39 protein-coding genes (2 of these 39 only partly in view) are annotated in these 57671 nt (G+C 47.8%); 10 read left to right on the forward strand and 29 right to left on the reverse strand.

The features are described from left to right. Window positions 1-125 carry the start of a hypothetical protein gene (locus QL234_RS08260; RefSeq protein ID WP_281557350.1) on the reverse strand. The gene continues 265 nt to the left of window position 1, outside the view, so 125 of the gene's 390 nt are visible here — the first part of the coding sequence; the start codon lies at window positions 123-125; its stop codon lies off the left edge, out of view. A gap of 53 nt (window positions 126-178) precedes the next feature. Then, window positions 179-667: an SRPBCC family protein gene (locus QL234_RS08265; protein ID WP_281557351.1), complete on the reverse strand. Its 489-nt coding sequence runs from the start codon at window positions 665-667 to the stop codon at window positions 179-181. A 609-nt stretch (window positions 668-1276) separates the two neighbouring features. Between QL234_RS08265 and QL234_RS08270 the strand changes: the two genes are divergently transcribed. Then, entirely contained in the window at window positions 1277-3013 is a 1737-nt protein-coding gene (locus tag QL234_RS08270; RefSeq protein ID WP_281557352.1) for a DUF3859 domain-containing protein, read from the forward strand. A gap of 143 nt (window positions 3014-3156) precedes the next feature. Here QL234_RS08270 and QL234_RS08275 read toward each other — a convergent pair whose 3' ends face one another. The 17 genes from QL234_RS08275 to QL234_RS08355 all read right to left on the reverse strand — a co-directional run bounded on the left by QL234_RS08275 (window position 3157) and on the right by QL234_RS08355 (window position 34603). Continuing rightward, window positions 3157-7950 carry a DUF4157 domain-containing protein gene (locus QL234_RS08275; protein ID WP_281557353.1) on the reverse strand — a complete coding sequence of 1598 codons (4794 nt, stop codon included), beginning with the start codon at window positions 7948-7950 and terminating at the stop codon, window positions 3157-3159. 45 nt (window positions 7951-7995) lie between these two features. After that, window positions 7996-9081: a DUF4157 domain-containing protein gene (locus QL234_RS08280; RefSeq protein ID WP_281557354.1), complete on the reverse strand. Its 1086-nt coding sequence runs from the start codon at window positions 9079-9081 to the stop codon at window positions 7996-7998. Window positions 9082-9090: 9 nt separating this feature from the next. After that, entirely contained in the window at window positions 9091-10446 is a 1356-nt protein-coding gene (locus QL234_RS08285) for an ATP-binding protein (RefSeq protein ID WP_281557355.1), read from the reverse strand. A 1-nt stretch (window position 10447) separates the two neighbouring features. Continuing rightward, window positions 10448-12862: a contractile injection system tape measure protein gene (locus tag QL234_RS08290; RefSeq protein WP_281557356.1), complete on the reverse strand. Its 2415-nt coding sequence runs from the start codon at window positions 12860-12862 to the stop codon at window positions 10448-10450. 13 nt (window positions 12863-12875) lie between these two features. Further along, window positions 12876-18986, reverse strand: coding sequence for a PKD domain-containing protein (locus QL234_RS08295; protein WP_281557357.1), 6111 nt, complete (start codon window positions 18984-18986; stop codon window positions 12876-12878). 1 nt (window position 18987) lies between these two features. Further along, a complete protein-coding gene (locus tag QL234_RS08300) occupies window positions 18988-22368 on the reverse strand; it encodes a hypothetical protein (RefSeq protein ID WP_281557358.1) in 3381 nt (1126 codons plus the stop codon). Beyond that, a complete protein-coding gene (locus QL234_RS08305) occupies window positions 22365-26327 on the reverse strand; it encodes a baseplate J/gp47 family protein (RefSeq protein WP_281557359.1) in 3963 nt (1320 codons plus the stop codon). The genes QL234_RS08300 and QL234_RS08305 overlap by 4 nt, the downstream gene beginning before the upstream one ends. A 64-nt stretch (window positions 26328-26391) precedes the next feature. Then, entirely contained in the window at window positions 26392-26802 is a 411-nt protein-coding gene (locus tag QL234_RS08310; RefSeq protein WP_281557360.1) for a GPW/gp25 family protein, read from the reverse strand. A gap of 13 nt (window positions 26803-26815) precedes the next feature. Beyond that, window positions 26816-27091, reverse strand: a complete 276-nt coding sequence (locus QL234_RS08315; RefSeq protein WP_044834909.1) for a PAAR domain-containing protein — start codon at window positions 27089-27091, stop codon at window positions 26816-26818. 126 nt (window positions 27092-27217) lie between these two features. Further along, window positions 27218-28966 carry a type VI secretion system tip protein VgrG gene (gene vgrG, locus QL234_RS08320; RefSeq protein ID WP_281557361.1) on the reverse strand — a complete coding sequence of 583 codons (1749 nt, stop codon included), beginning with the start codon at window positions 28964-28966 and terminating at the stop codon, window positions 27218-27220. Then, window positions 28963-29646 (reverse strand): hypothetical protein, encoded by a 684-nt coding sequence (locus tag QL234_RS08325; RefSeq protein ID WP_281557362.1) that lies wholly within the window; start codon window positions 29644-29646, stop codon window positions 28963-28965. The genes vgrG and QL234_RS08325 overlap by 4 nt, the downstream gene beginning before the upstream one ends. 59 nt (window positions 29647-29705) lie before the next feature. Beyond that, window positions 29706-29861, reverse strand: a complete 156-nt coding sequence (locus QL234_RS08330; RefSeq protein WP_281557363.1) for a DUF5908 family protein — start codon at window positions 29859-29861, stop codon at window positions 29706-29708. A gap of 24 nt (window positions 29862-29885) precedes the next feature. Further along, on the reverse strand, window positions 29886-30356 hold the full coding sequence (locus QL234_RS08335; protein ID WP_281557364.1) for a phage tail protein: 471 nt from the start codon (window positions 30354-30356) through the stop codon (window positions 29886-29888). A 4-nt stretch (window positions 30357-30360) separates the two neighbouring features. Continuing rightward, on the reverse strand, window positions 30361-30795 hold the full coding sequence (locus tag QL234_RS08340) for a phage tail protein (RefSeq protein WP_281557365.1): 435 nt from the start codon (window positions 30793-30795) through the stop codon (window positions 30361-30363). A 93-nt stretch (window positions 30796-30888) separates the two neighbouring features. Beyond that, entirely contained in the window at window positions 30889-32868 is a 1980-nt protein-coding gene (locus QL234_RS08345) for a phage tail sheath C-terminal domain-containing protein (RefSeq protein ID WP_281557366.1), read from the reverse strand. Window positions 32869-32888: 20 nt separating this feature from the next. Next, window positions 32889-34028 (reverse strand): hypothetical protein, encoded by a 1140-nt coding sequence (locus tag QL234_RS08350; protein ID WP_281557367.1) that lies wholly within the window; start codon window positions 34026-34028, stop codon window positions 32889-32891. Beyond that, window positions 34025-34603: a DUF4255 domain-containing protein gene (locus QL234_RS08355; protein WP_281557368.1), complete on the reverse strand. Its 579-nt coding sequence runs from the start codon at window positions 34601-34603 to the stop codon at window positions 34025-34027. The genes QL234_RS08350 and QL234_RS08355 overlap by 4 nt, the downstream gene beginning before the upstream one ends. A gap of 303 nt (window positions 34604-34906) precedes the next feature. Here QL234_RS08355 and QL234_RS08360 point away from each other — a divergent pair, with 303 nt between their 5' ends. Beyond that, on the forward strand, window positions 34907-35380 hold the full coding sequence (locus QL234_RS08360; protein WP_281557369.1) for a FliG C-terminal domain-containing protein: 474 nt from the start codon (window positions 34907-34909) through the stop codon (window positions 35378-35380). Between the two features lie 97 nt (window positions 35381-35477). Here the strand turns inward: QL234_RS08360 and QL234_RS08365 are convergent, their stop codons facing one another. From QL234_RS08365 to QL234_RS08375, 3 genes are all read right to left on the reverse strand, one after another. Further along, window positions 35478-35783, reverse strand: coding sequence for a hypothetical protein (locus QL234_RS08365; protein ID WP_281557370.1), 306 nt, complete (start codon window positions 35781-35783; stop codon window positions 35478-35480). Window positions 35784-36287: 504 nt separating this feature from the next. Next, window positions 36288-37340, reverse strand: coding sequence for an Ig-like domain-containing protein (locus QL234_RS08370; protein ID WP_281557371.1), 1053 nt, complete (start codon window positions 37338-37340; stop codon window positions 36288-36290). 558 nt (window positions 37341-37898) lie between these two features. After that, on the reverse strand, window positions 37899-39152 hold the full coding sequence (locus QL234_RS08375; RefSeq protein WP_281557372.1) for an AAA family ATPase: 1254 nt from the start codon (window positions 39150-39152) through the stop codon (window positions 37899-37901). 812 nt (window positions 39153-39964) lie between these two features. Here QL234_RS08375 and QL234_RS08380 point away from each other — a divergent pair. The 3 genes from QL234_RS08380 (at window position 39965) to QL234_RS08390 (ending at window position 41980) form a co-directional block, all read left to right on the forward strand. After that, window positions 39965-40282: a hypothetical protein gene (locus QL234_RS08380; RefSeq protein ID WP_281557373.1), complete on the forward strand. Its 318-nt coding sequence runs from the start codon at window positions 39965-39967 to the stop codon at window positions 40280-40282. A gap of 342 nt (window positions 40283-40624) precedes the next feature. Further along, complete coding sequence (locus QL234_RS08385; RefSeq protein ID WP_281557374.1) at window positions 40625-40879, forward strand: hypothetical protein; 255 nt, start codon at window positions 40625-40627, stop codon at window positions 40877-40879. A 630-nt stretch (window positions 40880-41509) separates the two neighbouring features. After that, window positions 41510-41980, forward strand: a complete 471-nt coding sequence (locus QL234_RS08390) for a low molecular weight protein-tyrosine-phosphatase (RefSeq protein WP_281557375.1) — start codon at window positions 41510-41512, stop codon at window positions 41978-41980. A 214-nt stretch (window positions 41981-42194) separates the two neighbouring features. Here the strand turns inward: QL234_RS08390 and QL234_RS08395 are convergent, their stop codons facing one another. Both QL234_RS08395 and QL234_RS08400 read right to left on the reverse strand, forming a co-directional pair. Continuing rightward, complete coding sequence (locus tag QL234_RS08395) at window positions 42195-43247, reverse strand: 3-deoxy-7-phosphoheptulonate synthase (RefSeq protein ID WP_281557376.1); 1053 nt, start codon at window positions 43245-43247, stop codon at window positions 42195-42197. Window positions 43248-43437: 190 nt separating this feature from the next. Next, a complete protein-coding gene (locus QL234_RS08400) occupies window positions 43438-44247 on the reverse strand; it encodes a pyruvate, water dikinase regulatory protein (protein ID WP_281557377.1) in 810 nt (269 codons plus the stop codon). Between the two features lie 129 nt (window positions 44248-44376). Here QL234_RS08400 and ppsA point away from each other — a divergent pair, with 129 nt between their 5' ends. From ppsA to QL234_RS08415, 3 genes are all read left to right on the forward strand, one after another. After that, entirely contained in the window at window positions 44377-46752 is a 2376-nt protein-coding gene (gene ppsA, locus QL234_RS08405; protein ID WP_281557378.1) for a phosphoenolpyruvate synthase, read from the forward strand. 210 nt (window positions 46753-46962) lie between these two features. Further along, complete coding sequence (locus QL234_RS08410) at window positions 46963-50037, forward strand: FAD-binding and (Fe-S)-binding domain-containing protein (RefSeq protein WP_281557779.1); 3075 nt, start codon at window positions 46963-46965, stop codon at window positions 50035-50037. A gap of 221 nt (window positions 50038-50258) precedes the next feature. Further along, window positions 50259-50966 (forward strand): transporter substrate-binding domain-containing protein, encoded by a 708-nt coding sequence (locus QL234_RS08415; RefSeq protein ID WP_281557379.1) that lies wholly within the window; start codon window positions 50259-50261, stop codon window positions 50964-50966. A 64-nt stretch (window positions 50967-51030) separates the two neighbouring features. On the opposite strand, the gene QL234_RS08420 is transcribed toward QL234_RS08415, so the two are convergent. Beyond that, window positions 51031-51339, reverse strand: coding sequence for a cytochrome c (locus tag QL234_RS08420; protein ID WP_281557380.1), 309 nt, complete (start codon window positions 51337-51339; stop codon window positions 51031-51033). Window positions 51340-51624: 285 nt separating this feature from the next. Between QL234_RS08420 and QL234_RS08425 the strand changes: the two genes are divergently transcribed. Together QL234_RS08425 and QL234_RS08430 are read left to right on the forward strand one after the other, a co-directional pair. Next, on the forward strand, window positions 51625-52536 hold the full coding sequence (locus QL234_RS08425; protein ID WP_281557381.1) for a hypothetical protein: 912 nt from the start codon (window positions 51625-51627) through the stop codon (window positions 52534-52536). A gap of 537 nt (window positions 52537-53073) precedes the next feature. Beyond that, window positions 53074-54489 (forward strand): endonuclease, encoded by a 1416-nt coding sequence (locus QL234_RS08430; protein WP_281557382.1) that lies wholly within the window; start codon window positions 53074-53076, stop codon window positions 54487-54489. A 196-nt stretch (window positions 54490-54685) separates the two neighbouring features. Here QL234_RS08430 and QL234_RS08435 read toward each other — a convergent pair whose 3' ends face one another. The 4 genes from QL234_RS08435 to QL234_RS08450 all read right to left on the reverse strand — a co-directional run. Further along, window positions 54686-55051, reverse strand: a complete 366-nt coding sequence (locus QL234_RS08435; protein WP_281557383.1) for a hypothetical protein — start codon at window positions 55049-55051, stop codon at window positions 54686-54688. A 485-nt stretch (window positions 55052-55536) separates the two neighbouring features. After that, on the reverse strand, window positions 55537-55761 hold the full coding sequence (locus QL234_RS08440; protein ID WP_281557787.1) for a hypothetical protein: 225 nt from the start codon (window positions 55759-55761) through the stop codon (window positions 55537-55539). A gap of 297 nt (window positions 55762-56058) precedes the next feature. Then, a complete protein-coding gene (locus QL234_RS08445; RefSeq protein ID WP_281557384.1) occupies window positions 56059-56424 on the reverse strand; it encodes a hypothetical protein in 366 nt (121 codons plus the stop codon). 276 nt (window positions 56425-56700) lie between these two features. Then, a protein-coding gene (locus QL234_RS08450) for a hypothetical protein (RefSeq protein ID WP_281557385.1) crosses the window boundary here: on the reverse strand, window positions 56701-57671 show its 3' portion. The gene runs 85 nt beyond the window's last position; the window shows 971 of its 1056 coding nt (coding positions 86-1056); the start codon falls outside the window, past its right edge; the stop codon is at window positions 56701-56703.

Genomic DNA, 57671 nt, shown 5'->3' on the forward strand with positions numbered 1-57671 from the left:
TAATCGGATGTCGGGTTAAATCCGCTTGCTGCTCCTACTGAGCCGGGAAAGAAAATAGCAGCGATAGCTGCGGCACTAAAAACGCCAACGAATAAAATTGAAATCAACTGTGCAATGCGTAACATATCAATAATCCTGTAACTTAATGGTTTTACTGTAATTTAGGTGAACAGGCCAACTAGGCATGTTTCGTTATATCCTTGATTTCCAAATAGCGCTTTAGATCTTCCATAATTCCGGCAAAGCTTTTCGAAAGGCCCCGTTTTAGTAAGGGATAAAAAACATAACCGAAAAGCGATAATTCAATGTGGGAGAGCCAGGTAACTTCACTCTGTGAATTTGAAGTTTTCCTGACCGACATGGTCACAACGTTTCTTTTTACGGGAAATAACTTAGGTGCGTTAACGGGCACAACATCAAAATCAAAATGCATTTGCTCTGCCGAGAAGTTCAATATTTTTTCTTCAGCTTTAAGCCCGTTGGGGTCGTTGGTAAATTCACATACCCGACCGGCCATAGGAGCACCGTCGACAGCAGATTGTCCTTGAACCTTATATGAATTTTCTACTATCCCCATCCATTTATGGGCCTGGTCAAATTGCTCGGCAACGGTTTGCCATACATCCTCTGGATGCCTCTCTATTAGAACTTTCTTCGTTATTTTCATTACTTCACCCCACGTGGTAGAACATAAATGTAGTTGATGTTTGTCAACTTAATTTGAGGGGATGTTATCGATTTTAGTTGATGAATGTCAACCTTTTGTTTTTTGAATGCCTGTAAAATAAATTAATGTATTGAGAGATAAGGTAATAATTATTGCCTTAGGATCTGGCTAGTTTTATCTAAAGGAATATGGCAGCTGGCAATGGCGGTTAAATTTGCTTTTTCAGGGGGTTGTGACATGCCTTCAAGGCTGAGGCTTAATGATCGCAATGCGGCAATTTCGATTTTATCTAATCTGGGGTTAGCGCGGGGTTAAGCAATTCATGGGGGGGAGCAAAATGCCAGTAATCGTAACAAGTCTTCAATAATCAGCTTTTGTTTTAAATCATATAAGTGATTAATTTCATTAAATATTGAACAAAATATCACCATTAGGGAGGGGGATTAAAAAAATGTTAATATAATGTGTTCTTTATCGTTTACTTCAAGGTGAGCTACTGATATCCTTCGCTTTTTTACGAATGCTTTCGTAACTTTCTACCTTTTTCCATCGCATTTTAAATGCAGTTAATTAAAGCAATATGCTTGTTTTTCATATAGAGAAATCGTCATGCCGTATAGAAAAGTAAAATTTGCCCTGGTCACGAGTTTGCTGGCAACAGTGAGTAGTTGTGCCTTGATAGCACCTGAAACCGTGGACGAGTTGGCTTTTAAAGATGCCAATTTTGCCGCTTGTGTTAAAAAAGCCAACCTGAGCAGGTTGGCAGAAATACAGGAGCTTGAATGTGCCAATAAAAGTATTGTTTCGGTTGAAGAAATAAAATACATGCCTGCGCTTGAACAGTTAAATTTGTATAACAATCAGCTTAAGGCGATAGACACCCGAAATAATTCTAAGCTGACCCGTTTAGTGCTGGGAAAAAACAAAATTGCCGCGATTGATCTGAGCCGCAATACCGGCCTGACTATGCTCAATGTCAGTGAAAATCCGCTGGAATCCCTTGATGTCAGTGAAAATAAAGCCTTAGAGCGTTTATATGCCTATAAGATCCCGCTAAGTGAAATTGACGTTACCGGGCTGAAGCAGCTGGAAGATTTAGGCTTAAGCAGGCATAAATTAACGGCGGTGGATTTGTCGCAAAATCCGCATTTGAATATGTTAAACCTCAGTATCGGGACCTTGGCTAAGGTCGATCTTAGTGCCAATCCGGCGCTTACCATGGTTTTCCTTGGAGGGAACCAGCTTGAAGCGATAGATTTTAGCAATAATCCAAAGATCACCCGGTTAAACGTGCGCAATAACCAGTTAACCGAACTGGATGTCAGCGGTTTAACAGAGCTTATGTCATTAAAAGGGGATTATAACCAGCTGAGCACGATTGAGCTGGGTGACAAGCCATCGCTTGAGCGACTTGAGCTGAATAACAACCAGCTGGTGTCGCTTGATCTGACGGATGCGCCTGAGCTGTCTAAGCTTGTTGCCTTTAATAATCCTTTGAACCGGCTGACGTTACCGGAAGATGATAAGATCACTACCTTGTCGGTAGAAGGCACACCTTATGCGCTCTCTGAAGCAGGCAGCACCGCCGAAGATAAGGGCATAGAGCAGCTGCTGGCGCCCAGGGTCAATGTGCTTGAATCCGGACTGATTGTTAAGCAGGGGGGTGGGCAGCAAGTCACCCCCGGCTTGCTGGTGAAGCCAGAACTGGGTCAGTATATCGGTTTTACCTACAGTGTCGATGTGCCCAAGGATGCTGGGCGGTTAAGTAATCAGGTACAGTTTCCCGTCACTATACGTATGACACATCCTGAGCTGACCAACCCTAAAAACAACCATAAATTCTCCGAGTCGAAATGGACAGATACCATGTTTAAGAACAACACCAATTATGCATGGTGGTATTTCGGTGAAGACTATGAACTGGCGGAAGGGCGCTGGAAGCTTGATATTTTATACCGTGACAGTGTGATTGCCAGCAGATCGTATTTGTTGATAGATCCGAATAAATCTGATGAAGAAAGAGATGCGGACGTGCGTCAGGCGCTGCTGATGCATCAGTTGGTACTTAACGGCGAGCAAACCATGTGTGCCGACCCCAAGTTTAGAGGCTGCCTGGATCTTCAGTCCCAACAAGCCTGTGTTGCCGGTTTGACGCCTTATAAAGACAGTTGCCGTAAAAAGTCCTTTTATCATTTGAGAAGTAAGGCCAATCAAGTGCCGTCAGTAGATCAGCTGCGCAGTTATTTCAGTTATTATACCGCCTGTATGTCGAGCAATTATATCAAGCAGCAGCCGGATATTAGTGCCGACCAGGTCACTGACTGCTTAGCTGAAGACGGCGAGTAAATTGCCATAGGTTAACTGCCGGTCATTTGGCAAGTTAATAATATCTTACTTGAAAAAGTGAGTTTGTTTTCCAATAAAAAGCCCGGAGTGTGCTAACCGGGCTTTCTAAATACTGTGAACCGTGTCAAAGCTGTGCTTCTGGTTTATTCCGCAGTCGTTGTTTCAGGTGCAGTTGTGTCTGTTGTCGCCGGGGCTGCAGGAGCAGTCGCAGGTGTCGCTGGAGCCGCAGGTGCCGCTGGAGCCGCAGGCGCTGCCGGGGGCGGTGCTCTACCTGCAACTATGGCAGCAATGGCGGCTTTAATATCATCGGCTTTGCCATTTACCGTGGTTAAGGTTGATTTTTGTCCCGAGGTTAAATCATTGACCAAATCGCCTTTGGCATAATCGCCATAGGCCTTGAGCAGGATCTTAATCGCCTCTGGCCCTATCCCTGAAATATTGATCTTACTGCTTAAATTACTCGACTTTCTTTCGTCGGCAGTTAAGGTGTCCATCGCAGTTTTTATGCCGCCATCAAGCTGGTAGGCGGGTTCGTTGGCACTGGCGGAGGCATCGCCCTTGACATAAATGGAGTCTACGGTGGAGGTGACCGGGTTATGCTCCTGTCCGTCGGTATTGCGGATATAGGCCTTACAGACAAATTTTGAGTTGATGTAGTTATCCGGGTGTTTTTGGGTCGGGTGAACAATGTTTTCACTGATGCCGGCAACATTCACCTGGTAGTAGACCCAGTAACTTTGTTTTTCCACCCAGCCTTTGACGGTTTCCTCGATAGAGGTATTGTGTTTCTTGTTGGCTTCGGCGGTGATCGGGTACATGTTCTGCCCGGTGCCGGGTCCGCCGATGTGGTGGTTGAGTAAATGACCCTTGATATATTTTGACGGATTTTTCTGCTCGGGTGCGGTGATCAGTTTGCCCATCACCACTTTTAATGCGCTGCCAAGCGGTTCGCTGCCTTTGCCTATTTTATCCGGACCGACCGGATCTGCGGTCATGCCGGTGGATACGGTATCGCCTGCCGCGGCGCCGGGTACGTTGACGACATTGCTTTTTAACGAGATGCCGGGGGTTTTGTCTTTTACCGGCAGGTTCACCTGCACATCTTTATTTTTCGATGCCTGTATCCTGACGTTAGTGATCTTGCCTTCGGTGTGGAAACTGACCTTGGTCAGGGCGAACCGGGTTTGAATGGCCTTAAATTGTTTACTCATGGCCAGGGAGTCGGTAGCCGCTTCTGCCGCCAGGGCGACAATTTGCGTGGCGGCATTGACATCTATGGTTTCTTCATCCGGCGTTCTCGGCATTTTCACCGGTTTTTCTTTTAGCGCTTCCAAGGTCAGCGGAGAGGGAATACGTCCGCCGCTGTCTCCTACCATCAGCGGGGTCAGCTGGGGCGGCAGCAGGGCTAGCTGCTCTGTTACCTTGGCTTCTGCGGCAGCGTCTTTGCCGCCTTTTTTCTGGATAATGGCGCGCTGGTCATTGATGATTTTCATGATCGCCAGCGCCTTGGTTTTATGGCCTTGTTTTTCTGCTTTTTTCGGGTCGGTATCGGCAATTACCAGCTTATCGAGGAACTGGTTGACCGGGGTCGGCGTACTGGCTACCGTCAGCTCGCCCTGGGCGCTGGGGTAATACAGGGCGTGTTTTTTGCCTGCGGGGTCGGTGAATTCCTTGCGGGTTTGCCACCAGTTCTTCACCGCGCTGATGGCGCTTTTACCCATTTTTAATAAGGCGCCGCCCGCCGATACCGCTTTATCTACCAGCCAGGTCAGGGCGTCATCCACCTTGCCTTGTACTTTTTTGATCATTTCCCCGATGCGCTTGCCTAAGCCGCCCAGGCCTACCTGGTTGGCAAGGAAGCCTATGGCAATGGGCACGGCTTTGGCGAGTGCCCCTTCGAGGAACTTGGCGGCGCTGAGGATATTGCCCTTGGCAATTTCCGCTACCCCCATGACAAAGGAATTGACGATTTGCAGCATCTGTTTGATGTAGGCGATAAAAGATTGTATTGCCTTATACAGGGCTATGGTGGAGTTGATCACCGCCATAATACCTGTGGGATCGAGCATGCTTAGCAGCTTGGCGGTGACCTTAGTGATAATTTGCACCATGATCCAGTTGCGTATGCTCTCAAGTACCATGTTCCACAAGCCGCTGATTTTTTCTACGACATATTCCCAGATAGCCACCGGACCCCGGGTCATCACGTCTTTGACAAAGGTCCAGATGCCGGTGAGTTTGTCGATCATGCCGCGGATGCGGTTGACTTTTTCCTGGCCGATTTTATCGGCAAGTTTCTTCCAGATTTTTTCTGCGGTAATGCCGAGGATTTCCAGTACAAAACCGAAAATGGACCCCAGGCTGAGGTCTTTCGGTGGCGTGATGCCGGCGTCTTTTACCTGCTGGAATAACCAGCTGGTGACCCCGGCGAACAGGTGCTTGAGGATATTGTCGAAAAACAGCGAGAAGCCTTTTTTGATGGCTTTAAGCAGGTTGAGGATAAAACCTATGGGATCGCGTTTGATATCGGCAAAGGCCTGCATTGCCCGGGTGATGATGTTCATCACCAGATCTGTGGGGAAGCCCATGATCATCAGGATGATTTCGATGATCTTTTTCAGCACTTTGATAATAAAGCTGAACAGGCGTTTAAGCGGGTCGATAAACAGGTTCATGATGCGGCCAAAGGCTTCCAGCGGCGCGGCCAGGTCTGACAGGCTGAAACTGTTCCAGGCCTGCATAAACAAGCCGGTAATATATTTCCAGGTGAAGCCCAGCTCGGCGATAGCGCCTTCTATCCAGCTGGTGGCGCGGTCGATGGCGCCGGACTCTTTCATGGTCTGGAATTTTTCTTCGCCGCCGGGCAGCAGGCTTAAGAAGCCGTGGATGATATTTTCTGCGGTGCGCGGTACCGGATCGCCGGAGAAGGGGTCTTTACCTAAAATCACCGTCAGCAGCGGATAACCGGGAATTTTCCGGGCGAATTTAATTAACCTGGCGATTAAGGCATCTTTGATCAGGCTAAGTATCTTAATGCCGACTTCCACCACAAAGCGGAGAATGCGTCCGGCGGGCTCTAAAAAGATCTGCGCCAGTTGGGTAAAGGCGCCGATGGGATCCATCAGGCTGGAAATACTCACCAGATCCCAGGCTTTGCTGAACATGTTTTTGATGTTTTGCCAGCTGAGATCGAGCCGGGCCACGGCGCCGTCGATCCAGTCGGCGGCTTTTTGCAGCGAGCCGGTTTCTTCCATTTGCCGCAGCTGTTCTTCCCCTGAGGCCGATAACAGCATAAAGCCGCGGATCAGGTTCATGCCATTGCGCTCAACCGCTTCGTCGGTGATCGGGTCTTTGCCGAGGATCACCGTTAATAGCGGATAACCCCGGGTATGGTCTTTAATAAAGCCCACCAAGGAACTCAGCATGTATTTTTTCACTATCTCCAGCAACTTAGCGGCGATACTGGTGGCAAAGGAGATCACACTGGCGATGGGTCGGCGGATAATGTTGGCGGCCTGGTTCAGTACCCCGGAAACATTGGTTAAATCGGATATCGAACGGGAAGACCAAAAGTTACTGATGTCGTTGAGAATAGAGCTCAGGCTGATGTCGAGCTTGGCTATTTTCTGATCCAGCCAGGTGGCGGCTTCTTCCATGGCGCCGGTGGCTTCGAGCTTTTGCTGGAACTTGCTGCCAAAGGGAATGATGTTTAATCCGGCTTCGATAAAGTTTCTGCCGTTGCGGGCCACGGTTTTGCCGGTAACCGGGTCTTGCCCGAGGATGACGGATAATAATTTATAGCCGGGGATCGCCTGGACAAAACCGGCAAATTTTTCCTTGGCCCAGTTAAGCGCGGAATTTAACTGGTCGGCGGCCCAGTTTACCGCGGAGCTGGCGGCGTCGGATATTGCCCCTATGGCGCTGCCTAACCAGCCTCTTTGTACCTTGGCTTGTGAAGAACTTTGCCCGCTGACCCGGCTGATATTGCCGCTATCTGGAGAGGCCTGGGTTTGCGGGGACGCTCCCTGTTGCACCGTATGGGTTAATTCATGGGCCAGCAGGTGTTTGCCCGAGCTTGATTCGGGATTGTATTGCCCCTGATTAAAGTAGATATCGCTGCCGTGGGTAAAAGCTTTGGCGTTGATCTGCTGGTTCATTTGTGCGGCGTTATCATTGGTATGTATTTTTACCGCGCCAAAGTCTGCGCCTATGCCACTTTCCATCTCCGCCCGGGTATTGTCCGGCAGGGGGGAGCCACTGCCTTTGGAGCTTTGTAATGATGATTCAAAAGCCGGACTGGCGGGTGTATCAGAGCTTGATGATGCCTGGCTTGCCTGGATGAGTTTTGTTAATACTTCGCCTTCACCTGCAAAGGAGGCGGCAAATGCGCCCGATTCAGCTTCCTGCTCATTTTCCTGCTCTGGGGAGGCTAAGTCCATAAAGCTTCTTTGAACGCCCGGAGTTGTCTGGCCGCTGCTTTTGCTACTGATGACAGCTGCGTTGTTTGTTTGAGGCTGGGCATGAGTTTGCACACTTGCTTTAGCCTGGTGACCAGAGCCGTTTGTTTCAGCGCCTTTGCTTGCTGAGCCTGTACCCGGAGAAAAGCTGTTAAGAGCGACTACTTTGTCGGCAACGCTGTCGGCTTCTTGTTCATAGCTGGAGTTGGCTGCCCCTATGCTTAATTTAGGCTGAATTGTTTTGGCACGGATAACCTGAGTTAAGGATGAAATTTGTGGTCCCTGGTTATTCGGGGTAACCGCCGAGTTAAGGACTGCCGCACCGCCATTGTCTTTATTGGCATTGCTGATTATGTTGGTAAGGTTGTCGCTACCGTTTTGTGCCTTGGCCTGTAATTGCGAGCGATGAGTATTGGACTTAGACGTCGGGCGACGTGAAGCCTGGGTGGTACTGCACTGTGCAATTGTTTTACTGGCCATGCTGGATCCTTGTTGTTAAATTTTCTTCCCTGAAAAGGGCGGTATTTAGTTGTTTTCTCCTTTGTTGTGATCTGAGTGCCTGGTGGCCGTTGCAGTACGGGGGCTTTTGTTTGCCAGGTTGGCATTTTGCTGAACCACATGTGTGAGTTCATGGGCCAATAAATGCTTGCCGCTTCTTGACTCTGGGTTGTATCTGCCAGCGTTAAAGTAAATATCTTGTTTTAAGGTAAAGGCCTGGGCGTGTAGTTGCTGGCTGAGGTTATTGGCTTCCTGGTCTTTATGAATGCGGACATTGCTGAAATCTTTATGGAAATTTGCTTCCATAAAATGCTTGGTGTTTGCATCCATGGCCTGGCCTGAACCCTGGCGCTCGCTGATGCGTTCGCTCGTGCTGGTATCCAGGGTTGAGTCTGATATTGAGGGCCGGGCAGGGGACCTGGGTTTGCCGTTGTTGGTTTTAGCTTGAACTTCTTCTTCCTCTTCCTTTTCTTCTTCTAATTTGTGCAGGTGCTTTTTCTTCTGCTTTTGTTTTTTCAGCTTAACATCTGCCATTGTTTTGGCCTGGGCTTCTTCCTCTTCTTCCTGTTTTTGCAGTTTAGGCTCGGCTAAGGCTTTGGCCTGGGCTTCTTCCTCTTCTTCTTGTTTTTGTAACTTGGGCTCGGCTAAGGTTTTGGCTTGGGCTTCTTCCTCTTCTTCCTGTTTTTGCAGCTTAGGCTCGGCTAAGGCTTTGGCCTGGGCTTCTTCCTCTTTTTCTTCCTGTTTTTGTAGCTTAGGTACAGCTAAGGCTTTGGTCTGGGCTTCTTCCTCTTTTTCTTCTTGTTTTTGTAGCTGAGGGCGTGCTGTTGAAGCTTGATCTGCTGATACCGGTGAATTCACCACCTGATCGGCAACATGGTCGGCTTCCTGTTCAAAGGCATCATTGGGCTTACCCACGGTTAACTTGTGCTGTATTTGCCGGGATAAGGCCTGTGTGGCGGTATCTTGCGAACTTTGACTGATAATACCGGACAAGAAAGTGCTGCCTTCACTGTTACCTTCACGAACCTCGCCATACTGCATGACTTCACCTTTGCGGGGCTTGCTGCGGTTGACTTTGCGGGTACGTCTTCTGTGCTGTGAAAACGTGGCCATTTTGCCTCCTTAAAAAGTTTTACCTTCTTTATGGAATTCTTTGCGTATACCTTCTTTGATCAGCGAAAAAGGTATGTTCTGTTTTTGCTGTGCCAGGGTCATTAAACAAGCATAGCGCACAACATTGATAATAGATCCGCCGGTCATTTCATAATCATTGGCTAAAGCGTGTAAATCTACTTCATGGTCGAGTTCGAACTTGCTGGCAAAGGCGCTAGACCAGAGTTTCAGCCTTTCTGACTGCTTGGGAATGGGGAAGTGAATTATAGACTGAAAGCGGCGGGTAAAGGCTTCGTCCAGGTTGTTTTTTAAATTCGATGCCAGGATCACCACTCCGGCATAATCCTCTAAGCGTTGCAGCAGGTAGGAGACTTCCTGATTGGCAAACTTGTCGTGGGCGTCGTTGACACTGGTGCGTTTGCCGAACAGGGCATCGGCTTCGTCGAAAAATAAAATCCAGTCTTTGTGCTCCGCCTGTTTAAAGACTTTTTCCAGGTTCTTTTCTGTTTCCCCTATGTACTTGCTGATCACCAGCGTCAGGTCGATGCGGTAAACATCGCGGCCGGTGACTTTGCCCAAAAGGGAAGCCGTCAGGGTTTTGCCGGTACCGGACGGGCCAAAGAACAGGCTGCGGTAACCGGGCTTTATTTTCTTGCCGAGATCATATTCACTGAGCAGCTGATTGCCGTAATCTATCCAGGTTTTAATTTCATAGACCTGGTCCTGGGTGTAGGGGTCGAGTACCAGATCCTGCCAGTCCAGCTGGGTTTCAATCAGTTTGGCAGGAAATTCGGCGCTAAAGGCGGGTTTACGGATGTGCCCGCGGGTGATGAGATCGAGTACTTCCCGCGACAGGGTTAATACCCCGGATAAATAGGACTCTTGCCTGTTGGTATGGTTCAGGGTGATAAAGTCATGTTTATTAAAGAAATGATCAGCATCGAACAGGTAGGAATATAAAAAACGCTTTTCGAGATCTGTGCCTGCCAATAAAAACAAGGCGGTTTCCGCTGTGGGTAAAAAGACTTTGCCCTGGCCGTTGGTGGCGCCGCCAAATTCGGTGAACTCTTTATCCAAGCTGGCGTTGCGGGTAAAAAATACGTCCAGCATTTGCGGGCGGATTTGGCTGACCAGTGCCAGTATCAGCACCACGCGCTCTTCAAAGTTGATATTGTAATGTTGGATAAAACCGTTGTAGTGCAGTTGTGAATCGCTGGCCAGCTTCGGCGGGCTTATTTCAAAAATATCCTGATAGTCGCAATCGTGGCCAAAATGTAATTTTATCCGGGTATCGAGGATCTGATAAAACCAGCTCAGCTCGCTGTTCAATACCTCGGCGGTTTCTGCGATAAAGGGATTGCTCATATTACCATTCCACCTGTAATAGTTCTTCGACCCAAGAGAGTTTGATCATCGACAAGCCCCAGGGAATATTGTCCAGCAGTACGTCATAAGGGCCTTTTTCTACCCTGAGCAGCCAGCCGTTGTCCTGGTGGCTTAACAGGCCTTTTCGGGCTACAAAGGTGTGACGGAAACTGGTGATCGAAGTATTACCTAAAATGCTCCAGTGATTGATCACAGCCTGTATCAGTTTTTCCGACTCCTCTCGCTCCTTTTGGCTTAGCTCGACATAGCGGTTAAGGGGGTGATTAAAATCCCAGCGGCATAACAGTTTATTTAATACCAAGGCATGTTCTTCGGTGTTGGCCTCGCCGGTTGCCAGGTATTGCAGTAAATGCACGGCTTTTTCCCGGGCTTGGAGGTCTTTAAAATCTTTGCCGTTAAATAACCCCAGGTCTTTAAAGTAGATGTGCAGATAAGGCCAGAAGATAACCAGTCCGGCATTTTCTACCGGCAGTCCTTTTGCTGCCACCTCGGGTATAAAGCAGGAGGGCTGTTTGTTCTTTGACAGGAGGTTGTTGCCTTTGTTTATTGGCTCTTCGCTTCTTTTTCCTACGGGCAGGTTCTCGGCTTCGTCAGATGCAAGCTTGGCACTGTTTTGCCGTGTTTGGGGCTGTGTTTGCTTATCAGCTCTGGTCAGGTGCTTGTTCTGATTTGTTTTTTTACTTTGTTTAAGCTCGTCGCAGTTGTCCATGCTCTTACTGTTTTGGCTTTGTTTTCGAGCTGGAGCTTGTTCATTATCCGGTAAATCCTGGCTTGTCTTTTGTGCGCTATAAGATGAATTGATGGCAGAGCTTTCGCTTGCTTCTTCTTGCGTCGCGGGGAGGCTTTCTTCAGTATCGGACAGGTTTTCTGCCATATCGTACGGGTAGTTGGTTTTGGATTGTTTTTTGCTATCAGCTGGCGAAAGTTTTTGCTCACGGAGGGGATAGTGCGGCTTTTTGTTAACCATGTCTTTAGGCTGATTACAGCCTTGGACGTTGTTTAACTTATTGCTGATATCTGTGCTGACACCGTTTTCCCCGCTCTCTGGCTTCTCTGTTTTAGTTGGGATATCGGCATTGGTAAAGAGCGGGTTAGTTCCTGTAATAGCGGATATTTTCTTTCCGACTTTATCTTTAACAGACTGGCTTTCCTGTTGATGTTTTATATCTTTGGCGCTGCCAGCCGTATCTGCTGCATGCATCTGGATTGAATTGCTGGTAGTGGCTGTCGAAAGATCACCTTGTTCTGGCAAAACATTATTCTGGATATTCTCCCTTGCTGTAGAGGTCTCTTGCCTCAATGGCAGAATAATATCATTCAGGGCGGCTAATAAGGCTGGATAGCCGTCACCTGCGGCGGCTTGAACCTGTTTGTTCAGGTGCAGGTGACGAGTAAAGCTTTGGATAGTATCCGGATTTAAACTTGCCGATATTTGCTTGAGTATTAACGAAAAAATTTCTCTGTGGCTGTTATCAATTGATAGCTGATCCCAGATAATTTCCCATACCCGGCGGATATGGTGTTGATTCTCTTGCAAAGAGCCTTGCCATATCTCTTGTTCCGATAAACCGGCGGGCGGAGATGTATGAGATTGGGATGTTTTTTGTTGGGAGCTTTGCTGGCTGACAGGTGAAAAGCTTTGCGCATCTATTTGCTGTAAGCTGCGCAGCAATTCGGTCAATAATTCCGGCCAGTTTATAATTATCCCATTTTTCATTCCGGTGAGGTGGGCATAGAGCCGGTTTAATGTCTTATCGTCAAATTGGCTTATCAATCTGTTGGTAGCAGTTTGATTTTTTAACTGGTTTTTAAAGGCCGGGATATCCAGTTTTTCCTGGTCGATTAAAAGCTCCAGTGTAGCCGTGACCCCGGTAAACTGGCCGGCATCTACATACCAGGGTAAGGTGGCATGGTTTAGAAAATGTGAGAGTAACAACCAGGCATGTTCATGCGCTTTAAGCTGCATGGTTTTCAACCTTGCCGGCGTTTGGCTGGACTCATCGGGAGCCTGAACGCCAACCGAGCCTTTACCTTGGCCGTGAGGCTGTGAAGAGTCAATTGCGGCAGTCTCTTCACCGGGTGAGATGAGTTCTTGCTCTGCTTGCCTGGTTAACTGCTCGTTTGTTTGTATCGAAAGCTCTCTGGGAAAGTGGCGGGTAAACTGCTCGCTAAAGGCCTGCACAAAGTTATCTGCCGACAGCTTGCCCAAATCAAGCTCCAGCTTTTCCATTGTGACATGGTTGTTATCCGGGCACAGCTGATCGCAATGCTCACTAATGACATTCATTAATTCGTTATGTACTAATGCGCTGATGTTGTGCTGAAATTCATAGGCATGACCGGCATCCGGCAGATGAATCTCAACACAAATTTTGTCGATCAAATGATTATTCATAAGTCACGGGGCATCAGCCCATCAGGCTCTCAATCTTGGTTATGGCGGCCAGCACATTGGGTTTAGCCGCATTTTCTTTTCTCACTTGAATTAATTTATCCGACAGCACATTGTCTTTATTTAACTCGATACCGGTTTCCATCAGGGTGCCAAGCGAGCTGCCTATTTGTTTTAAGGTGTTATTCATAGGATCTTCTGCTTTCAGATCGTCTGACATCACAGTCACCAGGTCTAAAACAAGGTTTACCTGAGTTAACATCAGGGGATAACCCAGCTGTGCCATTTCAGGATTTTCGTTAACCGCGACTTTCATCAGCTGGGTTTGTGTTGATTTCAACAGCGGGTCCAGGGTTTCACTGAGCTCCGGATTTCTTTTTCCCGAAACATAAGTTTCGGCTTTGAGCCGGCTGGTGAAGTCTTCTTTAACCAGGTTGACTGTACTCATGGTTTTTTCTGTGAGTCCGCTCGATTCTGGAATAACTTTAACAAAAGGCTCGTTTATCCTGAGGTTATTCAGGGTATCAAGTGGCGTATCCGTATCTATGCGGATGATATCAAACGGTACATGGAAGACTTTCTCCATGGAATTGGCACACTTGCCGTCCCAGGCAACGGTGAGTGTTGCTTTAACTGCCTGGCCCGATTCCACTTCCTGGAGTTGAAATACCATGACTTCTTCGTTATTGGCTGAACTGCCGCCGGGAGAAAACAGCCACTTGGCACTGTTGTGATCTTTCGAGTTGTTCACCAGTTTGACATCGTAAAGACCGTTATCGACCTTATCTATGCTGATCACGCCAAAGGATGCTTGAGGTTTGATCAGGTTGACGGTTAAGTTTTTAACGCGATCGCCCAGTTGGTAACTGATGGTGACTTCGCCGCCGGTATTGGCCAGGGCCGGGGTAAAGGTAAAGCCTTCGCTGTCTTCACGTACGCCGGGGCCGGAAGCCTTGCCGCCACTGACATTAGTTTTGATCCTGTATGCCTGCTTATCGCACCAGACAAATTCTGTGACATCGAGATCTACCAGTAGGGGCTGGAATGCAGGTATGGTAACCATTTGGGTAAAGGTTGCCAGGCAGGGGGGCTTATCCAGCTTCATGGTCACCGGCATTTCACGCGCTACTTCGCCTAAGGGGTAAGTCCGTTTGAAGACCCGGCCATTGGATTTTATGCTGCCCAGTTCATCGGTTAACTGATACTCTTTGCCGCCCGTTGCCAGCATGGTATATTCCAGGATGATCTTCTCGCCTGTGCTAGTGCTATCGTCAACTACACGGTAAGTGAACTCGGCGCTGCAAGGGCTAAGGAGCATTTTCTTGGTTTGCGTGACTTCACAGGCGCCTTTGATCAGTTGCAGTTCAACGTCAAATTCTGTCTGCTCGCTGATATCATAGATATGATCAAGGCTTGCCTGGTCCGAAATCGTGCCGTCTCCAAGCTTATAGGCATAGGAGTCCATACCCGGCGGCGCCTTAAACTGCACCTTGGCTTTGGCATTATCGGCGTCTATCTGGCTGATTATGGCGGTAAACTCCTGCGTTATCGCATCAACTGTCACCATCACAGAAACGGTTTTTCCCTGGTATTCATAGCTGATTTCATTGGCGCCGATCAGCACATCGGGATGCCCCGGATAAAAGTGATAGTCGCCGTCGATCAGCACCAGGCCGTTGCCTCTTGGCGTGCCGCCCGGGGGATCGAAAGTGATCGGTTCGTGTACATCCTGGTGGCATAAGAACAGCCGGTCGATAAAGATGGAGACTTCACGCCGGGCAGGAATGGTGATGGTTTGCGATTTGCTGTCGCTGCAGGTGTCCTGGGCTATGCTCAGGGTCACCGTGACTTCGCGCTGCGCATCTGCCAGCTCGTAGTCGTGCTCAACCGTTTCCAGGTTTTCAACCACTATGTCTTCATCCAGCTGCCAGCTTCGGGTATTGGCGGCCTGAGGATGGGTGAAGGCATAACGGATTTTATCTAAGGAGCGCGCCACTTCTTTAACGGTGAAGTTGGCGTTGCAAATCTCAAAGGTCAGCTCATGACTGGCTTTGCCGACACAGGGCTCCTTGGTGACGGTTAAGTTCACGGTAAAGGCCGATGTCTCGGTTAAATCAAAGGTATGGACCGGGTTGGCTTTGTTGGAGCTGTTGCCGTCGCCAAAGTCCCATAAATATTCGCTGGCCTCCTGGGGCGTGGCAGTAAATTTAATTTCGGCGCTTTTGGGGTCTTCGCTGACCTCAATGATTTTATAACTGATGGCCGCCTTAATTTGTGCCAGTAGCGCCGAAAACTCATAACTGGTGTTATTGAGCAGATAATTAAATTTAACTTCGCCTTCCTCGATATCCGCTGAGGCCGGGGTAAAATAAAAATCGCCTGTGGTAACTTCTTTGCTTACCCCGGGACCGACGACTTCGCCCCCCGGAGGGCTGATGATAAATTTAAATTTACGCTTGTCGTTTTGACAGAAATATTCCAGCGGCAATTTAAACAATACCGGCTCTGTACTGCACAGGTTAATTGGCGGACAGTCGGAACAACAGATATAGGGCAGGGCAAAGTCCAGCACCACGGTATTGTCATCATCATATATTAGGAAGAAGGTACCGCCGGCCCAGCAGCCACCGACATGGGACATGCCGCAATTGTGCTCTGAGTATACCGACAGCAATAATCTTTGCTGAATTTTCAACTTGCGGGCGTTGTAGTTATCGAGCAGGCCCTTAAACTGCTGGAAACAGCCCTGGTCGCGTATCAGATTGAAATAACGCAGCAGTGCCGGCCTGTCTGCTGATGGAATATAATCTTCATATTTGCCGATGACTTGCTCAAACATATCCAGCCGGGTCAGCAGCATCTGGTAGGCATTGGTAAATTTTTCCTGCTCAAACTTCGCCAGGGGTTTTGCCAGCTCTTTGAGCAGCAGATCTAAGCTGGTAGTGATATCTACCGGCTGACTCACTTTTTCGAAAATCTCGGTATCTTCGCGGATATTGAGATTGGCGAAATTCTTATAAAGATAATGTTTGGTTAATAATGAGCTGTCGGTGACCGGATCAAATTTAATTTTTTTGATCAGCGAATCTATCTTATAAGGGGACGGGGTTGCCAGCGCCTTGGCGGTGTTTATTCTAAAACTTGGTTGCTCAAACAGGGACTTTTCCAGGGAGACGCTTTCTGGCCCGGCTTTATCAAGCAGTGTGTGCTCAAACTCTATTTTATCGAATTCAATTTTATCAAGATCCCTTTTTTCAAAAAAAGCCGCCTTTTCTGTCAAGGCAGGTTGCGACAAATCCAGGGTAATATTCCGGCTGGAAAAGAGTGACGGATCATAAGTCAGATCATAGCCAGGACTTTTAAAGAGATCTGATTTTACTCGAAAATCTGCACTGTCGCTGAAGCTGGTGATCCTGGTATCAAACGGGCTGCTATAAAGCTCCGTTTTTTCTGCATACTCTTTGGCCTTGTTTAAAATTTCGCTCTCGGCGACTTTTTGGCGATAAACCAGTTGTTTTTCATCGAGCAGGGCATCCTGATACAAGGGAATACTGGCCAGGGATAAGGTTTTTTTATCTTGTACCGTGATCGGGAAATACTTGGAGCCGTAATCATCGATATAGGTTTCCACCTGGTATGAGCCCGGGGGCAAATTGGTGATTTCCATTTCCCCTTCGTTATTGGTTGTGCCGTGAATATTGAGCTCTTTGATGGCGTAATGTACCCGGCTAAGGGGCAAGTTGGTTTTGCCGTCGATAAATTTACCCTTAACTTTGGTCACCTCACTGATTTCTGTGGTTTCCTTGGGGGTATCGAATTCAATATTGGCGACCAGCTCCTTGAGCTTGTTGTATTCGCAGTTCAGCTTATGCGTCAGGGCGCTGTACACCAGCTCGATATCATCGAACTGACAGCCTAAACCTGGGGTTATATCCTGATATTTGCTGCCGACTTTAAGCGCCATCAACTTGATCGGCAGGTTATAACATTTGATCCACTGGCTGATACGGTCAAAGGCATCCGAGTATTTTTCGCCAAGATGGCCTTCGATGCGATAAAAGGGAAACTCGTTCTGATCCACATCCAGCGGATAATGATGGGCAATAAGTGCATCTGCCGTGGGAAACTTATCTTTGAGAGTTTTTAGCAGCAGATACTTAGGCGCCGGTATCGGGGTCGGCTCAGGTTTTGGTCCGGGCTTAGGCCCAGGATCAGGAATTGGCTTAGGATCCGGTATAGGCTTAGGCCAGGGGAACGGCTGTGGCAGCGGTTTCGGGCTGGGCTTAGGTAACGGCAGCGGAAACGGCTTAGGTCTGGGATCCGGGCCGGTGATCGGCCCGGGAAGCGGTCCGGGAAAGGGACCCGGAAAGGGTCTGGGATCAAAACCCGGAAAAGGGCTTGGATCTATGCCGGGAAACGGCCTGGGATCAAATCCGGTAACGGGGGTGATAAAACGGCCGAGGGAGAATGACTCTGAGATTTTAGCTTCCGGCCCGGTACTGAGGTCATAGGATTTGAGCAAGGTTTTCGGCAAATCTTCCGTCAGCTCTTTAGCTGTACCTTCAAAGAAGACTTCGGGATGTTCAGGGGATAATGCTACATCCGACAATTTTGTGCTCACTTCAGGCGTCAAGGCAAGCTCTGCCTTAAGTTCGCTCAGGGCGCCAATATCTGCCAGGGATATGGTATCTGTCAGTAGCCTTTCCTTAAGCAGGGATTGGATATCCGTCAATGACCTGATATTGACCCTGCCGGTAAAGGGACTGTCTTTAAAAGGAAGTTCGGCGACACATATCGGCGTACTCAGGTTGTCCCAGTAGCTTAATACCTGGTGCGAGCGGCACTGGCTGGCAAGATCAAAATCCCAGAAACTTTTCAGCTGGGGATAGCTTTGCAGATCGTAATAATAGGGCAGGCTGCGTTTACCCAAAGGGGTTTGTTTTTCTTTGCTTGGCGTGACTTTTATAGTGATTTTGCTGTCGCCGGTTTGCGGCACCTTAAACGCCCTGCTCAGCAGCACCAGGCGCTGGAATAAAAACTTCACCCGGTGAATTTTCCCGCCGGCAACCGGCTCTTCCGGCAGGCTGGCGCGGATAAAGTAGTGGCGGTAGGCAGACGGCTTACATTGGGTTGCCACGTCAACTTGTCCCAGCATCAGGTGTTTGGCAAAGCCGGTATCGGGCAGGCAGGCAACGGAGAAAACCTCAAAGGCCAGGTTGATAAACTCCTCATAGGCGAGGATCAAATCTTTGATATGATCGTAATAATATTGGACCCCCTGGGGATAGTTTGCCTGCTGGCTCCAGGGTTTCGGCTGCCAGTCGGCAAAGGGGTTGGCCTGGTAATCTTCACTGAGCAGCGGCGCGTAAACCTCATAAGCTTGCCTGAAAGCCTCGGGAATTTCCTGCAGCGGGTCTTGCTGGATAAGGAAGGCGTAAGATTTGACAATATCTTCCAGTTCCAGCAGGTGATTACTGTCGCCGAGCCAGTGCAAACGGCCTATTTTTAAGGTCGGCAACTGGTATCTTTGTTGCAGCATCTGGTAGAGCAGGGTAGTTTTTTCAGATTTGAGCTTTTGGTTGAGGGTATCGAGCTGATCTTTGGCTACCAGTACGATCCTGACACACAAGTTTATTTTCGAACCTTTCTCATTACAGTCGCTGCCGGTACAGGTATCGAGATCTTCATCTTCTACTTCCAGATAAGCCAGGGCCACCTTGTCTTTAAGGAAATCTTTATTGAGCGCCTTATGCTCTGCGTTGTCGCTATCTCTTTCTTCGGCTGTCAGTAATTGCCACAACGGCACCTGCTTGGCAGGTTGTCCTTCCTCGCTGGTGTTGAAAAAGGCATATTTGACCGGGTCGGTATAGGCGGTGTAGTGGCTAAAATCGGCGCCGGGATGTTTGACCAGGTAACCTAAGGTGGTCAGGCCGTAGCCCGGGCTCAGGCTGATCCCGGTAAAGTCTGCTTTTGTTTGCATCTGGAAACCATGGGCAATACCCGCACCGGCAAAACATTTCCTGGTCCAGCGGCTTTGCAAGTCTAAATAACCGAACAGATCATTTAACTGATCTGCTGTCAGCACTTGGTCTGCCTGAAATTTTGGATAGGTGTTGCACGTGTCCATGTTATTTTCCTTTATCTTCACCTAATTGTGAGTGGTTTAAAACGATAGGCCGGTGAGTCTCATCCTGGTTGCACATAAACAGATGGCTCTGCGGATAATGGCTGTTGAGTTTTTCCATCTCGGTCATCAGTTCGTTTTGCGCGGCTATCAAGTCGTGATTTTGGCAAAACAACTTGCCATGGCTGAATATGCCGTGGCGCTTTAGCTCGAGCCAGTTAAAAAAGGCCGGTTCAAACTCTGCCATGGTTTTTTGATCCACCCAGCAGATTTTAATATGGATATGGGCCGGGGTTTCCTGGCGCAGGCTTTGTTCGAAAAATCGCCGGAAATCCAGACTGGCAAAACGTCTGAGCCAGCAGGGAACGACGGCGGTGACCCTGAATGAGTAGGGATCCTGATAGCCGGGGGAGCAATCTTCATTCAGGGAAACGGTAAACAGTTTGATGTCATCCTCAGAGCAGGCAGGCAAAGGCAAGCCCTGAGTTTTCTTTGACGGCGTCACAGGGGCAAAAGGTCTGAGCAGGGTATGCTCGATAAGATGGAAGCCCTCAAATACCGCTTCCTTGCTTTTCAGTACGGCTATGGTGTAGTCGATGACCTGTTCCACCTCGAAGCGGTAGCGGTAATATTTTTTATGGACGGCGATAATATCCTTGTCCTGATCGAGCAGGCAGAAAAAATACTCCTGGTGGACATTGATATCGATTTTATAGTTTTTCTGTTCCAAGCCGCTGTATAAGGCGGATGCCATTGCCTGGTTCAGGGCATCCAGATCGGTATAATGTTTGGTGCTGTGAAATAAAATGCAGGCGTCCTGCCCGGGAGCCGGGTTGGGATCTTGCAAATGGAAGCGGGTTTCTTCGATATCGTCATCGTCGATTTCTGGGTAAGTATCGAATATTTTTTCATAATCCGGCAACAGGCTTTTTCGCTGCCAGTTGTCTATGCCCGCCAGGCGAGAAGCGCGTTTTTCCAGCCCGCTGACATTATCTCCCGAAGGGGGTTGCAGGTAGTTGTAGCCCTGGCCGCGGTCTGCACTTAGTACCGGCAGCTCCTGTAAAAAGGCGATCTTATCCCGGATGATATCGTCGGCGGCTTTGACGCCGTCGAGCTGGGTGCTGAGCAGGACATAATCGGTAAACTGCTCGCCAAAACGCGCCAGCAGGTGATCGAGAAAACGGTTCTTGCGTGCATGATAGGTTTGCGCCGATTCCAGGCTGGAGTCGCGCTCGCACATGCTTTGCCAGTGGCGCTCTTTTACCGCCAGTAAATATTGCTGCCACTGGTTTTGGTAACTGGAGGGTTTATTCCAGTCGATGGTGTTATCCCCCTGGTGCTGTTTGACAAATTCACGCACCAGGCTGGCGCCGTTTGGCAGGTTGGGCACCTTGATTGGCGGGATTTTAGATAAATCCAGTACCCGGCTGAGTTCCTGCTCGGTAAGGGCTTCCCCGGGGAGTGCCTCTATCCTGGCTTCAAAAGCCTCCTGCTCCTGACCGGGATCGTCTTTGAGGGCTGCCAGCTTATCAAGTTTGTTCTGGCTTAAGCCTTTATCGGCCAGGGTATCGAGTACCCTCTGGCTGAGTTTATAGGTAACGGGTAAAGAAAATAACAGTTGGGAAAAATAGCTGCGTTTAATGTCGGGATTTAAACTGAACAAATGTTTCAGGTTGGCCAGCTGGGCGCAGTAATTGGCCAGGATCTGATCCATTACCGTTAAAAAGCCTTTGAGCTGTTTGGCCTGGGCATGGCGCTGTTTGCCGGCGGACGGCGGCAGGCCTTCTTTGCCTATGCCGTACACCTGGGAAAAACTGTCCTGGATACTGTGATAAAGCCCCAATTGCTGATCTTGCCCACCAGGCAGGGTGACATCATAGGGTTTGGCCTGCAGCCTCGACCTTGAATTGAGCGCCCTTAAGTCTTCCAGCAAGGCCTGGGTTTCCGGGCCGTCTGCCTGGTAGGGGATTAATCCCTTGTACAGCACAATTTTTGATTTGTCGACGTTAAAGCTGATGCCGCGGTTGTTGGTGATGGGCAGGCACCAGTGTTCGCCGTCGTTTAACAGCAGGCCGCGGAAAAATTTGCTCAGCTGCAATTTCCTGATGGCGATAATGCCGTCAATACTCATCAGTTCGCGCATGACATCCGAGATATGGATCACAGTTTTTTGCTGGCAGGCAAGTAAGTCTTCGTCCTTGATAAAGCCGTGTTGGAGCAGCGGGCCGTTAAAAATCTGATCAAGGGGGATGGCCATCTGCTGCATTTCTTCAAGGGAGTAGAAGGTGACCCTCGGGGTGAGGAAGTTTTCCAGCACATAATAGATATTGGCCAGCACCTGATGGATATCGGCATCCGGCCTTACTTCGATATCGGTGCAGATGCCGATTTCTTCGATTTCACTGGTGCTGAAGCGGACAAAGTCTTCACATAAGGTGCGTTGCAGGTGCAACCGCTGTTTTACCTGCTGTGCGGTTTTACAGCATTGTCTGATACATGCCTGCAGATAGGCGCGGATGTCGTCAAGGCGGTCGAGTAATCTCGGCTCTATAAATTTTTTGTTTTCCTCGGTTTTCTCCAGCGGCGATTCGATATGCACTTCAATGGGGATATCCAGGCCGTTGCCGCTTAAGATAAAGCAGCTGACATAAACCGATGAATCGCTGATAGAGGTAAAATCATCGAAATACAGGTGCGCAAATTCATCGACGTTCAGGGCATTTTCAAAAAAGACCGGCCAGGCAGGTTCAAAATGCAGGGTGACGGTTTTTAAGTTGCTGGGAGGCAAGGTAAATTGATAACGCCAGCAGTTGAGATCCCCCAGCGGACTCTGGTTTTCAAATTCCAGTTTGACCTGGTACAGTCCCTGGATATTTAACCTGTTGGCAGATTTTTCTTCATCTGTGCTGCCCGGAGGCGGGGTATAGCTGAGTTTGGATTCCTGTTCGTCGCGATAAATGGCGGGTTGCGATTGGCTTAATAACGCCAGGGTGGCATTGTGGATCAGCGGCACATCAATAATGACCTTACGCCAGTCGTTTACCGTCAGGGCCTTGCACGGCAGGATTTCCCTCGGGGTGAAATAGCTGTCCTGCCCCGGGGCCGGGTTTTCGCCGTTAAACCCCGGCTCTGCTGCTAATTTCGTATCGGTGACAGCACGCTCTGCCAGTATGTCTTCGATGGCATAGTCGGTTTTATAGCCGAGATCTGTGATGGCATAACTGAGCATTTCCAACAAGGTGATGCCGGGATCATGGATATTATGATCTGTCCACTGACTGGCTGCCAATGCCCGGATATAGCCGATACCTTTACTGCGCAAGTATTCATAGTCTTTGCTGGCGCAGAACTCGGGAAACTTGTCGATACTGGCATCTAGGGTCATTTACAACTTCCTCCCGCGGTGATCAGGTGCTTTTTATGGGAGACAAAAATAGAACGGGCGCTGCCCGGCGTTGCCTGCTCGATATCGTAAAAACTGGTTGCATCCGATGCCGGCGTGCCCGGGGGCGGTTCGAGATGTTGGTGCATTTTTACCTCGGTCAGGTAATCGACGTATTCCCTTTGCTCGATAAAATTGACCAGTACCGATCTGTGAATCTTGCCGCCGAAATGGATCTCTGCCTTGTTGTTGCTGTCAAAGGCCCAGGGGGATAAAAAGGCTATCAGATCCTGGTTAAGGGTTTCGGTATACAGTCCGGGATCAAAGCCGCTGCGGAAGGTGACATTAAATTCCAGTTGTATCGCCTCATACATAGGGTTGAGCACACGTAGTTTCTCTGCCGCCCAGGGGGTCATGCGCTGCTGCAAAAAGCTTTTGATCTTATCCAGTTTGTTCAGACTGGCCCTGGGCTCAAGCGGGTCTATGGCGTTTTTATTGGTTAACGAAGCGATGACAATTACCGTGACATAACCGGGGGCAAACTCCGAGGTCATTAACGTCTGGCTGTTATCGGGATTTTTTTTCGGGTAAAGGTAGCTGCTATGGTTGATACATTTGGCCTTGTAGATATCATCAAAAGCCTGCAACACCAGGTGTTCATAGTCCCAGAGGGTGATAGCCCTGTCTTTGTGTCTCAAGCGCTCGGCGACCCGGGTATTAAAACGGCTGTCATTTTCTCCGGCCTTGCCTTCTACCGCAGCAAAAGGCTGGCTGATGCCCTTGATGGTGGATTGTTTTACCTTAAGTTTGCTTATGGTATTGGCGGGCAAAGGGCTGGCTAAAAATTCCTGATGATTGTTGTCGTTGCTGAACGAGGCTTCACCGGCCTGGGTGGCGATAGTGATCAGATCGCACACCGCCGTCGGCTGCTCTAATACCGCGGCCCTGAGCCAGACTTTACCCGGCGGCAGCAAGGTATTGTTATCGTTCACCTCGCCGGGCAGGGTAATGGCCACTATACCCGAGGTATTAAAGGCATTGGTGCTGTCGGTGATCACCTCTTTGGCAGTTAATGCCTGCCATTGATTGTTTGTTAATACCGACCAGTGAATGGTTTCTTTGTTGAACCTGGGATCGGCGCTGCCTTCGGCCACCTGGAAAAACAGGGTAACCAGTTGCGGCAAGCGGGTATCGGATAAGCCGATATACATTTCGCCGCGGTTTTGTTTTAACTGGCCGTCTTCTTCGGTGACAAACCTTGGCATCAGGGGGATCAGGCCCGCTGTTGTTGCTGTATTGGCGGATGCTGTACTGTCTGCCTTGGCTAACGAGCTGCCAAAGGGATATATGTGATAGAGACTTAGCCCGGCTTCTGTGCCTAGCTGGTTAACGGCTACGGATATTTTTGCCTGGTAGTTAAGGCTGATATCCTGCAATACCGGCGTGTAGGGTTCGTTGGGGATCAGGGTCAGCTTAGGGTGGTTTATTTGCTGGATCACACGTTTTGAATAAACCCTGGAGTAACGTTTATGGCCGAGAACATCAAGGGGGCCATTAACGGATAATTTAATAAAGCCCTGTGCCAGGGTGTTATTGAAGCTCGTCAGCTTATCCAGGGCCGGGGCTTGCGGCATCAACGGTTCGTTAGTGCCGGGATCTGCTTTGAGCTCAACAGTCAATTTGTACTGGGGCAGTTCTGTTTCTTCCCCGGCATTTGCCTGTCCGCCGGTGTTGGCGGCGGTTTTATTGAATAACACCAGCTCTGCTTGTTTTTCTTGCCAGGCGTAATTTTTTAAGACGCTGACCTTGGCCTTGATATTGTTTTCATTGATCTTTGCTTGCGGCTCGATAGCCTCAGTGATGACAACAGTGGTACTCCCTGAAGTTGCTGAAGGATCGGCAGGTTGGGCGGGCAAGATATCGTCATAATAGGCTTTATAGTGTTCGGTAAAACTTATTGGCGCTCCCTGCCAGCTGGCGGATATTGACACTGAGGTGACGGGCTTTCGAAAGGCTTCGTCACAGCCGATATAAAAGGCTCCCGCCAGTACCGGCTTGGGGCCAAAAGGCAGAAAGGGTTTGCTGCCGTCCAGTACGCCGAGATCGCTTTGTACGATCAGATTTTTAACCCCGGTTACCGCGACATCTAATATCAAGCCGGTGACTTGTATCTCTTTCAGGGTCTGGTAGGCAAAGACTTTATTCTGGTTTGCACTTGCCTGGTTTTGTTGTTTTTCATCCTCCTGATCTTGTTTTTTCTGGTCGAGGTTTTCCTGAGCGCTTTCCAGCTCTGCTGTTTCACTGTCATGGCGAAGTATGATCTGCATTACGGGAAAGCGGCTTTGGTAGTCTCTCCCGGTAAGTATTTGTGCATCAAAAGGAGTGATGGCTGCCTGGTCAACGGAGAGTGTGACTGTCAGTGCCAGATGATCGCTTTGTTGCAAAAAAGAGCTGATTTGGGCTTCAATCCACTGTTTTTCACCGCTTAAGTTCACCTTGATAAGATCAGGGCTTAAGGTTACCGGGCTTGTCCGGGGATTTGGCATAGTCCCGTACAGTTTTAAGCTGATGGTGCGCTCGCCTTCGCGTAAGTCCAGCAGTGGCGAGCTGATGGCAAAGCCCAATTGCGCTACTTCGCCGGTTCTGGTCTCTATGCTTTTTAATTCGCCGTTAACAAGCTGGCTTTGACCAAAGGGTTTCCATCTCGGCTCAGGGTTGGTGAAAGCCTTGCCTTTCCCGTCACTGGAATTTGCTACCGCAGCGCTAAATACCGGCATACCCGGACCGTTATCTATATATACCGATTTGATATCGCCGCTTTCTTTGATGCTGGCCTTGTTGACCACCAGTTCATTGTTTAAGGCGTAATGTACCGGTGTGCCGTCGCTGTCGAAGCCGGCGTTAAACAAGGTGCCTTGTTCGAGCTTGTGGTGTTTGGGGGATTTAGCCAGCTCAAACAGCAGGTGTACCCGGTCTTTGGTTGCTCCGTGGGGGCGAAAGCCGAGTATGTCCCGGTAATAAAAATCGAGATGTTTGCCTGTCAGTGAATTGATATGGATCTGGGCAAATTTGTAAAGCCGGGTAAAGGCGATAAACAGGGCAATATGGGGTTTATGATTTTCGTTGTGGTGAATAAGATGAAACAGGTAACCGGGGGCGGCCTGGATCAACTGGTTTTGTGCCTGTAAGAACAGCTGCGCCGCAGATGCCAGGCTGACCGAGCTTGCCGTTATCAGGGCTTTTTGCTCCGGGCTTAGCGGCTCACCCGGCTGTGGGGTAATTTCCGGGAAGATAAACCTGTCGCTTAGACTTTGCCACTGGTGTTCGGTATCGCCATTTTCATTGGCGGCAGTTTTCCACAGCGCCGAGAAAACCTGATGATGTACCTGTTTGGCGTTAAATTCAAATGACGGCAGCTGATGCGGGATTGCCGCTTCCTCAGGCGGTGGCAGTTCGAGCAAGGCATTGTAGCTGTTGACGGTTTCGCTCAGGGCAAGTGCCAGTTCGGAGGTGATCAGCCGGTGCAGGTGCTGCTTAAAGCCGCCATCGTTTTGTGCTTTTATAGCCCAGTCATTAATTTCATAAGCCAGCTGGAAGCTAAGTTTGATCAGGGTTTCCAGTACGCCGGATGCCAAAATATGTTCGGCGGGGGATTTTTCATTTAAATAACTTTTCAGCTGGTACAGTAGTACCTTGTAGTTATTGTTATCTTTGTTAGCTACGGCGGCGATAATGCAGGCGAGATCCGAGTCGAAAAAAGCGTGCCAGTCGCCGTCGGTTTGGTCTTGATTGTCGTAATATTGCAACTCGCGGCTGTAATGGTTGGCGAAATTCAGCAAATCTGCCATGGATCTGTCGTCTATGCGGGCATAGCGCGGGTGCAGCTGTTTGAGCCACCTTTGCTGCTGGCTGGTGCCGTCCCTGACCAGGGGATTTTTTGTCTTGCAGATCTCTATGTCCATCGGCGCTCTGTTTTCATCTGTTTGCTCTTTCCATTCGCTCTGTTCATCAACTCAGGGTTTCGGGTTATGGCGTTGTCGCGCCTTCATTGAGATAAAACGGCAGCACAAAGTTATAACGGGAGTTTGTGCTGCGTACCCGGTAATCCAGGGTGATGGTGACCCGGCCTTCAAGGGATACCGGCTCCAGGCTGATTTTTTCCAGTAAAATTCTCGGTTCAAAATATAAAATGGCGGTTTTGATCAAATCTTTTAAAAATGCATCCAGGGATTGATCCAACGGCTCGAATAAATAATCCTTAAGGTTGCAGCCATAAGTCGGGTGCATGATGCGCTCCCCCAAAGAGGTGGAGAGCAGGATTTCCAGGCTTTTGTTGATATCTTCCACGCCGCTGGTCATGCCCACCGAGCGGGTGTCTTTGTTAAAAGTTGGCGGGAAGCCCCAGCCTGTGCCTAAAAAAGGATTTTCTTCGCTCATGCTTGCCCCTGAATCAGCCGATGATCACTGTCGGTTCGCCTATCGCCGCCGATGCGCCGCAGATGCAGGTATCGCCGACGCGCACCGCAGGTTTTCCGCCGATAAGCACAGTGGCGCTGGACAGTACCAGGGGCGTCACCGGAATATGCGGCGGTGGCGGAATAGGGCAGACGTGGGTATCGCCGAGCACGGCGGCGGGCATTTTGCCGATAAGCACAGTCGCTTCCCCCGGTCCGACAATTGTGCCGCCGTGGGTTGAAACATCGCCGACTCTGGCTGCTGCTGGCATACTATCTCCTTAAATGAGCGCTAGTAATGGGCACTTACTCCCATTAGTGCTATGAAATGAAACATCCCGCTCTCTCCTGGCTGTGGCTGCTGCTGACATTTTTTCTCCTTTTTACATAGGGTTAAATTAGTTTATTTGCACCAGTGAACCTTTCACCACGGCAACGGCGCTGGTACTCATTTCTGCTCCCGCGCCGCCTTCGGCTTTAAATTCTGCCGATGCCTTGATATTGCAGTTGGTACCTTCGATATTGACATCACCTGCGGCCTTGATATTGATATCCCCCGGGCTGTCTATCAAAATGCCGTCGGAGGTCATTTCCATCTTATTGCCGTTTTCGTCTTCGACTAGAATGCTGCCGCTGTCTTCACTAAGCACCACCTTGTTGCCCTTGGGGGTTTCCAGGGTATAGCTGACTTTGTCGTCGTCAAAAATCATCTTCATTTCGCTGCGGGTCACCCAGCCTTTTTCATGGTTGTCGTCGCTGCCGGTCAGCGGTGCGGGTTTCGAGCTGCTGTTGAGCATGCCCAGCACAATAGGGTCGCGGGGATCGTCATTAAGGAACCCCACCAGCACTTCATCGTCTATCTCCGGGCGGAAAAAAGAGCCGCGGTTATCTCCGGCATCTAACGTGGAAATACGCGCCCAGACGCCGTCGCCGTCGGGGTTGATAATGGGCAAAGTGATCAAAATTCTGTCTTCGCCGTCGGGGTCTTCGCCGATTTGTTTGCAGATGCCGATTTGCAGCCCCCGCACGCCAGGCAGCAGGGCGGCAGCGGGGCGCTCCATGATATCGAGCTTATCGGCAAACCAGTTGACCGGCATGCCAAAACCGATATCCGAAGTCCAGTTGTCGGTATTGATCTGGTGGCGGATGGCGGTGATCAGGTGCTTGCCGTTAAAACGGTCGCCGACCCCGGAAAATTCCACCAGGGCGCCGGGTTTCACCTCGCCAAAGCCCTGGCAGCGGGCGCGGCCCAGGGTTTTCGCCAACCGGCTGCGGTAAATCCTGGCATCAGACCAGGATTTCAGCTCCTGATCGGCGACTTTGCCGGTATGTTTAAGATTGAGGCTGTCGTATTCCAGCACTTTGGCAAGGTCTGCGGCACTGAGGTTGCCGGCTTCGCTCAGGCCGGGATCTGAGCCTTCTTCCTCGATGATTTCCTGGCTGGCATAATCCCATGATTCGCTTTTGCTGGCCGGAATTTGGTTGCGGGCGTCCATTGAGGCTTCAAATTCCATTAAGGTCGAGCCGTAATTCAGACTTAATACCGGCTCCTGGCCGAGATCGGCGCCGGCAACCGTTAACTTGCCGTCGTCTGTGGTCACCAGTTTGCTGTTTGCTTCGGCGCGGGTGAGGATAAAGTCCCAGTCGGTGCAATTGTACTGCACCATTTCCTTGTGGCTGATGTCGGTTGCTTCAATGTCGGTTTCTACGCCGTAGGCGCCCGCCAGCTCTTCGATGATTTCGCTGTCTTTCATCTCGGTGAAGTAGCGGCTGTTGCGGGCTCCTGTCATATGGATGGCCTTGTCTTTACATTCCACGATCAGCTGCGCCGGTTTGTTTTTCCTGACTTTCAGCCCCTGGCTGATGATAAGGCCCTTAAAGACCTGGGCTTCATCCGAGTGATAACCGGCAAGTACTTCCACTTCCTTGCCCGGGATAAAAATATCGGAGTTACTTTCGGCAAAGTCCTGCTGTGCGGCATCGCCGTCAAGCACCACTAAGGTGGCATTGGCGACCTTGTTGTATTCCTTGCGGATGATGATATTGGCGACATGGGTTTCCGGGCTGAGCTCGGTACCGTCTACTTTTACCGTGAAGCTGGCGAGATCGCCAAAATCCGGCAGGGGAATGACACGTTCGTCGCTCATTTGCCTGCCTGCTGATTCAGTGGGGGAAAGTAAATTGAGCGTCCTACTTCCAGCTCGCGAAAATTGCGAATGTTATTGGCCTTGGCTACCGCCAGGTAGTATTTACTGTCGCCGTAGATGCGGTAGGTCATCAGCGGCAGGGTGTCTCCCTGGTGCACGGTGCGCACATGGGTTAAATCCGGGGAGTTATTGCCTTCTTCTGCTACCCGCAGGGCATCGTCGATATTCTCGGCAAAGGTGGCGGTGACTTTTGCCCGCAGCGGCTTGCCGTCGGGGCGGAACAGGTTATAGCTGATATCGGCGGATTTGAGTACGCATTTCGAAATCAGCGAGCCCCAGGAAATTTTCAGGTAGTGGGGACGGTGAATATCGCCGTTGTTTTTGCCTGTGACCACCAGGAAATGCTCGATTTCATCGGCGACTTCTTTTTTATCCGAGGAGACGCCGGTGCCGTCGAAGACAAAGTCAAAGCTGTATTCCTGGGGTTTGATTTTGCCGAATTTCTGGGTGCTGCCTGTGGTGCCTTGTCCCTGGACCGGTTGGTATTCCACCTCATATTTTTGTTTATAGGTGTTAGGGTTGAACATGGCAACAAAATCGCCGCAGTCCGCCTTGGCGCTGTAATCCAATTTGGTATAGGGCTCGATTTTGAGTTTTTTTAATTCACCTGTTGCTGCCATGTGTTGACCTTATTGTTATTTTCCTGTGTTCGCGCAGTTATTCCCGGGATTTTTATAATTTATCTTTCCAGTTTTTCTTTAAGCAGCTCGCTGATTTGCTCCATGCAGTCGCTGATGATTTCTTCCTTGTCCATGGCGCTGCTGCTGGCAGCTCCTTCTTCTCCTGTGCCTTCGATATAGGCCTTGATCACTAACTCCCTTATTTCTACCGGCATTTAACCCACCTCAACTTGACTTGTTTACAGTTTCTTCTTGGTAAAGTACTGGTAACTCAGCTCCAGGGTTTCTATCACCAGTGAGTTGTCCATGGCCTTAAAGTCCGACACCGACCATTTCACCGGCCAGGCGCGGACAAAGCTGTAAGTATCTGCCACCGGTTTTTGCTCTTCATTGAGCAGGGTGACATACACAGACGTCGGCTCTTGTCCGGCAACGCCGGGATTCGCCTCCAGGTTTTCCACGGCGTGGGTGATCCAGTCGATCAATTTCGAGTCGGTTAATAACCCGCGCTTTAAAACTAAATTGGCATACTTGGCCCGGGTGGGCAGGCGGTGGTTAAAACGGTTTTCACCTCCCTCCACCAGCTCTTCCGTGGTGATCTCCGCCGCCAGGCCGGACACTTCCTGAAAATGTATGTCCTGGGTTTCACCGGGTAAAAACTCAAATTCGACGCGAAAGTTAAACCCGGCGGGCGGATAATAGGCGGCCATAGACTTATCCGTTCTCTATGGTCAGCTTTTCGATGGCCACTTCGATGGACTCGATCGCCACTTCATTGCCGGTGGATTTAAGCCCCGGGCCTTCGACTTTCACCGGGAAGGCATTGATGGCTTTCCACACCATCACAGGTTCATGGGCTTCGTTTAACAAGGAAATAATGATGTCCTTGCGATCGGCAAGCTTATTGGCCGGAGTGGCATCAAGCCATTCGAAGAACTTGTTGTCGGCAGCCAAAATGCCTTTTTTCATGGTGATATTGCCGTACTTGGAAATGCCCGGTCTTTTCCTGGCTTCGCTTTGGGGTTCGTCGCCTGCACGGTATTCGATCATTTGTATTTCTATGTTCAGTCCCGAAACTTCCGAGAAAGACATTTTTTCACCACCCCATTCTACCTGGTAGTGAAATGCGGCTAATGGATAGTCGGCCATGGGTTAATCCACCTTAGTTAAAATTGTTGTTAATGTTTAATTGCTTCACTGTTCTTTTCCTAAGCACTGCTCATTGAGACTCGTTATTAAGAGCTAGGCCTCAGGCATTTTGTGGGAGAAGCGTAAAATAATAAATTCAGCCGGACGTACCACCGCCATGCCGATTTCCACTATCATGCGGCCTTCGAGAATATCCATGGCGGTCATGGTAGTGCCTAAACCGACATTGACGAAAAACGCCTGCTTGGTGGTTGCCCCCTGCAGTGCACCGTCGCGCCATTGCAGGGTGAGAAAATTCTCTATCATGGCTTTGACCTTGATCCAGGTATTGGCATCGTTTGGCTCAAACACCGCCCAGTAGGTGGATTTTTTCACCGACTCTTCCACCATGTTGAAAAAGCGTCTGACGGAAATATAACGCCATTCATTGTCGTTGCCCGCCAACGTTCTCGCGCCCCAAACCATCATGCCGCGGCCGGTAAAGGCGCGGATACAGTTGATGGACTTGCCGCTGTTAACATCGACATTTAAGGTTTCCTGGTCGAAGAAATCGATTTGCCGGTTCAGGCCGACCACGCCGTTAACACTGACATTGGCGGGGGCTTTCCAGACGCCTCGGGTGGAGTCGACCATGGCATAAATACCCGCCATAGCGCCGCTTGGCGGAATAGTGGTTAACGAGGCACCGATGGCGCGGACGATGTTTTTGTAAATGGGGTGGGAGTCGTACAGGGTGTCTTCCTGGGTGGTTTCATGTTTTTTCGCCGCGCTAAGAATTTCGGTGATCGGCACCATGACTTCGGCAAAGACCTCGGTGATTTTGCTAAGGCTGTTTAACTGTTTGGCGGTATTGTTGCCGTCGCCGAACACCTTGGCGGCATCTGCTGCGGCCGGTAGCGTGGTTTTAAAGATTTTGCCCCAGTCGTCGGTGTCCATGACATCGGCATACTTGGCAACGGCATAGAGGTTATAGCTGGAGGTTAATGCGGTATCGGCGGCGATATCATAAGAGATCAGTTTTGTCAGGCTGCCTTTGAGGGAGTCTTTCACCAGGCTGCTGATTTGGGTGACCATGAGCGGGTTTTTCAGCGCTGCGCCGCCGACATACCAGTTGTCCACCTGCAGGGCGATATCATAGATAAAGTTGTACAGGGCTTTATAGTTATTTGCCGTGCTGCTTTTCTTAAACTCATCCAGTAATTTGGTAAATTTTTTCGCTATCGTTGCCTGATCCCCTCTGAGGGTTTCCAGGCCGGTATCGACGGCGTCTTTGTCATCAACCGCCTGCTCCAGGCTGTCGACGGTGGCATCAACTTGCGGATCCGGCACCAGGCCTTTCATGGAAAGTTCGATACCGGCGCGTTTGACCTTGCCCCGGATATCCCGGTAGTGCACGGCAATCGGTAAATTGGTTTTTAGCCAGGGGGTGTAGGCGGCGCCGTATTTAAGGTTGTTCATGCCGATGTTGTTGCGAAAGGCTTCATAGACCAGGCCTTTCCAGTCGTAGGTGTCGGCGGGCTCAATTTCTTCCTGCAAGTCAAAAATACAGACCCTGTCTTGCAGGTCTTTACATTGCACCAGCGCCTGTTTTTGCAGGCCGTAGAAGTTACCGGCATCGAGGTTGACCGCATCCGGGAACAGGATCATGGTGGGTTCGTCCTGCTTTTTCAAAGCCGCCAGGCCGCTGTCAAAATCTGTTCTTACCGGGCCGTCGCTGTTATCTTCAAATACCCCCACTGAGACGATATAACATTTGCCGCCGCCGTTTTTAAAGAACATGCGGATGGCGTCGTACATATAAAACTTTGAGGTCATTTTACTGTCTGCAACCGCGAAGTTTTCGTCGAGGCTGACGCTGTCGACGTTGATTGGCGGCGCTTCGCCAAACAGCAGGTTGTATTCCGGCAATGAGGTGACTTCGGTCGGTTTTAGCAATAAGTCCCGCTCGGTATTTCTTTTTGCCTTTTGGGTATAACCGATAAACGCCGGGATTGCCGTTTCAACTTGCGCAACCGAGGGCGGAAAAATTGATATTTCTTCAACGTAAACATCTGGGGTTTTGTAACTTGCCATGGTTGTCGTCCTGTCCTTTTTTAAATGTAGAAATACACCTGGGAGTAGATGGGTTCACTGCCGGTTTCTGTTGCTATGTTAGTAATGTCCGGATTGGGCAAAGGGGTTTCTTCATAAACACTGTGCCCCGGTCCGGTGGTGATATCCCGTTTTAAGGTGAAGCCTTTTAGCGGCGCCTTTTTTAACGGAATTTTGGTGGTTCCCGAATCGAAGGGGATCACCTGGGTATTGTCCGCCAGAGTAATGCTGGTCTTGCGGGTAAAATTGGCGGTAAAGACGGTGGAGACTACGTCGAGATTCTCCGGCGGGACACTGTCCCGGTATTTAAGGCCAATGAAATAGCGCCAGATGGTAGAGCGGTTGTTGAGTCTGACGCGATAGGTTTTTGCCGTTACCTGGCCTGAATTGTCGATAAACTGATATTCGTCAGCTACGTCTGTATTTTGGAAAATGTCAATTAAACCAAAGGGTTGCTTGCGATAAAGCTGAGAGTCCAGGTAAAAGCTTTCCTGTACTTCGCCGTCTATGACCAGGGTGTAGATATCGGATGTCTGCAGAGATAAATCAACCTGGGCGCTGAACTCACGCAATCCGGCATTTACTTCGGGGTCGAGTTTTTCCAGGGTTTGACTGAACACCGGCATCAGCTGGCGATCTGTGATAGTGAGAGAAGCGCTGTCGCTTTCTTTTGAAAAGGAGTAAGTAAATTGCTCTGCTCTTAACCTGGTCTTGTCCAGGGCCGATAAGTAAGGGCTGCTGGTGTCTTGTATCAGCAGTAGCTCGTCTGTGCCGTCGATATCCTGGATATTGTTTTGCCGGTTATGCAAATAAAAAATTGCCGAACGCTCGCCGGTAAGCGGTAAATCCGAGTAATACACCAGGTTAGGGGTTTTCGCCATCAGCAAAAAGCGCAATCGGCTGAGATCGGACAGCGGGATCAAAGGTTTTGCCGAGTTGCCAGGATCTGATTTGTATAACACGATGAAGCCGCCGGGCACCTGACGAAACAACAAGCCCTGGTTTTTTAACGCTGCTTTGCAGTCAGAGGTCGGGACAATATCGAAGTCTTCATCCCTGTGGCTGTAGCTGTTGTCTGCTTGTTTGTAGAATTCATGGAAGAATTCGACGGCAAAAAGTGTGCGGTAACCCGATTCCATCACATACCGCTCCCTTCAAGTGCAAACTTGCTGACACCGGTCTGTTCGCTGCTGACCAATTCTTCCTGGATGATCAGCATGCGCACCTTATAACAGATGGACGGCAGGTACTTAGCGCCGAGGTAACCCCAGAGGTGGTTTTGCTGCTCCAGCCCCATGGTATGCAGCTCGACAATGAGTTTTTCCAGTTTAGGGTCGAGATCCGGGGTATTGCTGCTGACAAAAACGCTTTTTGCCTGGAAAAAACTCATTGCCGCCGAGAGAAATTTCAGCCCGGTTTCATAATCGTTGAAGTTCGATGCTATCAGGATATAGAGATTTATTTTGATTTCCGGGTTGCGGTACATTACCTGACCGTCGGCGGATTTTTTCACGGCGTTTTGCGCCTTGTTGACTTTTTCTTCCTCGATATTGATCAAGGAAAGCCCGAGCTGGTCTTTGGGGATCACCACAGCGCCGTCTTCTTTTACCAAAGGGCTGACGGCAACGGTTTCATTGCTGGTCACATTAAGATCGGGGAGTGATTTTAAATACTGATGGATCTGATTTTTCAGAACATCCATGCACTTATCAATCATTGCCAGTTATCCCTAAAAACGCCTTAGTTAGTATTGTTATTAAATAAAAGCCGGCACATGACTGCGGTCAGTTAACTGCTGGGATCACTGAGGGCAAGCGATTGGTCAATCAAAGAAAATACTGCAAAATTGAAACGGCATGGGCCAATGACTTTTGTAAATAAAGGTAGTTCAATTAATCAAAAAAAGTAAAAAAAATATCTGAAAAATTGTTAATCAAGCGCTGCCACTGATTGCACAACCAGTTTGGAACCTAACACCCGGCTTTAAATCTAAGTTCATAATGTTCAGGAGTATTTTCAGATGTCTTTTGACAAACAACTTAAAGGGCAAACAAGGATAAGCGGCGCTATGGTTGCTATTGACGGAATTAAAATTGCCGCGGCGATTTTAAATTGCTTTTCCCAACAGCAGGGCAAGGAAATGATGGCTGCCTTGCAAGGGCAGGATTTACCGCTGGCAGAAAAAATTCAGTCGCAGCTGTTCGTGTTTGATGACTTTGCCGAGGTTGACGATCGCAGCATGCAAACCTTAATTGCCAAGATACCAAGGGAAAGCTTAAATCTGGCTTTGCGCGGAATTACGGGGGCGTGCCTGCAAAAGTTTTCTACCAATATGTCGGCCAATGCTGCGGCCATGTTAAAAGAAGAGCTGGACAATGCACCGGCCAAAGCCCTGTCGGAAATTGAAAAAGTGCGTAAAAGCGTGATAGATGTTGCCAGGCAGCTTGAGGCCACGCAACGAATTATTCTAAAAGATGACGGCTTGTATATTTAGTGGTGACTTTCCCGTGGAAAAGGGAAGGGGGGGGCTGGGAAATACTTACCGTCCCCCTGGGATATAGCTGTGCTGATTGTTGTTATTGGACTGTCAATCAGGCCTCTTGAAAATCCGGATGTCCGGCCATGACCTTGAGTTTGTTTAAGTCTCCCTGGGCCCATATATAATGCCTTTCACCGTCATGGCCATTGCCGTTACCTTCCCCGACAATAGAATCTATATGCCAGCTTAAGGTGGAAAGTTTTTCGGTGACATAGGAGTCCTGGGCAAAATCATCGGCTTTAAGTTCATTCACGAGCTCTTTAATGATTTCGTAGACTTGAAAAGAGGGATAGGTACTTGCTTGCCAGGTTTTTAACAGCTTTTCTATTTCATCGAGTTTGCTTATTGGATTGTTCATCTTGCCATTCCTTTGGAAACTTGAGATTTAGTCAGCAAATTAAGATTAGTCGACAAATTAAGAGGTTTCAAAGACCTGCGACAGACAAATTTATTAATTCTACATGAAAGCTTTTTTCATTGTGTTTTTATGGGCTATCGCTGGATAAAATGCTCAATAACTGCTTTGTAATTAAAATTCATATTTTGTTTGCGACAGCATTGTCAGACACGTCGGACAGTGCATGTTCGGCGCTGGCATATTGGGTAACAAGCACAAGTAGGGAAATTCCCGTAAAGCAGTACCCGGGCCTTTCAGGCCAGGGCTTCATCATTGAAACAAATACAACGTATGGTCATTGGGTTTTCTTTGTTTGCACCTGGCATTTTTTCGTTAGCTGAAAGGAAAGAAGAAACTGTTGAAGCTGAAAAACGTTCACCCCAGGGCAAGGTCGGTGTCAGGGGATAATTGTGATACCCCCTGTTATTGATGCTACTTACCATCAATAACAGGGCTTATAAACGGTTAATTATGTATGGCGATATAGACTTCACCATATCTGACATTACCATTTGACCATTTTAAGGTATTACCGCTGCTGTCGGTAAGGGTGTAATACAAATAGACGATACCGCTAAAATCTGTGCTGGCGGTGTATTTGATTTTATTATTCACCACTTCAAAGACTTTCTCTTGGCTCCACATAGCCACTTTAAGGGTATAGCCCTCAACCCCGATATCGTTAGCCAGGGCATCTATAGTAACAGTTTCTCCTTTGGCCAGCATGGCGCTGTCGGTATTGATAATAGGCAGGGATACGCCACTTGGCTGGCGCACATAAATGATTGCTCTACGCCATTCCTTGGAAATACCGCCGCGGCTGTCATGTACTCGGTAGTATATGATCTGGATGCCGGAAAAACCGTCATTGTAAGGGGCAAAAGTGAGCGAATTGCCATTTTGGCTTAAAACACCGTGATCGATATTATTTTGGGATGGCTCCAGCACTACAGACATGCTATCGCCGTCGGGATCATAATCGTTGCTGCTGGGATCAAAAGTGATGGCTTGGCCGTAACGGGATTCGTAGGCAATATCTTTAACTACAGGTAGCTGGTTAGGTTTAGGTGCTTCACCGTTTGCCACTGAAATATCGATAATGATATTGGCCAGTAATGAACCAAAGGCAGTGTAGCTGAGGATCACTTTGTCATCGCCGGCAACCTCAGAGAAAAACTGAAAATCAGTATTGCCGATAATGCTGACCTGCCCATTGGCTGCAGGACTGGCAATAGTGATAGTGACATTTTCGCGGCCATAGGCATTCATTAAAGCCGACAACGACGCGGGTTCTTCAAGCGGTTGGATCACCGTTTCATATTGAGGGACTGAAAGCGATGTTAGGTAGGTGGTGGCATTTAACTCGATAAATTCGGTAAAACCGCTGGAATTACCGACAATGGCCATTTGCGGGTTTAACATTACCGGCTCGGAAAATTCTGTTGCCGGTAGTGCGTTGACGGCGCTGCTGATAAATAATGAGCAGCCCAGTGCCGCTACTATGGTTTTAAATTTCATAACAATTCCTTTTAAATTTACGGAGATTTCATTATCGCCGGACTGCAGGTCATTTTGATCTAGACATAAGCATAGATACGGATGTATTTAACAATAGTTTTACATAAAGGTAAAGAAAAAATCATGACAGAAGCAGTTTTTTTCACTGCAAGCTATTGAACTAAACCGTTATTTTGGATTGTATCCAAAAATAAAGTTAACATACTGTTTCATATGGATGCAGGTGTATTGTAGAAACGAACTAGCTGGCGCTATCAATTAGGACGTGTTGATCTTTTAAAAAGGAGTTTTGAATAGCATGGTGAAACGTTATAATTAATTTCGTTAGAAAATGACAAAGCTGGACAGCTTTTCACATTTACCAAGGTTTGGGTGTCCAAGCTTGGTCTATTAGACCGCTTTTGCCACTGAGCGGTCATTAACGTCAGAGCTGTGACTATTTATTTAGATGAGATTTTGTATCGATAACGCCTTACTAAGCTTTGAGTAAAAGTGTGCCATAATGAAGCGAAGTCGGCACACGTTTACGAATCAAATTTAAGCAACTGGTTAGATTTTTTAATTTAGCTTAAACATTTTTTTACGGACAATTTCAGTTTCATCATCTTTATGCAACATAATTCTAATACACATTAAATAGCGCGGATCCGTTAAAGTGTATGATTTAGAATGTGCAACTTTTTTAAGGACTGGTTTTTCACCTTTAGCCAAGTGAGATAGAACCTGCCCGATCCCTGAATTACTTTCAGGAGCGTTGTTTGGAAATTCTTTTGCTATTTGTTCACCAACTATAGTTGTGTTCACTTGGTGATTTGAAATTTTTCCTAAAGCATAGATAACTTGGTTTCTTCTTCCACTAACAGTTTCGTCAGCATTTAAATGTTTCTCTAAAACGGAATAGTTTTCACGCAAGCCTTTTTTTAGCCAATTTTGATCAGCTAGATCTAACATGGAAGGTTTATATTCCCAGCGGTTATCTTCGATAAGATACGAGAGACCTTCACAGTATTCATGCAATCTTTGTGGTACACCAAGAGTTATATCAAATATGTGTTGTGCTAACCTTTTTAATTGCGTATCGCCAATATTAACTCTCAAAAGATCTTGAAAGCCTTTCTCGGAAAATGTCTGTACTTGGCCTGGAAATAAACCTGCAACTCTTGATATTTCCTCTATTCTATTACCAACTGACGCTGGGTTTTTAGCTGATGAAAAATATTCCAGTACTTGATTAGGAACACCTACAATTAGAAATTTTACATTGTATTGAGAGTAACGAGAATCATCTAAAAGTATTATGATATCACACAGTTCACTCATTAGATCCTCATTTTTAAAAATGGTTTCCACATTATCAAAAACTATTACTACAGGTTTACTGTTAGTGTTTGAGCTGAGTGACTTAAAAGATTCAATTAATTTATCTTCCTGCTTTATTTCATAATTACCTTGATGAGCTAATTCAGCTGTACCAACAGCTTTGATGCCTGCCTTTTTAGTTTCTGAATAGGACGATTTTTGAACTGAACCATTTTTTACACATACTGAATAAATCTCATCTACAATTGACTTCTTTATGGAAGCACTAGCACAATTAGCAACAACGTAATCAATTTCATGCTCAGAAAATACTCTCTTATACAACCATGACTTACCATTACCGCTCTCTCCGAAAAGAAATGAGTGCATACTACCTCGAATCGAACGGATTAACTCTTTTTCCAGCGATTCTCTCACAATATACATGTTCTTATTTACATCTGAACTTCGAGGTGTAAATACATCATTAATACTTTTTCTTTTTCCAAACATGAATTTTCCTATGAACCCAATAAAGATCTAACAGTATATTACGTAGACGCTTCAGTAACACCATCTACTTATTTACATTACAACTTACCGTAAAGCTCTTTTATTTCAACCCCTTATTTCACACATTCAAAACTGGTTATAAAAAGGTGAATATTACTGAGCGTTCTCTACAATATGAAACACCTGCTGAAAGATTTAACCAGTGTGTTGCGCTCATAGATTGAACTCAAGGCACTAACCGGGCATATTATTATAATCATGTGGTGGGCGGCAGGAACAAAGGAAAATTTAAAGCCAAGTATTAGCCTGCTCTCACTTTATCTGTATAACAAGTTGCAGAACTTACTTATTGTTTTTAAAGCTGATTGTTAAAGAGGAATGTGGTCAGTTATTCCCCCAATGCTCCCGCCAAAAACACTTCGAACACTGTAGATTTATATAGTGTTTTGTACTATACCTTAAAGGGTTAAACAACGATTCATCAACAACCAGAGGAGGTGTTTTCTTGCCTGTAAATAGTTAATAAAGAGCAATTGTTTAACCGGCAAAGCGCCGGGTAGCAATTAAGCGCTACCCCTGAGTGTTGGAGCACTCAGCGGCAGCTAACCAAAACAGATACTACTGTACAGAGGTATCCATTATGGCTAACCCTAATGATATGCCAGAGTTTCACTCGGTTAAAGTTTCTTTAACAGAAAATATACCACCCCTCCAATACCCGCCAACAACGCATACCGCGAAGGTAACCAATACCTGTAGTAGCGAATGGGCCAATGTTTGTGTGCGGTTAACACTGATGGGAGGGCGGTATTATGCATGAATCACATTCCACCTCACCTTCCACCTCGAAAGAGGCCATGCAGGATGCTTCCCTTGATCAGGAGGTAACCATTGAGCAGTGGTCGAGTGATTTTCTCGATCTTTGCGATGATTTTTGTCAATTCAGCCAGGAATGCGCTTTTCTCTCTGATGCATTCGCTGCGGTTGCACAAGAGCCTGAGTGCATCACGCCAGATACCAGCGAAGGTATAAGGCATGTAAACTTTTGGCTTAAATACCAGGTCATAGGTTATCGGGAGAAAATAAACCGGCTGCACGATGGCTGGAAAGTTCTCAAGCGTAAACAATAAGGTGAAATAAGTTTTATACAAAATAAGCCGGGTGGGTTTATCAAGAGCATGGCTGAGCTATGCTAAAATTTATCCGGTTTTATCCCCTAACGAGCCGTCGAACAGTCTGGAACTTCCACAAACTAATTTTTGTTAACACGTTTCCCTCTAACTCTGTTTTATTTTTGATGTCCAGTTCTGTTTATGTTTAGTTTTTTGGCTGCCCAGCTTATGTCCCTGAATCACCCAGAAATCTCGTTACTTTGTTCATAAAATATACTTGACACCCATGATTGTTAACTATATGTTTACATTTGGTAACAAGCGGATACTTGTGTAATTAATAATTAGGGAAATAAACATATGAAAATCAGCATAATTTCGACTTTATCAGCACTAGCTTTAGGGGCAAGTATTAGTATGGCTGCCTTACCTGTCCAAGCAACAGCAACAGCAACAGCAACAGCAACAGCAGCAACAGAATGGTGGATAGTAACTTGCTTCAATAGGAGTGGAGGCATTATTTTTCTTCAAGACTATAAGAATTACTCTGATGCAACACAAGCCGCAAGCTACTGCACCTCTATAGGTGGCTCATGGCACATTACTCCTGTCTGATAATTGTTCCGGTAATTAACGGTTCCTATAAAAGGGAAGCACTAACAATAAAATGCTTTCCTTTAATCACAGCAAGTTTGGACTTCTCTTACTTCTGAGTCCCGGATAGGTCTTTATGTTTTTCTTGTAAGCATATGTCCAGCCAGAAATAGCAATAGCTTTCACTATAGAATTTTTACCAGAGCCGTTTTCACTGTAAACGTCCGCTGAACAGCGCCTGGCTAATTAGCCAAAGGACTTGTTTTCTATTTCCTTAGCGCCTTGATCCGATTCGATAGCTTTTTCCAATTCTGTAATATCACTCTCAGAAACAAAATTCGGGACATCCACAAATTAATCCCCTTAATATAGATACTGCAGCACTTATAGGGTTACCCATTGATAATGCCTTTGAAATCAGGATTGCAAATAACAAGTTAGTCAAGTGGAGATAACTGATGAATATGGGGAAATTTTACTCTTCCATCATTCTTTATTTGACAGATAACAAGTTATACTTTACCTAGAGGGGAAAAAGTATCAGAATAGTCGCGATTAATCCCCTGGCCGCTTGTATAAGCTATTGATTGTATTCGGGGTGTCTCATGCGGGGATTGCATGGAAGTAACAAATAAATATGGAGTTAAATGTATGAACTATAACGAAATAAGCAGCATTTTATTTATTTGCATGGGCAATATCTGTCGCTCTCCCAGTGCCGAAGCGGTATTCAAGCATAAAATCAAAATCTTAGGTAAAGATCTAACCGTTGATTCAGCCGGAACCGTTGGCGCGCATGCCAGGGAAAAGCCCGATCAGCGGGCGCAGAAAGCGGGGAAATTACGCGGTTATTCTTTTGATAAAATGCGCGCCCGTAAAGTTACCGAGCAGGATTTTGAAAATTTTGACTTAGTGCTGGCGATGGATAAGCAAAATGTTGCTGCGCTGGAGCGCATGGCACCCAAGCATTTGCGTCATAAAATTCAGCTGTTTTTAGATTACGCGGAAAATTATAGTGAGTCGGAAGTGCCGGATCCCTACTATGGCGGTGCTAAAGGTTTCCAGTTTGTGTTAGATCTGGTGGAAGATGCCAGCGATGGCCTGCTGATGCGAATGGACTAAGAATTCTGAAACGCTGAATATCAGATGAATAAAACCGCGATAACATTATTTGTTATCGCGGTTTTTTATGTTCAGGATGAACGGTCAACTTACATGTTCCAGACGTAAGTTAAGTACCTACAGTCCCTGTAAGTAATGCTGCAATGACACGGATGCCAGGGAGCAGCAATGTTCTGAATGACAGGGAACAGTATGATAAAACCAGATTTATCCCTTAGCCTTTGCGATGCTCAACCGCTCCAGCCAGTATTTCCAGCAACTCTTCACTGGTGTTTAAATCAATACAGGCATCGGTAATGCTTTGCCCATAGGTTAAAGGCTGGTCGATAACTACCGACTGTTTGCCTTCTACGATAAAGCTTTCCACCATAACACCGAAAATCGTGTTATTTCCCTGTTTTACCTGCTCAGCCAGGGACTGGGCGACATGGATCTGGCGGTTATGATCTTTATTGCTGTTGCCGTGGCTGCAATCAACCATGATCCTTTGCGGCAAACCGGCGCCGTCTAAGGTATCGCAAGCGGCGTTGATGTCGGCTTCATGGTAATTAGGTGCTTTACCACCGCGTAAAATTACATGGGCATGTGGATTGCCGTGGGTTTGGTAGATACACATCTGCCCGCTTTTATCGGGAGAATAAAGCACATGCGGTACGCTGGAAGCCTTGATGGCATCCACAGCGATTTTGACATTGCCGTCGGTGCCGTTTTTAAAACCTACCGGGCAAGACAGGGCAGAGGCCAATTCTCTGTGTACCTGGCTTTCTGTGGTTCTGGCACCGATAGCGCCCCAGGCGATCAGATCGGAAATATACTGACCGGTCACCATATCTAAAAATTCGGTGCCGGCGGGCAAGCCCATTTGGTTGATACTAACCAAAAGGTTGCGGGCAAGGTTTAAGCCTTTGGCAACTTTGAAAGACTTATCCAGGTCCGGATCGCTGATCAGGCCTTTCCAGCCCACGGTAGTGCGGGGCTTTTCAAAGTAAACCCGCATGACGATCAGCAGGTTATCCCGGTATTTGTCATGGAGGGTTTTGAGTTTCTCGGCGTATTCAATCGCAGCCACTGGATCATGAATCGAGCAGGGGCCGATAATTACCAGCAGGCGGTCATCTTCACCGTTGATAATGGCTTCAATTTCCTTTCGGCTGTTTAGAATAAAGTCGGCGTCTTTCGGGCTTAGGGGGATCTGCCGGGCAAGTTCGGCAGGGGACACTAAATTTTCAATCAGTGTCGTGCGTAATTCGTCTGTTTTGATGGTCATAGCGTGTCTACAGCATGAGAAAATTGCACCTTTTTGCGGTGCAATATATATATGGGGCTAACATAGCTAAATAAGCCGGGGAAGGGAACCGCTTTATCAGGAATTTTAGCGAAAACTGGAACTTTTTTGATATAAAGCGCCTGAAACCCTATAACTGAACGTTATATAAGCGATTCCGGGGAAAAACAGCCTAGTATTTATGCCGTTGTAATCCGGTGGCAGAAAGTATTTTCGCGGTGATTTCTTCTACCGATAATTTGGTGGTATTTAGAAAGGGAATTTTCTCTTTTTTATAGAGTTTTTCCACTTCACGGATTTCCATGCGGCATTGGCGGGCGGAGGCATATTTGCTGTTGGCCATACGGCCATCGCGAATTTCCATCAGCCGCTGGGGATCTATGGTCAGGCCGAACAGCTTGTTTTTGTTTTTCTTGAGAAAGTCCGGCAGTTTCAGCTCGTCCATATCGTCGTCGGTAAAGGGGTAGTTGGCGGCTTTGATCCCGTATTGCAGCGCCAGGTAAAGTGAACTTGGTGTTTTACCCGAGCGGGAAACCCCCACCAGGATGACATCGGCATGCTCATAGTTGCTGACATTGGAGCCGTCGTCATTGGCCAGGGCGTAGTTAACGGCATCGATACGGTAGTCGTAGTTGTTTTCGTGGATACTGTGGGTGCGGTGGGCCTTGGGTTTGGCCTCAAGTTGCAGCTGCTGTTCTAACGGTGCGACAAAATGTTCTAAAAAGTTATAAATAATGCCGTCACAACTGTCTATAATTTCTCTGATTTCAGGATTTACAAAGGTATGGAACACCAGCGCAGGTTCGCCGGTTCGTTTAGAGATTTTATTGATCTCCTGTTTGACCATTTCGGCTTTTTCATGTGTTTCAACAAATGGAATGGTGAAATGCTCAAATTCGGTAGGAAATAGTGATAATAAGGCATGTCCAAATACTTCCGAGGTGATCGCCGTACCGTCTGAAATATAAAAAGCTGCACGCATCTGTAACCCTTAATGAAAACTTTCAATTTGTATTTTGGTTTCTGTAGCGGGCAGTGTAGAATGTCCGGAGCTCATAATAAAGAGCTTTTCCTTAAATATCGTTAGTTATCCATAATGGAGATTATTGTTGTGCAAGAAAACGTACTTTGGTATGAAAACCTGGGCATGGGTGATGTTGACCGCGTAGGCGGCAAGAACGCATCACTTGGTGAAATGATTTCAAATCTTGCAAATGTGGGTGTGCAGGTCCCCGGTGGTTTTGCCACCACGGCTTACGCATTTAACGAATTCCTCGAACAAAGCGGACTTAATGATAAAATTTACCAGTTACTCGACACTTTAGATGTCGAAGATGTCAATGCCCTGGCCAAGTGTGGTGAAACCATACGCCAGTGGATTATCGACACGCCTTTTCTTCCACAAATGCAGCATGATATCGAACAGGCTTACGGCCAGCTTGCCGCCGGTTTTGATGACGATGCCTCTTTTGCGGTACGCTCTTCCGCCACCGCCGAAGATATGCCCGATGCTTCTTTTGCCGGGCAGCAGGAAACCTTCCTGAACGTACGTGGCCTGGAAGCCGTGATGGTGGCGATCAAGCACGTATTTGCTTCTCTGTTTAACGACCGCGCCATTTCCTACCGGGTGCACCAGGGTTATGATCACCGCGGTGTCGCGCTTTCTGCCGGTATTCAGCGCATGGTGCGCAGCGATATCTCCTCTTCCGGGGTCATGTTCTCTATCGATACCGAGTCAGGTTTTGAAGACGTGGTCTTTATCACTTCCAGCTACGGCCTGGGTGAAATGGTGGTACAGGGGGCGGTTAACCCGGATGAATTCTATGTACATAAGCCAACTTTAGCCAAAGGCAAGCAAGCGGTAGTACGCCGCAATATCGGCAGCAAAGCCATTAAAATGGTGTATTCTGCCGATCAAAGCCACGGCAAGCAGGTGGAAATTGTCGATATCGAGCCTGAAGTTTCCAATCAATTCTCCCTGACTGACGATGAAGTACAAGAGCTGGCGAAACAGGCGGTGATCATCGAGCAGCACTACAAGCGTCCTATGGATATCGAATGGGCCAAAGACGGTCTGGACGGTAAGTTATACATAGTACAGGCACGTCCTGAAACGGTACGCAGCCGTGAAAATGCCAATGTAATGGAACAATTTCAGTTACAGGAAACGGCGGATGTGATTTGTGAAGGTCGCTCCATCGGCACCAAAATCGGCAGCGGTGAAGCAAAAGTATTGGCATCCTTGGCAGAAATGGACAAGATCCAGCCGGGTGATGTACTGGTTACCGATATGACAGATCCCGACTGGGAGCCTATCATGAAGCGTGCTTCTGCCATTGTTACCAACCGTGGCGGCCGTACTTGTCACGCCGCGATCATTGCCCGTGAAATGGGTATTCCGGCTGTTGTTGGCTGTGGCGATGCCACCAGTAAAATCAAAGCCGGTGATGCCATCACCGTTTCTTGCGCCGAAGGGGATACCGGTTATATCTACGAGGGTAAGCTGGAATATAAGGTAACTACATCTCAAGTAGATCAAATGCCTGAGCTGCCGCTGAAAATCATGATGAACGTGGGTAACCCTGACCGGGCTTTTGCCTTTGCCAAGTTGCCTCATGCCGGTATCGGCCTGGCGCGTTTGGAGTTTATCATCAATAAGATGATAGGCGTGCATCCTAAGGCGCTGATCAATTATGACAGCCAGAGTGCAGATCTACGGGAAGAGATCGATGATATCATCGCCGGTTATGAAAGCCCGGTGGAATTTTATATCGCCAAACTGACCGAAGGTATCGCCACTTTGGCGGCGGCTTATTCGCCGGAGAAAGTCATTGTCCGTATGTCTGACTTTAAGTCCAACGAATATGCCAACCTGGTGGGCGGTGAAGAGTTTGAACCGGATGAAGAAAATCCGATGATCGGCTACCGCGGTGCATCCCGTTATATCTCGAAAGATTTCCGCGAATGTTTTGCCCTTGAATGTGAAGCCATCAAGCGGGTACGCAACGACATGGGACTGACCAATGTTGAGGTGATGATCCCGTTTGTGCGTACCTTGGACGAAGCGAAAGCGGTTATCGACATCCTGGCGGAGCACGGCTTAAAACGCGGTGAAAACGGCCTTAGGGTGATCATGATGTGCGAATTGCCATCCAATGCCTTGTTGGCGGACCAGTTCCTGGATCATTTCGATGGTTTCTCCATCGGCTCTAACGATTTAACCCAGTTGACCTTAGGCCTTGACCGGGATTCCGGTTTGATCGCTCACTTGTTTGACGAGCGCGACCCTGCCATTAAAATTCTGCTGGAAATGGCCATTAAAGCCTGTAAGGCCAGAGGCAAGTATGTAGGTATTTGTGGTCAGGGACCGTCGGATCATGCCGACTTTGCCGCCTGGTTGGTAGAGCAGGGCATCGACAGCGTGTCGTTGAACCCGGATACGGTATTGCCGACCTGGTTATACCTGGCGGAGCAACACGGCAAGTAAATTTGCCGCTGATTTTTTGTGATAAAGGCTGCGTCACATAAGTTGCGCAGCCAGTGAAAAGGCCCGATAATTTTACCTTTGCCGAGCACATGACCCGGCAAAGGATAAAATTTCCGGGCTTTTTGTTTTCTGGGTGTTTAGCAGATGTTTTTTGCTGTCGCCATGATATACTGCACGACCTCTAATGTTGTCAGCAGAAATTTATCTTTTATGTTACCCCGGCTAGATCATCAAGACCTTGTTTCTCCTTTATTTCAAGAATTTGCCCAGTTACTTTCCGAGCAGCCTTTTACCGGCGATATCAATTGCCAGTACAGTGCCCGGCTCGCGGTAGCCACAGATAACAGTGTTTACCAGCAATTGCCTCAGCTGGTGCTGCATCCGCGCAGCAAACAGGATATTCAACTGATTGCCCGTTTGGCGGGCGAGAGCCGTTTTGACAGCATAAAATTTAGCGCCAGAGGCGGCGGCACAGGCACCAATGGCCAGAGTTTAACGCCGGGGATCGTGGTGGACTTATCCAAGTACATGAACCGTATCCTGGAAATTAATGTTGAAGAGAACTGGGTGCGGGTGGAAGCCGGCGTGGTGAAAGATCAGCTTAATGATTACCTGCGCCCCCATGGCTTTTTCTTCTCGCCTGATTTATCCACCAGTAACCGCGCCACGGTGGGGGGCATGATCAATACTGATGCTTCCGGGCAGGGGTCCCTGGTTTACGGGAAAACTTCAGATCACGTTTTGGGGTTGGAATCTGTACTTGCTAATGGTGATTTGATCACCACTGAGCCTATGGCGTTGAGCGAAGCCGAACAGCTGGCACAACAAGACTCCAGCTTGGGACGTATCACCAAAGCGGTACTGGCTTCTTGCCGGGATAACCGGGAATTGATATTAGAGAAATTCCCGCGTCTGAACCGCTTTTTAACCGGTTATGACTTAGAGCATGTTTTTAACGATGATTTAACCCGGTTTGATTTAACGCGTTTGATCACCGGCTCGGAAGGCTCGCTGGCTTTTGTCTGTGAAGCCAAGCTGAACTTAACCAAGATAGCACCGGCAAAGACGTTAATTAATATCAAATACGACAGTTTCGACTCGGCGCTGCGCCATTCCCCGAGTCTGGTAAAAGCCAAAGCTACCTCGGTGGAAACCATAGATTCCAAGGTGTTAAACCTTGCCCGTGAAGATATTATCTGGCACAGCGTCAGCGATTTGATCACCGACGTGCCGGGTAAAGTCATGGACGGCATCAATATGGTGGAATATAACGGCGAAAGCGTTGAGGCCCTGGCGGCCCAGGTGAAAGGGTTAACCGATCAGCTTGATCTGGATATCCAGGGGGATAACGGCGTGATTGGCTACCAGGTCACCTCAGATCTTGGCAGCATCAATAAGCTTTATGCCATGCGTAAAAAATCCGTCGGTTTGCTTGGCAACACCGAAGGCAGCCAAAAGCCATTGGCCTTTGCCGAAGATACTGCGGTGCCGCCGGAAAACCTGGCGGACTTTATCGCCGAATTCCGTACTTTACTGGACGGCCACGGCCTGCATTACGGCATGTTTGGTCATGTCGATGCCGGTGTTTTACACGTGCGCCCGGCGCTGGATATGTGCGATCCCGAGCAGGAAGTGCTGCTGCGGGAAATTTCCGACCAGGTGGTGGCATTAACCGCTAAATATGGCGGCCTGATGTGGGGCGAGCACGGTAAAGGTTACCGCAGCGAATACGGCCCGCAGTTTTTTGGCGAGCAGCTGTTTGGGGAGCTTAGAAAAATAAAAACCGCCTTTGACCCGTTAAACAAGATGAACCCGGGCAAGATTTGTACGCCGCTGGAGTCTACGGAATCCCTGGTGTCGGTAGACGGGCAAAAGCGCGGTTATTTCGATCGGCAAATTCCGGTGCAGGTTAAAGACTCTTTTAATTCCGCCCTTGACTGTAACGGTAACGGTTTATGTTTTAACTACGATGTTAACAGCCCTATGTGTCCGTCAAGCAAGGTGACCCGGGATCGCCGCCATTCCCCTAAAGGGCGAGCCGGTTTGATGCGCGAGTGGCTGCGCCTGGTGGAAAATAAAGGTGTCGATATCCTTGCACTGGAAGAGAACATCAACGGCTGGTCGGTAAAACGCCTGCTGGATAAGGTGAAAACCCGTTTTAGCAATGATAACAGCCAGGACTTCTCCCATGAGGTGATGGAGGCGATGTCCGGCTGTTTGGCCTGTAAAGCCTGTGCCAGCCAGTGTCCGATTAAAGTGGATGTGCCTGATTTTCGCGCCCGTTTTATCAATCTTTATTATTCGCGCTATATGCGGCCGTTAAAAGATCACCTGGTGGCCAATGTTGAACTACTGGCCCCTGTGATGGCCAAAGCGCCTAAGCTGGTGAACAAGGTGCTAAGCTCTAAGGTTTATGACAAGCTTTCTGCCAAAACCATAGGTTATGTCGATACGCCGTTATTGTCGGTACCGACGCTGCAGCAAAGGGTGAGTGACGCCGGATATCCGGAATTCAACCTGCAAACCCTGCAGCAAATGCCGCTTGAACGGCGTCAGCAGTATGTGCTGATAGTGCAGGATCCCTTTACTTCGTTTTATGATGCCACTGCGGTGGAGGCGCTGATGAAGCTCAGTGCTAAACTTGGTTTCACGCCCATTTTGGTGCCTTTTAAACCGAATGGTAAACCTCAGCATGTTAAAGGTTTCTTGTCCCGTTTTGCTAAAACAGCCGGAAGTGCCGCCGAATTTTTAAACCAGCTGCAGCAACTGGAAATTCCTATGCTGGGCTTAGATGCTTCTCTGGTGCTGTGTTACCGCGATGAATATCAGCAGGTACTGGGGGATAAGCGCGGTGATTTCGAGGTGCTGCTGGCCCATGAGTGGCTGACTGGCCTGCTGGAAAAAGGGCAATTAGCTCAGATGGCAAGTGTAAAAGGCAATGGCGGCTCAACGGATAAAGTGAGCTACAAGCTCTTTGCTCATTGCACCGAGAAAACCGCTTTAGCCAAAAGCGAGGATCAATGGGTGACCTTGTTTAACCATTTTGATCAGAAATTGGAAAAAATTGCCGTCGGCTGTTGTGGCATGGCGGGCACTTATGGCCATGAAAAGAGCAATCTGGACAATTCCAAAGCCTTGTTTGAGATGAGCTGGCAGCCAAAACTTGAGCCGCTTGCTAAAGAGCAGGTACTGGCTACCGGTTTTTCCTGTCGCAGCCAGGTAAAACGTTTGGGCAATATCAAACCTCGCCATCCGGTAGAAGCCTTGCTGTCTGTGCTTGGCTGATAAGCTGTTTTTTATCTGAAAGTGTAAGTCTGATCCGCCCATTTTCTCTTGTTTAGTGCAGGGAAATGGGCTCAGGCGTTATCATTAAATACCCTAACCTGTGTTGAAACACTGTTTGTGACCGGGGCAACAGCTACAGGTGCTCGCTTGTTATTGTGCTGACTTGATTTCTCTTGTTATGCGCTTATGCTGTTTACACTGACAATTATTTTGGTTGTTAAGTGAATTATTTCTTGTCTCTGCTTTTTGCTTTTCAGTTTTTCTGTGCCGCTCAAGCGCAGCAGCTGGAAGTTGTCACCGATCATTGGCCGCCGTTTATTGTCGATAGTCAACCTGTCTCAGGTACTGTTACCCGCAAAGTCCGGAAAATACTCGATTATGCCGGGCTTGATTACCAGATAAAGCTCTATCCCTGGGCGCGCAGTTATTACCTGGGCATGACCAAACCCAATGTCCTGATATATTCTATTTTCAGGACAAAATCACGGGAGCCTCATTTCCACTGGTTTTGCCCGGTAAATGAAGGTGTCACCATTAACCTATATAAACTTAAGGGCAATACCAGAAATATAGATTCATTAGCCGCGGTCAGGAACGTGCTTATTGGCGTGATGCGTGATGATCACAACCATAGTTATTTAGTGCAGCAAGGTTTTATTGAGGGGGTTAACCTGGACATTTCCGCCGATGAACAGATTAATTTAAGGAAACTGTTCAATGGCCGCGTTGATGCTGTCGGTCTGGCCCAGGAGTCGTTAGAACATCGCCTTGCAATGCTCGGTTATTCCAAAGACCAGGTAGTTAAAGGCATGACTTTGCATATTCCGGCTGTTACTAAACACTGTATGGCACTAAGTGTAGGCTCGGATCAGGTAATCATTGAAAAAATCAGTGCGGGATTTCGCCGTTGGCTGGATGAGCAAAAGTAAGTGTTATTGCTGAAAACAGCCTTGCAAAAAGTGCTGGAGAGCTTTAAACAAGGCTGCAGCTTAGTTATTTGACGTTAGCCAGGTAGTCGGCAATCGCGGCCATATCGCTTTCAGATACCGCAGCCATCATAGGTTTCATTGTCATTGACAAGCCATTGTTTCTTTTGCCACTTTTTATATCTTTCATTTGATTGAGCAAATAGGTGGCACTTTGGCCGTTCAGTTTGGGGTACATAGGGGCTATGGGGGCTTTTCCTTCCGCACCATGGCAGGTTTGGCAGAGCTTTTGTGTGTATAAAGCCTTGCCGTCTGCCGCATTGGCTGTTGCCATAAAGCTGAGGGGAATCGTAAGCGCTAATATGTATTTTTTCATTTATTATCCTTAATTTATCTTTGTTATATTTTTAGTGCGATTAGCATTGGATTGCCGTTAAATACAGTATCAAAACTTAGTGTATGAGTTCAATGGCAAAGCGTTAATGGTTAATAGCTCACTGGCTATCTAATTGTGACAGGACAAAGCTGCTGCCAACTTTTAACGTAAATACTTGTTGCTTTAACGCAAATTGTCCCCCGGGAAAACGGGCTTAGGTAGACTGGTTTTATCTTGTGAGAAAGGAAAAGGCCCGTTGTGTATTTGCCCGCGATTAAAACATTTTTGAAATTTCCCGCTAGAGCCAGGGAGCTAGCCAAAGCGAAACTTGTTGCCTGTTTATTGCTGAACCATCCCGTTTTGGCGGCAGAGCAGGATTATTTTGCTATGACACCGCCGGGTAAGACCCCGAAGATTTTTTCCTTCAACACTATTGTCCCCAAAGGCATGATGGTGGGTAATCCAACTTTTTCCGCGGACGGTAAAGAATTTTATTTTACCGAAGAGCACAGCCGAAATATCTATATGATGAAACGCTCGAACGGGCAATGGGGGACACCGGTGCGGGCCGGTTTTTCTGATTTGGGGCACAATTATGAACCCTATATCAGTCAATCGAACCAGGAGCTGTTCTTTGTTTCTACCCGTGCCCCGGGCAGCGGTAAGTATAACGGCCGTATCTGGCAGGTTAAACGCCAGCCTGATGGTAATTGGGGAGAGCCTGTGTTGGTACTTGATCGGCCGACAACAGAAGGCTTCTGGTTTCCGACATCGCCAAAGCCGGGTCTGCTATATTTTGGCGCAACCCTTAAAGACAGTTTAGGGGAAGGGGATTTTTATCAGGCAAGGCTTAACAACGGCAGCTGGCAAGTCAGTCATCTGAAGCCGCCTTTTAATACCCCGGGTTATGAATGGGATCCTCTGGTCAGTCCCGATGGCAGTTATATGATTTTTCAATCTAAGCGCCCCGGCGGCTTTGGCGGTACCGATATTTATGTCAGCTTCAGTGAGGGAAAAGATTGGGGCAAACCGGTGAATCTAGGCAGCAATATCAATACACCTGAATATGAAACGGCTGCGAAAATTACCCCGGACGGTAAATATATGTTTTACACCCTGGCGCCGGATAAAGGCAAACCGGTGATCTACTGGGTCAGTACCGGGGTGATCACCGCTTTGAAAACGCAATCCTATTAAATATTTCTGTAAACCTTCAGCCGGGTAACCGGCTGATAAATATGCCGTGGCTATCTGCTGGCACAATGTTACGGGCTAAAGCCGTAAGATTCTAATAATAGATTTTCCCCGGATAAGCACTGATGAAGTTTGGTTCATTGTCTTTTCCCGGAAGTTTTTCTTTCGGCGTAGCAGGCAACAAAATTCCTATTTTTTCGAACACTTTTTCCCTGTTATTTGTCTTTTGGCGCACTTTTTCCCATCAATTTGTCGTTTTTTTGTGATATCTGGTCGTAATTCCTACAGAAGGATGCTGACCAATCGGTAAAATACTTCATTGATTCGTAAGCGAATAATCATAAGGCAATAGGGAGAGGTATTTAAAAAGTTGTCCATGTGGTTATTTTTCCATCAAGAGGGCGGTAACTTTATATGTCATTTTAACGACATATAAAGTCGGTATATTGCTTATCCCTGACAGGAGCAGTCAGGAGTAAAGCCGAAAATCGGCTTGCGAATGCAAATAAACAATAAAAATAAAAGCGTTAAGGAAATACCATGAATAATAATAAAAAATTTGGGAAATCTTTGTGTCAGATTTCTATCCACTCTTTATGTGCCGGATTGTTATTGCCTGCCTTGGCCGTTAATGCCCAAGTGCCTCAAGGCTATTATGATAGTGCAGATAATAGCAATGCTCAGGCGTTAAGGAATTCTTTGCATCAGATCATAGATGATCACCAGAGATACCCTTATAGCAGCACGGCAACCGATACCTGGGATATTCTGGAGCAGGCGGATCAGGATCCCGACAACAGTGCGCATGTTATCGATGTTTATCTTAATGCCAGTTATATCAAACACGGCGCCGGTAACAGCGATTATAACCGCGAGCATAGCTGGCCCAAATCTTACGGTTTCCCCAAGGATCTCAGCAGCAACTACCCCTATACCGATGCCCACCATTTATTTATTGCCAACGACAGTTACAACACCAGCCGAAACGATAAACCTTATGATAACTGCACCAGCGGATGCACGGAAAAACCCACCGAATATAACAATGCCCGCGGCGGCGGCGCCGGTGAGTCCAACTGGACCGAGGGCAGCCACACCGACGGTCGCTGGCAGACCTGGAACGGCCGTCGCGGAGATGTTGCCAGGGCGCTGATGTATATGGCGGTGCGTTATGAGGGCGGTAAACACGGCATTACCGGCCATGACGAGCCGGATTTGATCCTCACCGATGATCGCAGCCTGATGGATGCTTCACAAACCAAGACCAATATTTCCGTGGCATATATGGGATTAAAGTCTGTCTTGCTGCAGTGGCATAAAGAAGATCCGGTGGATGCGTTCGAGCAGCGCCGCAATGAGGTAATTTACAGCTATCAGGGGAATCGTAATCCTTTTATTGATAATCCTGATTATGTTTCTTGTGTTTTCGAAGACATTTGCTCTGGTATTGGTGTACCGGACACGCCTGCGGCCAATGTTTGGATCAATGAAATTCATTACGATAACAGCGGCAGCGACGTTAATGAATTTGTTGAACTTGCCGGCTCTGCCAATACCGATTTAACTGGCTGGAGCCTGGTGGGCTACAACGGTAACGGTGGCGGTGTCTATAAAACCGAAAACCTCACCGGTACCTTAACCAACCAGCAGGGCGGAATGGGTACACTCAGCTTTGCTATCAGCGGTTTGCAAAATGGCAGTGCCGATGGTTTGGCGCTGGTGAATGCCGCAGGAGAAGTGGTTCAGTTTTTGAGCTATGAGGGCACTGTAACGGCAAGCTCGGGTCCGGCATCGGGTATGACCTCGACGGATATCGGTGTAGCGGAAAGCTCATCAACGCCTGCGGGTCATTCATTGCAGCTTGTTGGCAGCGGACAGGCTTATAGTGATTTTTCCTGGGCATCGGCTTCGGTTGAAACGGCGGGCAACCTCAATAATAACCAAACCTTTGAGTAAGTACTGGGCTTTTCTGACGTCTGTAAAGCGGGCGTCAGGTTTTTGTCGGGAAAGTATTTGCTTTGTCAGACAATAACATACGAATTGTCAATGCCGGGCAGTTTTTCCCCGGTCTATTGCTGAGCTTTCGTAAATATATAAAAAGGGCAAACCCAAAAGTTCGCCCCGAACACCTTAGTACAACGGGTTGTTGTGACTAGCTGCCATCTTCAAGCCAGGCGGTAGCCGATGCTGATCCCCAGCTACCGTCCTGGTAAAGCACGGTAGCGGTGGCTGTGTATGACCTGAAAGCATAAATGTCAATAGTGCAGTATGCCCCACCGGTGCCGCAGCTTGCCGCTGCGTTACCCCAGATCACCGAGCTGATAGGTTTACTGTCTGCGTCTTTAATTCTGAATACGGCGGTTGCTTTATTCGCACCCCATATCAAAGCAGAACAATGACCTGTTGTAAAATGGTCATAGGCTGGTGTATCTACATAACATTCCATAGCGGTAGCGTATGCTTGGGAAGTTGCTAAACAAGAAGCAACGAGAAGTCCTGTGGTTAATAACTTTTTCATAAATAATCCTTATAAATGAAATTACTTTGTTAATGCAGTGTTTATGATATTACGCTGCGTTAACGATGGTAGCTTTTTTGACCGATTTTGAGCAAGTGCTTTTGTACTATTTTGTTACATTTCTCATGATTATGGCTGTTCAACTGTTTTTTCTGGCATATTCTGCTTGCCACCTCTTTATTGATACCAGGAGTATATGTTTTGGAAAATTCAGGGGGCCTTTGGTTTTGAGCGGACAAGAATAACTTTGAAATGATTAAAAAGGTAGAGACGCAGTTAATGATTGTTTTGCCAAGTGGCGCGATTGACGATGATTTGGGCTTTATCCGGCCAGTCGAGGATTTCGCCGAAATCATAAGCGAGCCAAGTCTGGTCCAAATTGGCAACATGTAATACCTAGCCTTTTTCACTCAGGTCAATGCCGGTTATTAAACTGAAAGTTTTACTCGTCAGGCGGGTATATCCGGGGTTGTTCATTTGCTTGATCACCCAGTCCAGATATTGGCTACCAAAACCAGGCCTTTGAGGTTTGCCATCAGGTGCTGATGTAGTTCATGGCGATATTGGGCTAATTGCCGGGTATTTCCTGTTTTGAGCAAACCTGCGTAGCAATCGCTTGTTTCATCAAAATGGCTGTTGAGCCGCTTTTGAGCACGGGAGCCGGTGCCCCCTTGATTAACCCCATAATATTTTTCTTGTTGTGAAACCACAGATCTCCCAGGCGACAGATACTTTTTCCTTCAAATGTTACATCAAAGGAATAGAGCATAAATTCACATTTCCTTTTGGTGACGCCGCTTATAATGCCGCCAGCGGGTTATTCGCTGAAGCTTATCTGGTGTCTGTCTAGCGGGCATCCGTTATCTGCCAGGGAGGCCTTGTTTGTAGGGAATATTATGTGAGCTGGGCTTAGTGTTCTCGCTAAGCTAGCCAAGTTTAGTGCAGATATAAAAAGGGGTAAACCATCAAGTTTGCCCCGAACACTCTAGTACAACTGACTTGGCTGACTAGCGGCCATCTTCAAACGAAGCGGTAGCCGAGGCTGTACCCCAGGTACCGTCCTGATAAAGTACGGTAGCGGTGGCTGTGTATTGCCTAAAAGCATAAATGCTAACAGCGCAGCCGGTACCACCAGTGCCGCAGCTTTTTGCTGCGCCGTCCCAGATCACTGAACTTATCGGTTTACTGGCTGCGTCTTTAATTCTAAATACGGCGGTTGCTTTATTCTCACCCCATACCATGGCAAAACAAGAGCCTGTTGTATAGTGGTCATAGGCTGGTGTATCGACATAGCATTCCATAGCAGCTGCATATGCTTGAGAAGTTGCGAACGAAGACGCGACGAGTAGTCCTGCGGTTAATAACTTTTTCATAAATAATCCTTATTAATGATTTTATTATTTTTGTTAATACAGTGTATCCGTAATTCCACTGCGTTAACGATAGTATCTTTTTTAACCGATTTTGTGCAAGTGTTTTTGTATTATTTTGTTACACTTTTTCGGCTGTGGCCGCTTAAAGGTTTTTCTTGTGAAAGATTTTGCTGGTGCCGCTTTAGTGGTTTCGGGGATATTTGCCTGGAAAAAATTCAGAAACCATCTTGGGCGGGCAAGGATATCCTTGCAATCATAAAAGCAGCCAAAACGAAGTTACTGCTGCTCCTGCCAACTGGCGCGATTGGCGATGACTTGGCTTTTGTCCGGCCAGTCCAGGGTTTCGTCAAAATCATAAGCCAGCCAGGCCTGGTCTAAACTGGCATCATTTAATACCCAGCCTCTTTCATTAAGGTCAATGCCGGTTAATAAACTAAAAGTTTTGCCCGCCAGGCGGGCATATTCCGGGCTGTCCATTTGCTTGATAACCCAGTCCAGGTATTGGCTGTCTGCCATGGCGCCTATAGCAATCAATAATAGCCGTATGTCATTAGGGTGTGCTTTTAAGTAGTTAAGCCATTGGCATCTTTTGGGTACCGCGATGCGGGAAAAAACAAAAGCCACCGCAGCTTCCTGGTTGCTATTTTCCTGGCTGATAAAGGGCAGGAGCCGGTCGATAAGTTGAACTCCTTGCAGGCTGATGCATTTGCAAATTAAGTTAAAATTACCGGCATTGAGTTCGTTGCTAATAAAGGGGGTCAGTACTGGCAGCAGTTCAGTCTCTTTATCCGTGATCACATTCGTTAGCAGGAAATCCCGGGCGACCTTGTGCTGGCTGTTAAAGCAGGTTTCAACCGCTGTCTTTAGGGATAACGGCGCTTGTTGCTGGTGATACCGGAATGCCTGCAAGCCCAAAAGCCGGTCATTAATTTTTTCTGACTGGCTAAATTGGCTTGCCCAAAATTGTGCTTTTTTCCAGCTGCGCCAACATAGTGCATTTGAAGTTGCTTTAAAAAAACTGCTGTCGATAAAGGCATTGCCAAGCATGTTTTTGACATAGCGAATATCGTTGAATTCAAAGGCTAAAAAAGCCACGATAAAATGCTCGCTGGCACTGTTAGCCTCGTTCTCCAAAGATTGTTGGCATAAACTCCAGCCGTAATCCCCGCTTAACATCAGCCCTTCGAGGTTTGCCATCAGGCGCTGATGTAGTTCATGGCGATATCGGGCGAATTGTGGGCTATTTT

The sequence above is a fragment of the Thalassomonas sp. RHCl1 genome, from assembly GCF_947387555.1.
Classification (GTDB): Bacteria; Pseudomonadota; Gammaproteobacteria; order Enterobacterales; family Alteromonadaceae; genus Thalassomonas.

What these genes read in the sequence shown, in the direction of transcription:
- QL234_RS08410 (WP_281557779.1), top strand. Translation starts at nt 46,963, where the DNA reads ATGTTACCCCGGCTAGATCATCAAGACCTTGTTTCTCCTTTATTTCAA.
- QL234_RS08300 (WP_281557358.1), bottom strand. Translation starts at nt 22,368, where the DNA reads ATGACCCTAGATGCCAGTATCGACAAGTTTCCCGAGTTCTGCGCCAGC.
- QL234_RS08310 (WP_281557360.1), bottom strand. Translation starts at nt 26,802, where the DNA reads ATGAGCGAAGAAAATCCTTTTTTAGGCACAGGCTGGGGCTTCCCGCCA.
- QL234_RS08285 (WP_281557355.1), bottom strand. Translation starts at nt 10,446, where the DNA reads ATGAGCAATCCCTTTATCGCAGAAACCGCCGAGGTATTGAACAGCGAG.
- QL234_RS08435 (WP_281557383.1), bottom strand. Translation starts at nt 55,051, where the DNA reads ATGAAAAAGTTATTAACCACAGGACTTCTCGTTGCTTCTTGTTTAGCA.
- QL234_RS08305 (WP_281557359.1), bottom strand. Translation starts at nt 26,327, where the DNA reads ATGGACATAGAGATCTGCAAGACAAAAAATCCCCTGGTCAGGGACGGC.
- QL234_RS08295 (WP_281557357.1), bottom strand. Translation starts at nt 18,986, where the DNA reads ATGGACACGTGCAACACCTATCCAAAATTTCAGGCAGACCAAGTGCTG.
- QL234_RS08265 (WP_281557351.1), bottom strand. Translation starts at nt 667, where the DNA reads ATGAAAATAACGAAGAAAGTTCTAATAGAGAGGCATCCAGAGGATGTA.
- QL234_RS08390 (WP_281557375.1), top strand. Translation starts at nt 41,510, where the DNA reads ATGAACTATAACGAAATAAGCAGCATTTTATTTATTTGCATGGGCAAT.
- QL234_RS08290 (WP_281557356.1), bottom strand. Translation starts at nt 12,862, where the DNA reads ATGAATAATCATTTGATCGACAAAATTTGTGTTGAGATTCATCTGCCG.
- QL234_RS08420 (WP_281557380.1), bottom strand. Translation starts at nt 51,339, where the DNA reads ATGAAAAAATACATATTAGCGCTTACGATTCCCCTCAGCTTTATGGCA.
- QL234_RS08445 (WP_281557384.1), bottom strand. Translation starts at nt 56,424, where the DNA reads ATGAAAAAGTTATTAACCGCAGGACTACTCGTCGCGTCTTCGTTCGCA.
- QL234_RS08315 (WP_044834909.1), bottom strand. Translation starts at nt 27,091, where the DNA reads ATGCCAGCAGCAGCCAGAGTCGGCGATGTTTCAACCCACGGCGGCACA.
- QL234_RS08370 (WP_281557371.1), bottom strand. Translation starts at nt 37,340, where the DNA reads ATGAAATTTAAAACCATAGTAGCGGCACTGGGCTGCTCATTATTTATC.
- QL234_RS08340 (WP_281557365.1), bottom strand. Translation starts at nt 30,795, where the DNA reads ATGGCCGACTATCCATTAGCCGCATTTCACTACCAGGTAGAATGGGGT.
- QL234_RS08375 (WP_281557372.1), bottom strand. Translation starts at nt 39,152, where the DNA reads ATGTTTGGAAAAAGAAAAAGTATTAATGATGTATTTACACCTCGAAGT.
- QL234_RS08275 (WP_281557353.1), bottom strand. Translation starts at nt 7,950, where the DNA reads ATGGCCAGTAAAACAATTGCACAGTGCAGTACCACCCAGGCTTCACGT.
- QL234_RS08280 (WP_281557354.1), bottom strand. Translation starts at nt 9,081, where the DNA reads ATGGCCACGTTTTCACAGCACAGAAGACGTACCCGCAAAGTCAACCGC.
- QL234_RS08385 (WP_281557374.1), top strand. Translation starts at nt 40,625, where the DNA reads ATGAAAATCAGCATAATTTCGACTTTATCAGCACTAGCTTTAGGGGCA.
- QL234_RS08380 (WP_281557373.1), top strand. Translation starts at nt 39,965, where the DNA reads ATGCATGAATCACATTCCACCTCACCTTCCACCTCGAAAGAGGCCATG.
- QL234_RS08345 (WP_281557366.1), bottom strand. Translation starts at nt 32,868, where the DNA reads ATGGCAAGTTACAAAACCCCAGATGTTTACGTTGAAGAAATATCAATT.
- QL234_RS08355 (WP_281557368.1), bottom strand. Translation starts at nt 34,603, where the DNA reads ATGATTGATAAGTGCATGGATGTTCTGAAAAATCAGATCCATCAGTAT.
- vgrG (WP_281557361.1), bottom strand. Translation starts at nt 28,966, where the DNA reads ATGAGCGACGAACGTGTCATTCCCCTGCCGGATTTTGGCGATCTCGCC.
- QL234_RS08270 (WP_281557352.1), top strand. Translation starts at nt 1,277, where the DNA reads ATGCCGTATAGAAAAGTAAAATTTGCCCTGGTCACGAGTTTGCTGGCA.
- QL234_RS08395 (WP_281557376.1), bottom strand. Translation starts at nt 43,247, where the DNA reads ATGACCATCAAAACAGACGAATTACGCACGACACTGATTGAAAATTTA.
- QL234_RS08400 (WP_281557377.1), bottom strand. Translation starts at nt 44,247, where the DNA reads ATGCGTGCAGCTTTTTATATTTCAGACGGTACGGCGATCACCTCGGAA.
- QL234_RS08335 (WP_281557364.1), bottom strand. Translation starts at nt 30,356, where the DNA reads ATGGCCGCCTATTATCCGCCCGCCGGGTTTAACTTTCGCGTCGAATTT.
- QL234_RS08325 (WP_281557362.1), bottom strand. Translation starts at nt 29,646, where the DNA reads ATGGCAGCAACAGGTGAATTAAAAAAACTCAAAATCGAGCCCTATACC.
- QL234_RS08330 (WP_281557363.1), bottom strand. Translation starts at nt 29,861, where the DNA reads ATGCCGGTAGAAATAAGGGAGTTAGTGATCAAGGCCTATATCGAAGGC.
- QL234_RS08365 (WP_281557370.1), bottom strand. Translation starts at nt 35,783, where the DNA reads ATGAACAATCCAATAAGCAAACTCGATGAAATAGAAAAGCTGTTAAAA.
- QL234_RS08360 (WP_281557369.1), top strand. Translation starts at nt 34,907, where the DNA reads ATGTCTTTTGACAAACAACTTAAAGGGCAAACAAGGATAAGCGGCGCT.
- QL234_RS08430 (WP_281557382.1), top strand. Translation starts at nt 53,074, where the DNA reads ATGAATAATAATAAAAAATTTGGGAAATCTTTGTGTCAGATTTCTATC.